This window comes from Bradyrhizobium sp. TM102 (genome assembly GCF_009176685.1).
Classification (GTDB): Bacteria; Pseudomonadota; Alphaproteobacteria; order Rhizobiales; family Xanthobacteraceae; genus Bradyrhizobium; species Bradyrhizobium ottawaense.
Genome location: NZ_AP021855.1, coordinates 4,637,739 through 4,692,020 on the forward strand (window position 1 = coordinate 4,637,739; position 54,282 = coordinate 4,692,020).

61 protein-coding genes and 1 pseudogene (2 of these 62 running past the window's edge) are annotated in these 54,282 nt (G+C 64.5%); 29 read left to right on the forward strand and 33 right to left on the reverse strand.

The features are described from left to right. Together GDN70_RS22210 and GDN70_RS22215 are read right to left on the reverse strand one after the other, a co-directional pair. Positions 1 to 157, reverse strand: partial view of a crotonase/enoyl-CoA hydratase family protein gene (locus tag GDN70_RS22210; RefSeq protein ID WP_038946588.1) — the beginning only. 620 nt of this gene lie to the left of the window's left edge; only the first 157 of its 777 coding nucleotides appear in the window; its start codon is at positions 155 to 157; its stop codon lies off the left edge, out of view. Between the two features lie 39 nt (positions 158 to 196). Continuing rightward, the gene (locus GDN70_RS22215; RefSeq protein ID WP_152103045.1) at positions 197 to 679 is read right to left on the reverse strand and encodes a tautomerase enzyme; all 483 of its coding nucleotides are present in this window, start codon (positions 677 to 679) and stop codon (positions 197 to 199) included. Positions 680 to 780: 101 nt separating this feature from the next. Between GDN70_RS22215 and GDN70_RS22220 the strand changes: the two genes are divergently transcribed. From GDN70_RS22220 to GDN70_RS22230, 3 genes are all read left to right on the forward strand, one after another. Beyond that, on the forward strand, positions 781 to 1,392 hold the full coding sequence (locus GDN70_RS22220; protein ID WP_028144921.1) for a TetR/AcrR family transcriptional regulator: 612 nt from the start codon (positions 781 to 783) through the stop codon (positions 1,390 to 1,392). 14 nt (positions 1,393 to 1,406) lie between these two features. Then, complete coding sequence (locus GDN70_RS22225; RefSeq protein ID WP_038946587.1) at positions 1,407 to 2,192, forward strand: 2-keto-4-pentenoate hydratase; 786 nt, start codon at positions 1,407 to 1,409, stop codon at positions 2,190 to 2,192. Between the two features lie 96 nt (positions 2,193 to 2,288). Next, complete coding sequence (locus GDN70_RS22230; protein WP_152103046.1) at positions 2,289 to 4,370, forward strand: methyl-accepting chemotaxis protein; 2,082 nt, start codon at positions 2,289 to 2,291, stop codon at positions 4,368 to 4,370. A 6-nt stretch (positions 4,371 to 4,376) separates the two neighbouring features. Here the strand turns inward: GDN70_RS22230 and GDN70_RS22235 are convergent, their stop codons facing one another. From GDN70_RS22235 to GDN70_RS22245, 3 genes are all read right to left on the reverse strand, one after another. Further along, positions 4,377 to 4,967 (reverse strand): NADPH-dependent FMN reductase, encoded by a 591-nt coding sequence (locus GDN70_RS22235; protein WP_038970151.1) that lies wholly within the window; start codon positions 4,965 to 4,967, stop codon positions 4,377 to 4,379. 88 nt (positions 4,968 to 5,055) lie between these two features. After that, on the reverse strand, positions 5,056 to 5,259 hold the full coding sequence (locus tag GDN70_RS22240) for a hypothetical protein (protein WP_018322924.1): 204 nt from the start codon (positions 5,257 to 5,259) through the stop codon (positions 5,056 to 5,058). A gap of 246 nt (positions 5,260 to 5,505) precedes the next feature. Continuing rightward, positions 5,506 to 5,769, reverse strand: coding sequence for a nitroreductase family protein (locus GDN70_RS22245; RefSeq protein ID WP_244625809.1), 264 nt, complete (start codon positions 5,767 to 5,769; stop codon positions 5,506 to 5,508). Between the two features lie 115 nt (positions 5,770 to 5,884). On the opposite strand from GDN70_RS22245, the gene GDN70_RS22250 reads away from it, so the two are divergent. Then, positions 5,885 to 6,847 (forward strand): alpha/beta hydrolase, encoded by a 963-nt coding sequence (locus GDN70_RS22250; protein ID WP_038970148.1) that lies wholly within the window; start codon positions 5,885 to 5,887, stop codon positions 6,845 to 6,847. Positions 6,848 to 6,864: 17 nt separating this feature from the next. Here the strand turns inward: GDN70_RS22250 and GDN70_RS22255 are convergent, their stop codons facing one another. Beyond that, positions 6,865 to 7,236 carry a nuclear transport factor 2 family protein gene (locus GDN70_RS22255; protein ID WP_152103047.1) on the reverse strand — a complete coding sequence of 124 codons (372 nt, stop codon included), beginning with the start codon at positions 7,234 to 7,236 and terminating at the stop codon, positions 6,865 to 6,867. An 87-nt stretch (positions 7,237 to 7,323) separates the two neighbouring features. Between GDN70_RS22255 and GDN70_RS22260 the strand changes: the two genes are divergently transcribed. Then, complete coding sequence (locus GDN70_RS22260; protein WP_038970147.1) at positions 7,324 to 7,887, forward strand: TetR/AcrR family transcriptional regulator; 564 nt, start codon at positions 7,324 to 7,326, stop codon at positions 7,885 to 7,887. 18 nt (positions 7,888 to 7,905) lie between these two features. Here the strand turns inward: GDN70_RS22260 and GDN70_RS22265 are convergent, their stop codons facing one another. Next, the gene (locus GDN70_RS22265) at positions 7,906 to 8,370 is read right to left on the reverse strand and encodes a cupin domain-containing protein (RefSeq protein WP_028144933.1); all 465 of its coding nucleotides are present in this window, start codon (positions 8,368 to 8,370) and stop codon (positions 7,906 to 7,908) included. A gap of 203 nt (positions 8,371 to 8,573) precedes the next feature. Between GDN70_RS22265 and GDN70_RS22270 the strand changes: the two genes are divergently transcribed. Continuing rightward, a complete protein-coding gene (locus tag GDN70_RS22270; protein ID WP_038970146.1) occupies positions 8,574 to 8,822 on the forward strand; it encodes a hypothetical protein in 249 nt (82 codons plus the stop codon). A gap of 146 nt (positions 8,823 to 8,968) precedes the next feature. On the opposite strand, the gene GDN70_RS22275 is transcribed toward GDN70_RS22270, so the two are convergent. Beyond that, positions 8,969 to 9,844 (reverse strand): MBL fold metallo-hydrolase, encoded by an 876-nt coding sequence (locus tag GDN70_RS22275; protein WP_152103048.1) that lies wholly within the window; start codon positions 9,842 to 9,844, stop codon positions 8,969 to 8,971. 147 nt (positions 9,845 to 9,991) lie between these two features. Here GDN70_RS22275 and GDN70_RS22280 point away from each other — a divergent pair, with 147 nt between their 5' ends. Continuing rightward, positions 9,992 to 10,987: a glycerophosphodiester phosphodiesterase family protein gene (locus GDN70_RS22280; RefSeq protein ID WP_152103049.1), complete on the forward strand. Its 996-nt coding sequence runs from the start codon at positions 9,992 to 9,994 to the stop codon at positions 10,985 to 10,987. Here the strand turns inward: GDN70_RS22280 and GDN70_RS22285 are convergent. From GDN70_RS22285 to GDN70_RS22295, 3 genes are all read right to left on the reverse strand, one after another. Next, a complete protein-coding gene (locus GDN70_RS22285) occupies positions 10,984 to 12,606 on the reverse strand; it encodes an ABC-F family ATP-binding cassette domain-containing protein (protein ID WP_028144936.1) in 1,623 nt (540 codons plus the stop codon). The genes GDN70_RS22280 and GDN70_RS22285 overlap by 4 nt on opposite strands. Before the next feature lie 234 nt (positions 12,607 to 12,840). Then, complete coding sequence (locus tag GDN70_RS22290; RefSeq protein ID WP_028144937.1) at positions 12,841 to 13,107, reverse strand: hypothetical protein; 267 nt, start codon at positions 13,105 to 13,107, stop codon at positions 12,841 to 12,843. A 40-nt stretch (positions 13,108 to 13,147) separates the two neighbouring features. Continuing rightward, positions 13,148 to 13,345 (reverse strand): hypothetical protein, encoded by a 198-nt coding sequence (locus GDN70_RS22295; protein WP_131233219.1) that lies wholly within the window; start codon positions 13,343 to 13,345, stop codon positions 13,148 to 13,150. Positions 13,346 to 13,459: 114 nt separating this feature from the next. Here GDN70_RS22295 and GDN70_RS22300 point away from each other — a divergent pair, with 114 nt between their 5' ends. Next, a complete protein-coding gene (locus GDN70_RS22300; RefSeq protein WP_038946577.1) occupies positions 13,460 to 13,876 on the forward strand; it encodes an SRPBCC family protein in 417 nt (138 codons plus the stop codon). A gap of 326 nt (positions 13,877 to 14,202) precedes the next feature. Here the strand turns inward: GDN70_RS22300 and GDN70_RS22305 are convergent, their stop codons facing one another. From GDN70_RS22305 to GDN70_RS22335, 7 genes are all read right to left on the reverse strand, one after another. Continuing rightward, the gene (locus tag GDN70_RS22305; protein WP_152103050.1) at positions 14,203 to 15,162 is read right to left on the reverse strand and encodes an ABC transporter substrate-binding protein; all 960 of its coding nucleotides are present in this window, start codon (positions 15,160 to 15,162) and stop codon (positions 14,203 to 14,205) included. Between the two features lie 198 nt (positions 15,163 to 15,360). Further along, positions 15,361 to 16,065, reverse strand: coding sequence for a hypothetical protein (locus GDN70_RS22310; protein WP_028144940.1), 705 nt, complete (start codon positions 16,063 to 16,065; stop codon positions 15,361 to 15,363). A gap of 257 nt (positions 16,066 to 16,322) precedes the next feature. After that, positions 16,323 to 16,472: a hypothetical protein gene (locus GDN70_RS22315; RefSeq protein ID WP_007591825.1), complete on the reverse strand. Its 150-nt coding sequence runs from the start codon at positions 16,470 to 16,472 to the stop codon at positions 16,323 to 16,325. A gap of 70 nt (positions 16,473 to 16,542) precedes the next feature. Continuing rightward, complete coding sequence (locus GDN70_RS22320) at positions 16,543 to 17,364, reverse strand: tetratricopeptide repeat protein (RefSeq protein ID WP_038946574.1); 822 nt, start codon at positions 17,362 to 17,364, stop codon at positions 16,543 to 16,545. Between the two features lie 32 nt (positions 17,365 to 17,396). Then, positions 17,397 to 18,080: a substrate-binding domain-containing protein gene (locus GDN70_RS22325; RefSeq protein ID WP_028144942.1), complete on the reverse strand. Its 684-nt coding sequence runs from the start codon at positions 18,078 to 18,080 to the stop codon at positions 17,397 to 17,399. Positions 18,081 to 18,098: 18 nt separating this feature from the next. Next, on the reverse strand, positions 18,099 to 18,800 hold the full coding sequence (locus GDN70_RS22330; protein ID WP_038946573.1) for a GrlR family regulatory protein: 702 nt from the start codon (positions 18,798 to 18,800) through the stop codon (positions 18,099 to 18,101). A gap of 197 nt (positions 18,801 to 18,997) precedes the next feature. After that, positions 18,998 to 20,032: a glutamine synthetase beta-grasp domain-containing protein gene (locus GDN70_RS22335; RefSeq protein WP_038946572.1), complete on the reverse strand. Its 1,035-nt coding sequence runs from the start codon at positions 20,030 to 20,032 to the stop codon at positions 18,998 to 19,000. A gap of 540 nt (positions 20,033 to 20,572) precedes the next feature. On the opposite strand from GDN70_RS22335, the gene GDN70_RS22345 reads away from it, so the two are divergent. Beyond that, positions 20,573 to 20,776, forward strand: a complete 204-nt coding sequence (locus GDN70_RS22345; RefSeq protein ID WP_028144945.1) for a DUF2735 domain-containing protein — start codon at positions 20,573 to 20,575, stop codon at positions 20,774 to 20,776. Between the two features lie 112 nt (positions 20,777 to 20,888). Here the strand turns inward: GDN70_RS22345 and GDN70_RS22350 are convergent, their stop codons facing one another. Next, positions 20,889 to 21,200 carry an MliC family protein gene (locus tag GDN70_RS22350; RefSeq protein ID WP_038946571.1) on the reverse strand — a complete coding sequence of 104 codons (312 nt, stop codon included), beginning with the start codon at positions 21,198 to 21,200 and terminating at the stop codon, positions 20,889 to 20,891. A 72-nt stretch (positions 21,201 to 21,272) separates the two neighbouring features. On the opposite strand from GDN70_RS22350, the gene GDN70_RS22355 reads away from it, so the two are divergent. The 6 genes from GDN70_RS22355 (at position 21,273) to GDN70_RS22380 (ending at position 24,397) form a co-directional block, all read left to right on the forward strand. Beyond that, positions 21,273 to 22,016 carry a tyrosine-protein phosphatase gene (locus GDN70_RS22355; RefSeq protein WP_038946570.1) on the forward strand — a complete coding sequence of 248 codons (744 nt, stop codon included), beginning with the start codon at positions 21,273 to 21,275 and terminating at the stop codon, positions 22,014 to 22,016. A gap of 23 nt (positions 22,017 to 22,039) precedes the next feature. Next, the gene (locus GDN70_RS22360; protein ID WP_038946569.1) at positions 22,040 to 22,720 is read left to right on the forward strand and encodes an SDR family oxidoreductase; all 681 of its coding nucleotides are present in this window, start codon (positions 22,040 to 22,042) and stop codon (positions 22,718 to 22,720) included. A 55-nt stretch (positions 22,721 to 22,775) separates the two neighbouring features. Then, entirely contained in the window at positions 22,776 to 22,973 is a 198-nt protein-coding gene (locus GDN70_RS22365) for a hypothetical protein (RefSeq protein WP_028144949.1), read from the forward strand. Continuing rightward, positions 22,970 to 23,224 (forward strand): hypothetical protein, encoded by a 255-nt coding sequence (locus GDN70_RS35545; protein ID WP_080670307.1) that lies wholly within the window; start codon positions 22,970 to 22,972, stop codon positions 23,222 to 23,224. Before GDN70_RS22365 ends, GDN70_RS35545 begins: the two co-directional genes overlap by 4 nt. An 85-nt stretch (positions 23,225 to 23,309) precedes the next feature. Further along, positions 23,310 to 23,996 (forward strand): DUF2161 domain-containing phosphodiesterase, encoded by a 687-nt coding sequence (locus tag GDN70_RS22375; RefSeq protein ID WP_028144950.1) that lies wholly within the window; start codon positions 23,310 to 23,312, stop codon positions 23,994 to 23,996. A 95-nt stretch (positions 23,997 to 24,091) separates the two neighbouring features. After that, on the forward strand, positions 24,092 to 24,397 hold the full coding sequence (locus GDN70_RS22380) for a hypothetical protein (RefSeq protein ID WP_028144951.1): 306 nt from the start codon (positions 24,092 to 24,094) through the stop codon (positions 24,395 to 24,397). Positions 24,398 to 24,478: 81 nt separating this feature from the next. Here the strand turns inward: GDN70_RS22380 and GDN70_RS22385 are convergent, their stop codons facing one another. Further along, positions 24,479 to 25,090 carry a GNAT family N-acetyltransferase gene (locus GDN70_RS22385; protein ID WP_038946568.1) on the reverse strand — a complete coding sequence of 204 codons (612 nt, stop codon included), beginning with the start codon at positions 25,088 to 25,090 and terminating at the stop codon, positions 24,479 to 24,481. 167 nt (positions 25,091 to 25,257) lie between these two features. Beyond that, positions 25,258 to 25,656, reverse strand: coding sequence for a PaaI family thioesterase (locus tag GDN70_RS22390; RefSeq protein WP_038946567.1), 399 nt, complete (start codon positions 25,654 to 25,656; stop codon positions 25,258 to 25,260). A gap of 117 nt (positions 25,657 to 25,773) precedes the next feature. On the opposite strand from GDN70_RS22390, the gene GDN70_RS22395 reads away from it, so the two are divergent. After that, positions 25,774 to 26,562 carry a cobalamin-binding protein gene (locus GDN70_RS22395; RefSeq protein ID WP_038946566.1) on the forward strand — a complete coding sequence of 263 codons (789 nt, stop codon included), beginning with the start codon at positions 25,774 to 25,776 and terminating at the stop codon, positions 26,560 to 26,562. 163 nt (positions 26,563 to 26,725) lie between these two features. Here GDN70_RS22395 and kynU read toward each other — a convergent pair whose 3' ends face one another. From kynU to GDN70_RS22420, 5 genes are all read right to left on the reverse strand, one after another. After that, positions 26,726 to 27,928, reverse strand: coding sequence for a kynureninase (gene kynU, locus GDN70_RS22400; RefSeq protein ID WP_038946565.1), 1,203 nt, complete (start codon positions 27,926 to 27,928; stop codon positions 26,726 to 26,728). A 19-nt stretch (positions 27,929 to 27,947) separates the two neighbouring features. Then, positions 27,948 to 28,787, reverse strand: a complete 840-nt coding sequence (gene kynA / locus GDN70_RS22405; protein WP_028144956.1) for a tryptophan 2,3-dioxygenase — start codon at positions 28,785 to 28,787, stop codon at positions 27,948 to 27,950. A 36-nt stretch (positions 28,788 to 28,823) separates the two neighbouring features. Then, on the reverse strand, positions 28,824 to 29,633 hold the full coding sequence (locus GDN70_RS22410) for an alpha/beta hydrolase (protein WP_152103051.1): 810 nt from the start codon (positions 29,631 to 29,633) through the stop codon (positions 28,824 to 28,826). A 250-nt stretch (positions 29,634 to 29,883) separates the two neighbouring features. After that, a complete protein-coding gene (locus GDN70_RS22415) occupies positions 29,884 to 31,161 on the reverse strand; it encodes an ArgE/DapE family deacylase (protein ID WP_038972932.1) in 1,278 nt (425 codons plus the stop codon). Positions 31,162 to 31,215: 54 nt separating this feature from the next. Continuing rightward, positions 31,216 to 31,941, reverse strand: coding sequence for a pyridoxamine 5'-phosphate oxidase family protein (locus tag GDN70_RS22420; protein ID WP_028144959.1), 726 nt, complete (start codon positions 31,939 to 31,941; stop codon positions 31,216 to 31,218). Positions 31,942 to 32,017: 76 nt separating this feature from the next. Here GDN70_RS22420 and GDN70_RS22425 point away from each other — a divergent pair, with 76 nt between their 5' ends. Both GDN70_RS22425 and GDN70_RS22430 read left to right on the forward strand, forming a co-directional pair. Next, positions 32,018 to 33,508, forward strand: coding sequence for a PLP-dependent aminotransferase family protein (locus tag GDN70_RS22425; RefSeq protein ID WP_038972935.1), 1,491 nt, complete (start codon positions 32,018 to 32,020; stop codon positions 33,506 to 33,508). Between the two features lie 67 nt (positions 33,509 to 33,575). Continuing rightward, complete coding sequence (locus GDN70_RS22430) at positions 33,576 to 33,821, forward strand: DUF6719 family protein (protein ID WP_028144961.1); 246 nt, start codon at positions 33,576 to 33,578, stop codon at positions 33,819 to 33,821. Here the strand turns inward: GDN70_RS22430 and GDN70_RS22435 are convergent, their stop codons facing one another. The 3 genes from GDN70_RS22435 to GDN70_RS22450 form a co-directional block, all read right to left on the reverse strand. Further along, positions 33,822 to 34,187, reverse strand: a complete 366-nt coding sequence (locus tag GDN70_RS22435) for a hypothetical protein (RefSeq protein WP_028144962.1) — start codon at positions 34,185 to 34,187, stop codon at positions 33,822 to 33,824. A gap of 34 nt (positions 34,188 to 34,221) precedes the next feature. Then, positions 34,222 to 34,641, reverse strand: coding sequence for a hypothetical protein (locus tag GDN70_RS22440; RefSeq protein WP_152103052.1), 420 nt, complete (start codon positions 34,639 to 34,641; stop codon positions 34,222 to 34,224). A 386-nt stretch (positions 34,642 to 35,027) separates the two neighbouring features. Further along, a complete protein-coding gene (locus GDN70_RS22450) occupies positions 35,028 to 35,576 on the reverse strand; it encodes a CreA family protein (RefSeq protein ID WP_028144963.1) in 549 nt (182 codons plus the stop codon). A 208-nt stretch (positions 35,577 to 35,784) separates the two neighbouring features. On the opposite strand from GDN70_RS22450, the gene GDN70_RS22455 reads away from it, so the two are divergent. From GDN70_RS22455 to GDN70_RS22470, 4 genes are all read left to right on the forward strand, one after another. Next, the gene (locus tag GDN70_RS22455; RefSeq protein WP_161966458.1) at positions 35,785 to 37,368 is read left to right on the forward strand and encodes a L,D-transpeptidase; all 1,584 of its coding nucleotides are present in this window, start codon (positions 35,785 to 35,787) and stop codon (positions 37,366 to 37,368) included. Between the two features lie 93 nt (positions 37,369 to 37,461). Further along, on the forward strand, positions 37,462 to 38,031 hold the full coding sequence (locus GDN70_RS22460; protein ID WP_028144965.1) for a glutathione peroxidase: 570 nt from the start codon (positions 37,462 to 37,464) through the stop codon (positions 38,029 to 38,031). Positions 38,032 to 38,196: 165 nt separating this feature from the next. Further along, positions 38,197 to 39,222, forward strand: coding sequence for a polysaccharide deacetylase family protein (locus GDN70_RS22465; protein ID WP_028144966.1), 1,026 nt, complete (start codon positions 38,197 to 38,199; stop codon positions 39,220 to 39,222). A gap of 7 nt (positions 39,223 to 39,229) precedes the next feature. Continuing rightward, positions 39,230 to 39,781 carry a dihydrofolate reductase gene (locus GDN70_RS22470; RefSeq protein ID WP_028144967.1) on the forward strand — a complete coding sequence of 184 codons (552 nt, stop codon included), beginning with the start codon at positions 39,230 to 39,232 and terminating at the stop codon, positions 39,779 to 39,781. Between the two features lie 4 nt (positions 39,782 to 39,785). On the opposite strand, the gene GDN70_RS22475 is transcribed toward GDN70_RS22470, so the two are convergent. Further along, positions 39,786 to 40,238, reverse strand: coding sequence for a DoxX family protein (locus tag GDN70_RS22475; RefSeq protein WP_028144968.1), 453 nt, complete (start codon positions 40,236 to 40,238; stop codon positions 39,786 to 39,788). A gap of 298 nt (positions 40,239 to 40,536) precedes the next feature. Further along, the gene (locus tag GDN70_RS22480) at positions 40,537 to 42,843 is read right to left on the reverse strand and encodes an NADP-dependent malic enzyme (protein WP_028144969.1); all 2,307 of its coding nucleotides are present in this window, start codon (positions 42,841 to 42,843) and stop codon (positions 40,537 to 40,539) included. A 248-nt stretch (positions 42,844 to 43,091) separates the two neighbouring features. Between GDN70_RS22480 and GDN70_RS22485 the strand changes: the two genes are divergently transcribed. Then, positions 43,092 to 45,062: a hypothetical protein gene (locus GDN70_RS22485; RefSeq protein ID WP_173015853.1), complete on the forward strand. Its 1,971-nt coding sequence runs from the start codon at positions 43,092 to 43,094 to the stop codon at positions 45,060 to 45,062. Between the two features lie 132 nt (positions 45,063 to 45,194). Here the strand turns inward: GDN70_RS22485 and aspS are convergent, their stop codons facing one another. Then, positions 45,195 to 46,967: an aspartate--tRNA ligase gene (aspS, locus tag GDN70_RS22490; RefSeq protein WP_028144971.1), complete on the reverse strand. Its 1,773-nt coding sequence runs from the start codon at positions 46,965 to 46,967 to the stop codon at positions 45,195 to 45,197. A 196-nt stretch (positions 46,968 to 47,163) separates the two neighbouring features. Between aspS and GDN70_RS22495 the strand changes: the two genes are divergently transcribed. Continuing rightward, complete coding sequence (locus tag GDN70_RS22495; protein WP_038946553.1) at positions 47,164 to 48,636, forward strand: YdiU family protein; 1,473 nt, start codon at positions 47,164 to 47,166, stop codon at positions 48,634 to 48,636. A gap of 118 nt (positions 48,637 to 48,754) precedes the next feature. Here GDN70_RS22495 and GDN70_RS22500 read toward each other — a convergent pair. Further along, positions 48,755 to 49,287, reverse strand: a pseudogene (locus GDN70_RS22500) (transposase). Positions 49,288 to 49,478: 191 nt separating this feature from the next. Here GDN70_RS22500 and GDN70_RS22505 point away from each other — a divergent pair. From GDN70_RS22505 to rnd, 5 genes are all read left to right on the forward strand, one after another. Beyond that, positions 49,479 to 50,327 (forward strand): phosphodiesterase, encoded by an 849-nt coding sequence (locus GDN70_RS22505; RefSeq protein WP_038946551.1) that lies wholly within the window; start codon positions 49,479 to 49,481, stop codon positions 50,325 to 50,327. A gap of 1 nt (position 50,328) precedes the next feature. Then, a complete protein-coding gene (locus GDN70_RS22510; protein ID WP_038946549.1) occupies positions 50,329 to 51,279 on the forward strand; it encodes a carbohydrate ABC transporter permease in 951 nt (316 codons plus the stop codon). Continuing rightward, complete coding sequence (locus GDN70_RS22515; protein WP_028144976.1) at positions 51,276 to 52,145, forward strand: carbohydrate ABC transporter permease; 870 nt, start codon at positions 51,276 to 51,278, stop codon at positions 52,143 to 52,145. Before GDN70_RS22510 ends, GDN70_RS22515 begins: the two co-directional genes overlap by 4 nt. A gap of 11 nt (positions 52,146 to 52,156) precedes the next feature. Then, positions 52,157 to 53,491 carry an ABC transporter substrate-binding protein gene (locus tag GDN70_RS22520; protein ID WP_028144977.1) on the forward strand — a complete coding sequence of 445 codons (1,335 nt, stop codon included), beginning with the start codon at positions 52,157 to 52,159 and terminating at the stop codon, positions 53,489 to 53,491. A 410-nt stretch (positions 53,492 to 53,901) separates the two neighbouring features. After that, positions 53,902 to 54,282, forward strand: partial view of a ribonuclease D gene (rnd, locus tag GDN70_RS22525; RefSeq protein ID WP_038972944.1) — the beginning only. The gene runs 768 nt beyond the window's last position; 381 of the gene's 1,149 nt are visible here — the first part of the coding sequence; the start codon lies at positions 53,902 to 53,904; its stop codon lies off the right edge, out of view.

The following is a 54,282-nucleotide window of genomic DNA, read 5'->3' on the forward strand; positions in this document are numbered from 1 at the left end:
CGCCGACGCGGTAGGCATCGTTATTGTGCAACTCGGTCAGCGCATCGGACAATTGCTCCATCATCACCGGCGTGAACGCGTTCTTCTTCGCGGCATTGTCGATGAGGATCTTGAGAACATGGCCGTGCACCTCGGTGCGGATCTGTCCCTCGCTCATGTGTGTCTCTCCATGATTGTCGTTCGGTGTCGGCGGGCGTCAGGCCGACGGCTGAATCGCCCCGCGGATCGCCTTGATCCGCTCCGGCGTGAACACGCCGGATTCGAGCAGTTGAAGGATCGAGAGCACGCCACCCCGCGATCCCCAGCTTCCCTCGTCGATGACCTCGAAATTGACCCACCAGGTGGGCGCCGGCGTCTGCATGCCGCAGGCCTCCGCGAGCCGCGCGAGCACGTTGCGGATCACCTCGGCGCGCACCTCCGCCGGCCAGGCCGCGTTCATCACCGCAATCCTGACGGTGATGATGTCGCGCGGGCTGTGCTGATCGGACAGGAGCTGGCCGCCGATCGCCATGCAGTCAGCCGCCAAGTCGTGGAAATGGACCTGAAAGCCCATTCGCGCGGCCGCCACGTGCTGGCCGATCTCAGGCTCGAGCACGGCATCGGTCAGGCTTTCCGCGAGGCGGCGGCGCTGGGTCAGGCTGAGCCGGCCCGCAGGCGCGGTCACGGTAATGATGGTCAAAAGGCGCCCTCCAAGAGAATTATGACGATCGTCATATTTCAGTCCCGCTTGCTTATGTCAAGCGTCATAGTCTAGATCAGAACGCCGACCAGGGATTTCCCATGACCTCCACTACCCGCGACAAGATGATCGCCGGCGCCGCCGATTTGATGAGCCGCCGCGGCGTCAACGCCACCAGCATGCGCGACGTCGTCCGCCATACGGCGACGCCGCGCGGCTCAATCAGTCACCACTTTCCGGACGGCAAGCGGCAGTTGATCGCCGAGGCCGTGACCTTCGCCGGCAGGGAGGTCGCTACTCCTCTGGAGAAAGCCATGCGCGATCGCGGCGTGATCGACGGCCTGCGGGCCTTCGTCGCGTCCTGGCGCCGCCGGCTCGAGGCGACCGGCTTCAAGGCCGGATGTCCGGTGCTCGCGGTCGCCGTCGATGGCTATGTCGGGGAGGCCTCCGACAAGGACGATGAGGCGGCGCAGCAGCATCTGCTCGACCTCGCCGACGGGGTGTTCGCCGAGTGGCGGCAAATCATGCGCGCAGCCTTGCTGCGCGAAGGGCTGGCCGCGGAGCGCGCCGAGCGGCTAGCGACACTCGTCGTCGCCGCGATCGAAGGCACGGTCGCCATGTGCCGCGCCAATCGCAGTGCCGATGCGCTCGATCAGGTTCAAGAGGAACTGGAGACGGTGCTGGACGCCGCCCTCGCCCGCACCAACGGATAGATTGGAGACGCACCGTGGACCTTTCCCGACAGCGCGAACTCGCCCGTCATCTCGCCAAATTGCGCCGCGAGGGCCGGCAACAAAGCGGCCTCGAAGAACGGCTGGTACCGCCGGATGCAGACACGGCGTACCACGTTGCACGGATGGTGGAAGAGGAATTGGGCTGGGATGTCGTCGGCTGGAAGATCGCCGGCATGAAGCCCGGACTCCAGCGCCAGCTCCGGATCTCTTCGCCGATCTATGGGCGAGTGTTCGCGCCTCTGATCAAGAGCTCGCCCGCCAGCGTCGAGCACGCCAGGCAATGCAGCCCGATACCGGAAGTCGAGTATCAGGCACGTCTCGGCGCCGACCTGCCACCGCGCGCGAAGCCCTATGCGGTGGGTGAGGTCGGCGACGCCGTCGCCTCGTTGCATCCCGGCATCGAGCTAGCGGAGTGCCGCTTCGTTCACGATGCGGCATTTCCCGCAATGCCGGCGATCATGGCGGACGGCTCTGGATCGGGAACGATCGTGCTCGGAGAGCCCATCACCGACTGGCGCAACCGCGACATCGCCAATCAGGACGTCATCCTCAATTGCAATGGCGCCGAGAGGCGCCGCGGCTCCGCTGCAGAGGCGATTGACCATCCGCTGGTGCCGCTGACCTGGCTTGCCAACGAGCTGTCGCGGACAGGCATCGGTCTCAAGGCCGGCCAGACGATCAGCACGGGCACGCTGACTGGCATGCTGCGGCCGAAGGCTGGCGAAACCTACGTTGCCGATTTTGGTCCGCTGGGATCGGTAAGCGCGACCTACAGTTGAGAGGGCGCCATCGGCCTGAGCGTAAACCCGAGATTAACACGGGCATCCTAACTTCCGGAGAATATCTTTCTCCCCCGCGCCAATGCCGGACAGATCATGAAAATCGGTACGCTCCTGACCACCGCCATCGTCTCGCTCTCGACCGTGGGCGGCGGCCTCGCCGTCTATGTTGCCGTGACCAAGTACCAGACGATGGAGCGGATCAGCGAGGCGCAAGGCCGCCTGGCGATCGTCCGCGCTGCCAGCGACATCCCGCGCTATCTCAACCCCGAGCGCGGCTTTTCCACCAACATCCTCTACGGCCCTGCCACCATCGACCCTGCGCTGCTCGCCGAACAGGACAAGCTGCGCAAGCAGACCGACGGCGCCCGCGACAGGATGAACGCGCTACGCAAGGAGCTGCCCGGCTCGTTCGACGACGGCAACACCATCGGCAGCAACATCGATGGCATCAATGCGAAATTCACCGCCTTGCGCGAGGCCATCGACAAGGCGCTCACCGGGCCGGCGGAGGCCCGCAAGGACGCGGCCAAGAAGATCGTCGCCGACAATGCCGTGCTCAACGGCGGCGTGACCGCGCTGCTGAACGAGCAGGTCCGCCGCATGGCGATCCTGAACGGTGATGCCTACCGGCAGGCCAGCTACGCCAATACCGCCATGACGTTGCGCGACGTCGGCGGCTTCAACTCCAGCCTGCACAAGAACCTCGTCGGCGGCAAGAAGCCGGCGACCGACGCCGAGAAGGCCGACATCGGCCGCTCGCAGGGCCGCAACGACCAGCTCGTGATGGCACTACTGGAGTTGCGCGGCAATCCGGCAACGCCGGCGAACGTCGGCGCTGCGCTCGAAAAGTTCAATTCGATCTATGTCGAGGAATTTGGCCGCGAGCTCAAGCTCGTCAAGGACGGCGCGGTCAGCGGCAAGTACGAACACGACATGGACACCTATTACGCCGCCACGCAGCGCGGCCTCAGCACCATCATCGAGGTCCGCGACGCGTTCTACGATAATGCCGAGCAGATCCTCGCCGGCGCCTCCTCGGCCGCGCGCACCAGCTTCACCATCGCGCTTGCAGGCCTTGCCGCCGTGCTCGTCGCGAGCGTCGGCCTCATCGGGATGGTTCGCCGCCGCGTCTGCGCGCCGATCGTCAGCCTGACGAGCCGGATGTCGCGGCTTGCCGAGGGCGAGGTTGCCGAAAGTATCCCCGGCGCCGCGCGCTCCGACGAGATCGGGGCGATGGCTGCCGCCGTCCAGGTCTTCAAGGACAACATGATCCGGGCCGACCGGCTCGCGGCCGAGAAGCAGGCCGAGAATGACGGCAAGATGCGCCGCGCCCAGGCGCTCGACGAGCTCACCCGCGCGTTCGAGGCCAAGGTCACCGAGCTCGTCGGCGGCCTGTCCCGGGCCTCCTCGACCATGGAAAGCACCGCACAGTCGATGACCTCGACGGCGGCCCAGACCAACAGCCAGGCCGCGGTCGTCGCCACAGCGTCGGAGCAGACCTCGACCAACGTGCAGACCGTCGCCAGCGCCACCGAAGAGCTGACCTCCTCGATCTCCGAGATCGGCCGTCAGGTCGCACAATCCACCGAGATCGCGGCTCGCGCCGTCGAGAACGCCCGCCGCACCGGCGACACCGCACGCACCCTCGCCGAGGGCGCGCAGAAGATCGGCGACGTCGTCACGCTGATCCAGAGCATTGCCGAGCAGACCAATCTTCTGGCGCTGAACGCGACCATCGAGGCCGCCCGCGCCGGCGAGGCCGGCCGCGGCTTTGCCGTGGTCGCCTCCGAAGTGAAATCGCTGGCGGGCCAGACTGCCAAGGCGACCACCGAAATCTCCGAGCAGATCACGGCGATCCAGAGCGCGAGCGACGAGACCGTGGCCGCGATCCGCAACGTCGCCGACGTCATCGGCGAGATCGACCAGATCGGCACCGCGATCGCCGCGGCGATCGAGGAACAGGGCTCGGCGACCAAGGAGATCGCCCGCAGCGTCCAGGAGGCCGCCCGCGGCACCCAGGAGGTCAACACCAACATCGCAGGCGTGCAGCGCGCCGCCGACGACACCGGCGCAGCTGCAAGGGAAGTGCTCGGCGCCGCCGAGCAGCTCTCGACCCAGTCGCGCGATCTCGCCGGCCAGTTCGACCGCTTCCTCGGCGAGGTCAGGGCGGCGTAACGAGCCTCAGTAAGGCGGCGCCTTGCGCGCCCGCTGCGCCTTCGCCGCCTCGATCCACCAGGTGAGATCGTCGGCAAAGCGCGGGAACGAGCGCTCCAGGGCCTTGCCGCCATCACCGATCGGCTCGCCCTCGGCCGACAGCGTCTGCGCGATCGGGCCAACGCCGATGGTGCTGGACACCACCACCATGCCCATCTCCGACAGCGTGCCGTGCCAGGCGGTGGCGGCGCGCGCGCCCGAGAAGCGGCCGGCCGAATAGCTCACGATCGCGGCCGGACGCCAGAACCACTCTTCGAGGAAGTGGTCGGTGAGATTCTTGAGGCCGGGCTGGATACCCCAATTGTATTCGCCGGTGACGAAGACAAATCCGTCGGCGCCGCGGATCTGTGCAGCCAGAATCTCCAGCGCTTCAGGTGCCGAACCCTTCGGATACTCCTTGTACATGCGGTCGAGCATCGGCAGGCCGATCGCCTTGGCGTCGATGAAGGTGACATCGTCGCCGCGCGCGCGCAGCCGATTGATGACGAAATTCGCAAGGCGGATGCCCATGCGGTCGGAACGGTAGGAACCGTAGAGGACGAGAATGCGATTGCTCATGATGGCCGCATGTTACCACGAAACCGGGACATAGAACGGTTTCCTTTATCGCGGCTCTTCCGCGTGACGCATCGTGCGCGGCGCGGCTTCAGTGCGTGGCGCGATGGCTGGCGCGGTGCGGGATGGACCGGCAGGCCAGCCCGTCGGCCAGCAGTTTCATGTCCTCATGCCGGCCGCTGCGAATCAGCCGGCCGAACTCTTCGGGTGTGAAAGGAAGACTTGGATCAGCATCGATGGGGCGCCGCAGCCGCGGGCCGAAGAACCATCGAACCAGGCTAGCCAGCCGCCGCATGTCAATTCCCTCGCGCCAGCAACAAACCTATCACGAGGCTTATTGTTCCTCCCGCATTTTCGAGATTGCAAGAGCCTGCGAACGACTCCGCACCAAAAAAATTTTGCGAGAGAATAATCTCCTCTTCATCATCCTAACCGGCAAAACCCACGTAGCGCACGAACTCTTCGTTATGCTCGCGGTCCGAGCGAACGGCGTTTGCGGCAAAGTCGTCGTCGGGATAGCCCATCGCGACGCAGGTCATGATCACCTCGTCCTCCGGAATTTTCGCGACCTCGCGCACGATGTCGGAGCGCAGGTGGCCCCGCCGATCATCTCGTCCATGTTGCGGCGGCGGACCTCCTCGAGCGGGCTGCCGGTAAGCACATGAACATGCCAGGGCTGGGTGTTCATCGACGACGGCGCACGCTTGGCGCTCTCGATGATCGCCTCGATCACCGTGCGCGGCACCGGCTCGTTCCTGAAGCCGCGCACGCTGCGGCGCGACTGGACCAGCGTTTCGAATTCCACCTCGTGGACCTCCCTGCCCTTCATCCATCGGCGTGACGACACGGCCGGTTGCCGATGCGGCGCGCAAAATCTATGCTCACTCGCAAGCAAGACCAAGAACCCTGGAGGAGCTGCCATGGCCACGCCACTCGATCCCGTCATCGCCCAGATCATTCCGCTCATGCCGATGCGCGATCCCACGGTCATGACGCCACAGAGCGCCCGCGATTCCTTGCGCGCACTGGCTGCCTCGCGCGCCGCCATCCCGCCGCCGCCCGTCGACAGCGTCGAGGATATCAAGGTGAAAGGCGGCGCCGGCCCGCTTCCTGCACGCGTCTATCGGATCGGCAGCACGCCCGCGCCAACCGTGGTGTTCTTCCACGGTGGCGGCTGGGTCGCGGGCGACCTCGAGACCCATGACCGGCAGGCGCGCAACCTTGCGATCGAGACCGGCGCCGTCGTCATCTCCGTCGACTATCGCCGCCCGCCGGAGACTCGCTTTCCGGGCGCGTTCGAGGACGCCTGCGCCGCCGTGAGTGATATCTTCGACCGCGTCGCGGAATTTGGCGGCGACGCAAAACGCCTCGGCGTTGCCGGCGACAGCGCCGGCGGCAATCTCGCCGCGACCACTGCGATCGCCTGCCGCGATGCTGGCATCAAGCTCGCCGCACAATTGCTGGTCTACCCCGTGACCGACGTCCTCGGCGCTTACGCCGACGCGCGCGAGAACGCGCGCTATCCTTCGCGCGCCGAGAATGCCGAGGGCTACTTTCTGACGCGTGCCACGATGGAATGGTTTTGCGGCCATTATCTCGCCGATCCCGGCCATGCCCTGGACTGGCGCGTCTCGCCGCTGCGGGCCGCCTCACTTGCGGGCCTTGCACCCGCGGTCGTGACCACCGCCTGGTTCGATCCCCTGCGCGACGAGGGCGCTGCCTATGCGCGGGCGCTGGAGGCCGCCGGCGTGCGGGTCAAGCATCACGAGGGCCCGGGCCTGATCCACGGCTATTTTGGCATGGGCGACGCCTCGGACGTCGCGCGTGCCGAGGCGCAGCGCGCGCGAGCCGACTTCAAGGCCCTGCTCGCGCGCGGCGTTTGAGCCACGTCGGCCAACCATCAGGACGTGGCAGCCGGGAGCTCGAAGAAGCCGGTCGCCTGAACCAGGCGGCCATCTGCACCAAAGCGCCCAAAACTCTCGCCCTTGACGAAGACGCGGCCGGTGCCGTCGTACATGGTCCAGCGGAAAAGCGCCTGCTCGTGGTGTTCGAGGAAGCTGTCGTTCCTGAAGCAGGCGCCCGGAAATTTTAGCTGCGTCTGCCCGATGCGGGCCATCAAGGCTTCCCGCCCCGCAACCTGCGAACCCGGATCTGTGTAGACGCAATCCGCGGCCACGCTCTGTTCGAGCAGCCGACGTCGCTCGCTCTTCCCAACGGGCCCCCATGCGGCCTGATAGGCGTTCCACGTCTTTAGTCGCGCTTCGTCGTTCATCTCGCAACACCCTCCTGCCCTGCCGGATCATGACAAGTTGACAATTACAGGCATTTTGTCAAGATGCGAACGATTGATGGGGAGACCATGGCTCAATCCCGCGCCTCGAAAGAACAGCTTGCCGTCGCGGCCGCGACCGAGGTCTTTTCGCGCTACGGCTATGCCCGCACGACGATGGGCGACATCGCCTCTGAGGCGGTGATATCGCGACCCGCGCTCTACCTGCTCTTCCCCGACAAGGACGCGGTGTTCGCGGCAGTCATCCGGGGAATGGACGAGCAGAAGCATCGCGAGATCAGGGCCGCGATCGCCCGCCTCGACGGGCTTCACGCCAAGCTGCTCCACGCCTGCAAATCCTGGGGATGCCATGGCTTCGACCTGGTCGAGGCGCATCCGGATTCGGCCGATCTCTTCGACCTCCGCTTCCCCGCGGTCAGACAGGTCTATGACAATTTCCAGTCCCTGGTCGTCGAGCTCATCGGCGATCAGGTGCGGTCTGCAAGGGGAGCGGACGAGCCCGAAGTTTTGGCGCGCTGCCTCGTGTTCGGCATGCGCGGACTGCGGGAAACGGCCAGGAGCGGCAAGGAGATGCGGCGCCTGATCGCCGTTCAGGTCGCCATGCTCGTCAGAAGCATCGGCGGCAAGACGTGAGCCGCGCCGAACCGCCTATCACCCGCTCCGCGCCCGCTGCGCCGCCGTGTGTCCCCAGGTTTCGTCCCAGTCCTGACCGGCGGCGTCGACCACGTGGCCGTCGGCTTCGAAGAACTTGTTCGGCACCTGGAAGATCGCCAGGATCAGGGCCCCGTCCGGGCACCAGGCGGCATGCCGGCTGCCTGCCTCGCGCCAGATGAATTCGCCGGCCTTGCAGGCGATGCCCCTGGCCGGCCCCTCCTTGTCGACGAGCGTGCCTTCGATGACCCAGCTCTGCTCGATGCCGACATGCTCGTGATCGGGCAGCACCGATCCCGGCGCAAACCGCATCAAGGCGGTCATCAGGCCGGTACGGCGATCGAACAGCAGCGTCTTGGCCTCGCAGCCGGGAAAGCGCGTGGTCTGCCAATCCATGTCTTGAGGCCGAACCAGATGCGAATGCTGATCGGCGGCTTCCTGGCGTTTCGGGATCACGGCGTCCATCACGATGCTCCGTCCGGCTAAGCTGGCCAAGCCTAGCAGCATTGCCCGCCGTGGTCAGCGAGCAGTGCAACAGGAAGCGAGCCTGGCCGACTCCGCTTCGAAAAAATCGCCAGCCGGACCGGATGGCAGGCCCTCATCCAGCTTGATTGCGCCACGATTCCCGGCTCCAATCTCTCCGCCATTTCTGGTTTACGGAGACACCCATGATGAAGCGGATTTTCCTGGCTGCGATTGTCGCCACCTTTGCAGCGGGCTCGGCCTTCGCGCAAGAAACCTGCGAGAGCAAGGCGGTCGGCAAGGACGGCAAGCCGCTGGCCGGCGCCGCCAAGACCTCGTTCCTGAAGAAGTGCAAGGCCGACGCCTGCACGCCCAAGGCCGTCAGCGCCGACGGCAAGCCGCTCGCCGGCGCCGCCAAGAACAGCTTTATGAAGAAGTGCGAAGTCGGCGCGTAAGGCGCTTTGCATTCGCTCTGGTTAGCGAACAATCGCTCCACGAACTCCGTCATGCCCGGGCTTGTCCCGGGCATCCACGTTCTTCGTGGCGCTTGAAAGTTCGTGGATGGCCGGGACAAGCCCGGCCATGACGATGCGGAGACACTTCACTCCCGCTTGAACTTGTAATCAAACGCATCGCCCAGCGGCCTGATCAGCCCCACCGTCGGCGCCGGGAAATGAACCGGCAAAATCAGCGTGTCGGTGTCCGCCACAGACGCAAAGAATTTTCGCCGCGAGAGCGCCGACTGCTTCGGGTTCCAATCCGGCTTCGCCGACCAGTCCGGCTCGCGGCACTGGATCTGGTGATGCATGAGGTCGCCCGCGACCACCGCGCGCTGGCCCTTCGAAAAAATGTTCACGCAGCAATGACAGGGCGAATGCCCCGGCGTCGGCGTCAGCGTGATGGTGTCGTCGAGCGCGTAGTCGTCGTCGACCAGCAGCGCCTGCCCGGCCTCGACGATCGGCAGGCAATTGTCGCGAAACACCGTACCGGGCGGATTACAGCCCTTGGCGTTCTCCGCCTCCCAGGCCGCATACTCCCCCCTGTGAAAGACGTATTTCGCGTTCGGAAACGTCGGCACCCAGCGTCCGTCGCGCAACGTCGTGTTCCAGCCGGTGTGATCGATATGCAGATGCGTGCAGAACACGTAGTCGATCTGCTCGAAAGAGATGCCGAGCGCGAACAGCTCGTTGCGCCAACGCTCCTTGCCGGGAAAATCGAACGGCGGCGGATGACCCTTGTCCTCCCCGGTGCAGGTGTCCACGAGGATCGTATAACGCGGCGTGCGCACCACAAAAGTCTGGTAGGTGATCACCATCATGCCGCGTGCGGCGTCAAAGACCTCCGGCTCCATCGTCGGCAGATGACGGGCGTACACGCCCTCGTCATAGGCCGGGAAGAAATCCTGCGGCCGCCGCCACGGCCCCTCCCGCTCGATCACGGCGTCGATGGTGATGTCTCCGATCCGGAGTTGCTGCATCGCCGTTTCACTCCCCTTTTTTGCAGGAGCGTAGCGACTGGCATGGGGCCGTTCAAGCGGTGCGATGCGGACAGCGCCCCTGCGAAACGATCGCCGCAAATCAACCTCAAATACCACTGAGGGTGATCGCGGAATTGGGAATCATCTGTGGGCTGGAAACTCAAATTCGCGACGACAGCCATCATCGCCGTCGCGGCAGGCGTCTACATCAACAACACCAGCCTTCTGGCGCCGCATCAGGGCGGCAAGCCGGTGCTGCTTGCCCATCGCGGCATGGCGCAACGCTTCGATGAGCGCGATGTGAAGAGCGACACCTGCACCGCCGCGCGGATGCTGCCGCCGACCCACGATTATCTCGAGAACACCATTCCATCGATGCGCGCCGGTTTTGACGCCGGCGCCGACGTGGTCGAGCTCGACGTGCATCCGACGACCGACGGTGAATTCGCCGTATTCCACGACTGGACGCTCGACTGCCGTACCGACGGCCACGGCGTCACGCGCGAGCAGAGTATGGCGAAGCTGAAAATGCTCGATATCGGCTACGGCTACACCGCCGACGGCGGCAAGACCTTCCCCTTCCGCGGCAAGGGGATTGGAATGATGCCGACATTGTCCGAGGCGTTGGCCACCTTCCCTGACAAGAAACTCCTCATCAACGTGAAGAGCCGAGACCCGAACGAAGGCGAGACACTTGCCGGCGTGCTGAATGCGCTGCCGGCCGAGCGGCGCCGCGCGGTCATGGTTTATGGCGGCGACGAGCCCATCGACGCGATCCGTCACCTCACCCCAGATGTCCGCACGATCTCGCGTGCGGCGATCCGGAACTGCCTGATCCGTTATATCGGCTATGGCTGGACCGGCCTGGTCCCGGCGGCCTGCCGCAACGCGATGGTGCTGGTGCCGATCAACGCCGCACCCTGGCTATGGGGCTGGCCCGATCGCTTCCTCGCACGCATGAACGGCGTCAACAGCGCGGTGTTCGTGCTCGGTCCCTACAGCGGCGGAGAGTTCTCCACCGGCATCGATACGCCGGAAGCGTTCGCGCAGTTGCCGCAAGACTATTCCGGCGGCGTCTGGACCAACGAGATCGAGGCCATCGCCAAGATTGCGGGCAAGGTTGCGGGAACGAGCAGAGATTAGCTCCGCAACCCCGGCGCCTCCTGCCCAGTCCGCGCGACATATTCCGTGTAGCCGCCGCCGAACTGATGGATGCCTTCCGGCGTCAGCTCCAGCACGCGGTTCGACAGCGTCGCCAGGAAGTGCCGGTCATGCGAGACGAACAGCATGGTGCCCTCGAAATCCGAAAGCGCCGTGATCAGCATCTCCTTGGTGGCGAGGTCGAGATGGTTGGTCGGCTCGTCCAGCACCAAAAAATTCGGCGGGTCGAACAGCATCTTGGCCATCACCAGCCGCGCCTTCTCGCCGCCCGAGAGCACGCGGCAGCGCTTCTCGACATCGTCGCCGGAGAAGCCGAAGCAGCCGGCGAGCGCGCGCAAGGAGCCCTGCCCCGCGGTCGGAAACGCGTATTCGAGCGACTGAAACACCGTCTGCTCGCCGTCGAGCAGGTCCATCGCGTGCTGGGCGAAATAGCCCATCTTGACGCTGCCGCCGACAGCCACCGTGCCCTGGTCCGGCTCGCTCGCGCCCGCGACGAGCTTGAGCAGCGTCGACTTGCCGGCGCCGTTGACGCCCATCACGCACCAGCGCTCCCTACGCCGGATCATGAAATCGAGCCCGTCATAGATGCGCTTGGCTCCGTAGCCCTTGTGCACGTTCTTGAGCGCCACGACGTCCTCGCCCGAGCGCGGTGCCGGCGGAAAGTCGAACGCCACGCTCTGGCGGCGGCGCGGCGGCTCGACCCGCTCGATCTTGTCGAGCTTCTTCACCCGGCTCTGCACCTGAGCGGCATGAGAGGCGCGCGCCTTGAAGCGCTCGATGAACTTGATCTCCTTGGCGAGCATGGCCTGCTGGCGCTCGAACTGCGCCTGCTGCTGCTTCTCGTTCTGCGCCCGCTGCTGCTCGTAGAATTCGTAATCGCCGGTATAGGTGGTGAGCGAGCCGCTATCGATCTCGATCACCTTGGAGATCACGCGGTTGATGAACTCGCGGTCATGCGAGGTCATCAGCAGCGTGCCTTCGTAGTCGTGCAGGAATTTTTCCAGCCAGATCAGGCTTTCGAGATCGAGATGGTTGCTCGGCTCGTCGAGCAGCATGACGTCGGGGCGCATCAAAAGAATACGCGCCAACGCGACGCGCATCTTCCAGCCGCCGGAGAGTTTTCCGACGTCGCCGTCCATCATCTCCTGACTGAAGCCGAGGCCGGACAGCGCTTCGCGCGCGCGGCCGTCGAGCGCATAGCCGTCGAGCTCCTCGAAACGGTGCTGCACCTCGCCGTAGCGGGTGATGATCTCGTCCATCTGGTCGGCTTTGTCAGGGTCGGCCATGGCGGCCTCGAGCTCGCGCAGCTCGGCCGCGACCTCGCTGACGGGACCGGCCCCGTCCATCACCTCGGCCACGGCACTGCGGCCAGACATCTCGCCGACGTCCTGGTTGAAATAGCCGATGGTGATGCCGCGATCGGTCGAAACCTGCCCCTCGTCGGGCAGTTCCTCACCGGCGATCATCCGGAACAGCGTGGTCTTGCCGGCACCGTTCGGCCCGACCAAGCCGATCTTCTCGCCCTTGTTGAGGGCGGCGGAGGCTTCAATGAATAGGATTTGGTGGCCGGCTTGCTTGCTGACGTTGTCGAGGCGGATCATGAGTATCTTTTGGGGGATTTTTGCGTTGCAGCGTCATAGGCCATGCGGGCCCCCAGGGGAAGCCCGGCGGGGTACGGATCCGCCCTGCCGGGTGCCAATTCCGTCCTTTCACCCCGCAGCCTGGGGCCCATAAACCTCGACCGTCCGCATCATTGCCATCTCCTCTGAGTTTGGAGGCGACATGATCGGCTCGCCGCGCCGAAATTGGTTGCGGGCTGGATGCGACCTCGAACGTCACTCGGCCGATTTGTCTTGCTTGTGGCGGAAGGGATCGGCGCTGTCATCGTGACCGCTGCGGCTGCTGAAGAACATCAGCGCCATCAGTCCGCATCCGATCAGCAAGGAGAAAAATGTGCCAAGGCCTAGCGCGATCCAGCCGTGCTTGCCGATCTCGACCCCGCTGCTGGCATTCCATACCGAAACGGCCCAGACCCCGGTCAAGATCAGGATCATTGCCAAAACGGCGAGCAGGAGGATCTGGCCCTTGCTGATGCGTTCCATGGTCACGCCTCCTGACTGCTTCCCGGACCAACAAGCTGCGCTAGAGGCCGTTCCTCGACGCGTCGAGAGCAACTTCCGCCTCGGGCATCGGCGTCATGATCTTTGCCTCGGCGCCGATACCGAACTCGCCACAGATAGTGCCCGTGAATTTGATCGCGGTCGATAGCGGATGGCCCAGAGGCGTTTTGATGACACCCTTTCGTTTTTTTACACATGAACGGCGTGACCATGTCGGCATGGGCCAGTCTCGATCGTCCTCGGGTGGACACTTCCCGGAAGTGCCCTGTATGGACCCGCGACGTGAAGTGATGTCGTCGCCTCGAACCGTCAAAGTGAACCTGGAGCAATGCCCATGAGAATTACCGTCGAGACCAACGTAGCAGCCCCCGTCGATCAGGTCTGGCGTGCCTATACGACGCCTGCCGATATCGTGAAGTGGAACGCAGCGTCCGACGACTGGCATACGACCAGGGCTACGGTCGACCTGCGTGATGGCGGCGCGTTCTCGTCGCGCATGGAGGCCAAGGACGGCAGCATGGGTTTCGACTTCGCCGGCACTTACACGAAGATCGTTAACCACAAGCGGATCGAATACGCGTTCGGCGATCGAAAGGCCGAAGTTGAATTCGTGCCCGGCCCAAAAGGAGTTGTCGTCCGCGTCGTCTTCGATAGCGAACCGACGCACTCCGTCGAGCAACAGCAAGGCGGTTGGCAGGCGATCCTCGATAGCTTCGCGCGATATGTGGAGGCAAGACAGAATAAGTCGTGACGTGGTGGGCAGGAGATGGAGATCCTGACAGGCGTGGTCGGATTTCCGCGGAGTACCTGACGGAAATGAAATAGTCCCCTTGGGGTCGCTTGCTGACATCCGACAGGCGGCGACCGAGGTCAGCCACGGGGTCACAAGCGGACATTCGGCACGCTTCCCAATCGCTCGAAAACGGGGTCATATGGCGCCCGGGGACACTTGGCTTATTGGCGCCAGGTGTCCGCTTCCACGGGAAGGCTGCGCGTGAAGGAACTCGCTGGAAAGACTGCGTTCGTGACCGGTGCAGCGTCGGGCATTGGATTCATGCATCGCAGCAAATCCCATCTCTATTCGATCACCTCATCGGCACGAACGAGTAACGAGGGCGGCACAGTGAGGTCGAGCGCTTTCGCCGTTTTCATGTTGATGACTAGCTCGAACTTGGTCGGCTGCTCTACCGGCAGATCGGCAGGCTTGGTGCCCTTGAGGATCTTATCGACGTAGCCGCCTGCACGGCGGAATAGATCGGCTATATCGGGGCCGTAGACGACCAATCCGCCATCGGCGAATTGTCGGAAGAAGTAAATCGCGGGCAAATGGTACTCCGCCGCGAGCCCGACAACTCGCGGGGCTTGGCGAATGGTCAGAATGTCGCCAAAAACAATCATTGCATCGGCGCGCTGGGCAGCTGCTGAAGCAAAGGCGGTGTCGAGTTCCTCGGTCTTAGTCGCCTCGACTATAGACAGAGCGACCCCGCGCTTTCGGGCTGTGCTTGGTACCTCCTCAGCTAACAGCAGCCTGTGCATTGGGTTGTCGCGATTGACTAAGAGCGCAATTTTTGCGGCATGGGGTATCAGTTCGCGGAGGATTTCGATTTGTTTTCCAAACCAATCTCCCGGAACCCACGAGGTAAGACCGGTCATGTTGCCGCCTGGGCGCGAGAGGCTTTGAACCAGGCCAAGTCCAACAGGATCGGCAACAACCACGAAGACAATCGGAATGGTGGCCGATTTCAGGGCGGAGGCTGCTTGCGGCCCGGCGGCAACTATCAGATCGGGAGCTAGGGCTACCAACTCCGCAGCATAGGTTTGCAAGCGATCCGAGGGGTCTGCATAATTGCGATATTCGATGAGCAGGTTCTTGCCCTCGATCCAACCCCTTTCACGTAAGCCGGTGCGCCACGCTTCGCGAGCTATCGGATCTAAGAAACCGAAGAAACCGATACGGCGAGGCATTCCTTGCGCCCCCAACCGTCGTGGCGAAACGACCAGCGCCGCAGCAGTCGCCATGAACTCCCGCCGCTTCATTCGATCCTCATCGCAGCTGGGGGGACAGGTGCAGAGTATCAGGTGTCAATGGTCGTCGCACTTGCTGCGAATGCAACTGCCGCGTCGCAAATGCGGCGAGATGGCGCATGCCCGCTTCGGGTCACTAGCTGACATCGCCGCGCCGACGCGTCGAGGGCCGCTTCACCTCAGCAACCGGACATCCGCACGGCAAACGTCCTAAGCCCTTCTCATCAACCTCAGCGAAGCCGCCAGCCGCAAGCTGCGCTTGCCGGCAAGCGCGATGCCTTCGAGCTCGCCGCTATCCTCGTTGCAGGTCCCGGAGAAGCCGATCCCGACCTCATAGCCGCCAAACACGGGGTTCTCGCCCTTCGCCGGCGTGTGCTCCTGGTTGAGCATCTCGCCCTTCCAGCGGCCGTCCGCCGAGGAATAGGAGCCGAGATAGTAGAAGAACGCATCGCCGCCGAGGATGCGGCCGTCGATCAGCAGCATGACACCGGAGAGCCCTGCATCGACACCGTCTAGCGCGCGCAGACCCATCCCGTAGAGCCCGTTGGCGATGCCGCCCTGCCCGATCGTGCCGCGGGGCGGCAGCGCTCCATCGTCGAGCCTAGTCAGATTGGCCCAGAAACCGGCGCCCGGCATGGTATCCGCGCCGCCGGCAAGACGGATCTGGTTGCCGTGCAGCCGCCCGCGCGCGCCGATCCTGGCGACGTCGGCGCCCATCAGCGGCTTGTAATGGGGATCCTCGTTATGCCGCTCGGTGATCACCTCGGCAATGATCTCGCCATCGCGCTCGACATAGGTGCCGAGATGCGCGAAGGCCGAATTACCGCCCAGCATCTTGCCGTCGTGCAGGCACATGATGCTGCGCCCGAACGCATCGTTGACGCCGTATTCAACCTTGTAGAGCCCGTCCAGCAACGCAATGAACCCGCAAAATCGGAAAAGAATCGTGGGCTACCTAGCACTGCTGCCCCAGCCAGGCCATCCGGCTTTTTCGCGCAGGGCCCTTGCGGGGCGCCTCCCCGCCACAATGCCATCATGCTCCTGTTTTGCCCGACGGGTCAAAGCGGGTTTCGCAAAATCCATCGCGCGTAATTCCGCTGCGATTTCAAGGCCCCGCCTACTGTGCATGGGGTTGTTTTCGACATTTTTGTTCCGGCGGACGGCGTCCCGCTTCAGTGACGCTTGAAATACTGCACCTCGCGCTCGTGCTTCTCGGCGGCCGCGCGACTCCGGAAGGTCCCGAGGTTACGACGCTTGCCGGTCTTCGGATTCACCTTGCGTGAATAGAGGCGGTATTCGCCCGACGCCAGTTTACGGATCATGATCGCGCTCCGTTGTGTCTTGAGATCAACGGCGTCCACGCGATTGAGGTTCCGTCGCGTGCGGCTCTGCTCAGAAACACAGCGTGGTGACGAGCTTGCCCTGCTTGTCCTTGATCGCATAGGGGCAGCGCAGCCGCTCCAGCGCCTTCTTGGCGTCCTCGTCGCCGAGCGCGGCGGCGCGCTCGTAATAGGTCTTCGCGGCGTCCTTGTCCTTTGCGCCGCCGCGGCCTTCCTGTGCGAAGGCCCCCATCCGCTCCAGCGCGCCGGGATGATTTTGCGCCGCCGCTTTCTCGAACAGCGCACGCGCCGCGACGTCGTCCTTCGCACCGCCCGTGCCTTCGGAAAGCATCAGGCCGAGCTGGTACTGCGCCTCCGCATTGGTCTCGGCAGCCTTGCCGAGCAGCGCGCGCGCCTGCGCGGGATCGGCCGGCGCGGCGCCCCCTGCGCCGCCGAGCGCAGCGAGGTTGCTGACGCCGCGGGGGTTGCCTGATTGCGCCGCCTTCTCGAACAGTTTTCGCGCCTGCGCCTCGTCCTTGGCGATGCCGGAGCCGGTGCCATAGGCAACACCGAGCTCGACCATCGCCGCGCTCGATCCCTTGTCGGCGGCCTTGCGCCAGGCAGCGATCGCCTCCGCCGTCTGCCGGTTGGCCGCGTAAGCGCGGCCGAGTGCGAACATCGCGCGGCGCGAGGACGGCGCGGCCTGCTTGCAGAACCTGATCGCCGTCGCGACGTCGGAAGACGCGATCTCCGCGACGCCCTTCACGTCAGCCGGCTTGTCGGGATCGCTGGGATCGGCCGCGACCCGGTCGCACAACACCAGATCGGCCGATTGCGCGCGCGCCGCCAACGGCGCGGCAAGCACGAGGACGATGGCAAGGAGACAAGTCCGCATGGTCGTCACGTTGCGTCCCCGCCCCGGCAAATTCAAGGCTCGAGTCCCGATTGGCGCAGGACGGGTACGACCTCGGGCGATGCCAGATAGCGCAGCAGACGGTCCGCGGCGTCGGCGTGCTTCGCCCCTGCCATGCGGCCGGCGGAGAACACCGCCGGTGTCTGCAGCTCGTGCGGGATCGGTCCCACCACCTCGATGCCGCCGACCTGCTTCAGCTCGCTGATCTGCTGCACGGCGAGGTCGGCCTCGCCGCTGACGAGACGCTCGGCTGTAAAGCCCTGCTCGACGATGGTCGCCTTTGCGTTGATCTCGGCTGCGATCCCCATCCGCACGATCAGCTGGGCGAAGTAGACGCCGCTCGCGCCCAGCCGCGAATAGGCGATGGACCGCGCTGCGAGCAGCGTCCTGCGCAGCGCCGCTTCGCTTCCGATATCGGGATGCGCCTGCCCTGCCCGCACGGCAATGCCGACATAGGAGCGCGCCAGATCGGCGGCGCTCTCTGAGAGCACGCGGCCCTCCGCGATCATCTCGTCCAGCCCCTCGCGCGTGAGGATCACGAGATCGGCGGCCTCGCCGTCGCGCAGGCGCTTCAGCAGAGCGAGGGTCGGCGCGAAGTCGGCGTCGATGCGGACGCCGGTTGCGGCTTCGTACGCGGACGACAGGCTGCGCATCGCACCCATCAGGCCGAGCGTCGAAAGCATGCGAAGGATTTCCATGAGCGATTTCCGTCGCGATCAGGCGCGATGCATCAGCTTGAGCGCGGCGGTCAGGCGCAGGCTGCGCTTGCCGGCAAGCGCAGTCGCCTCCAGCACCGCCTGCTCCGCATCGTAGCTGCCGGAGAAGCCGATACCGACCTCGTGGCCGCCGAAGATCGGGTCGTCCTTGGCCGGCGTGTGCTCCTGGTTGAGTATCTGGCCCTTCCAGCGCCCGTTCGCGGCGGTGTAGCTGCCGAGATAGTAGAATGCCGCATCGCCGCCGAGGATGCGGCCCCGGTTGAGCAGCATCACGCCGGTGAGGCCGCCGTCCAGACCGTCGAGCATGCGCAGATGGATTGAGTAGAGGCCGTCCGCGATGCCGGCTTCGCCGACGCCACCGGCGATCGGCACCTCGTCTTCCGTGATCGGCGTCATCACCGACTGGAAGGGAATGCCGGGCAGCTCCTTCAGCTCACCCTTGAAGCGATAGAGGTCGCCATCCGCCCAGCCCTTGGCCAGCAAGGTCGCATCGTCGGTGCCTGCCATGGCGCGGTAGTTCGGATCGGGGTTATGGCGGACGGTGCTGATCACGACGTCGACGCCGCTGTCGGTCTTCTCGTAGGTGCCGATATGGGCGAAGGCCGAGTTGCCGCCCAGCATCTTGCCGTTGCCGGCATGCATCACGCTCCGGCCGACGGCGTCGCCGAGCTGAAATTTCACCTTGTAGAAGCCTTCAAACACCAGCCGTCCCCGGCCCTGCGCGCATCCTGCGGGCACTCTATCCCGCTTTGGGCCGATATGGACAGGCTTCACGCGACGCAGCCCTGCTGCGTCACGGGAATGGCTGTCATCAAGATGCTAAAAATCCGCCGGAGCCTTTCAGCTCCGGCGGATTGAGAGCCAACCCGGGCCAGCCCCCAGCCCGGGCCGGGAGGATCTTAGGCCGCAGCCTTCTTGTCGGCCGGCACGGAGGCGATCGTCTTCAGGATCTGCGAAGCGATCTGGTATGGGTCGCCTTGCGAGTTCGGACGACGGTCTTCCAGATAGCCTTTGTAGCCATTGTTGACGAAGGAGTGCGGCACGCGGATCGAAGCGCCGCGGTCGGCAACGCCGTAGCTGAACTTGTTCCACGGCGCGGTCTCGTGCTTGCCGGTCAGACGCTTGTCATTGTCCGGGCCGTAGACGGCGATGTGGTCCATCAGGTTCTTGTCGAAGGCGGCCATCAGGGCCTCGAAATACTCCTTGCCGCCGACGTTGCGCATATACTCGGTCGAGAAGTTGGCGTGCATGCCGGAGCCGTTCCAGTCGGTGTCGCCGAGCGGCTTGCAGTGGAATTCGATGTCGATGCCGTACTTCTCGGTGAGGCGCAGCATCAGATAGCGGGCCATCCACATTTCGTCAGCGGCCTTCTTGGAGCCCTTGCCGAAGATCTGGAATTCCCACTGGCCCTTGGCGACTTCCGCGTTGATGCCTTCATGGTTGATGCCGGCAGCGAGGCAAAGGTCGAGGTGCTCTTCGACGATCTTGCGGGCGACGTCGCCGACGTTCGAGAAGCCGACGCCGGTGTAGTACGGGCCCTGCGGCGCCGGATAACCCGAGGTCGGGAAGCCGAGCGGACGGCCGTCCTTGTAGAAGAAGTATTCCTGCTCGAAGCCGAACCAGGCGCCGGCGTCGTCGAGAATGGTGGCGCGCTTGTTGGAGGCGTGCGGGGTCTTGCCATCGGGCATCATGACTTCGCACATCACGAGCACGCCGTTGGTGCGCGCGGCGTCCGGGAAGACGGCGACCGGCTTCAGCACGCAATCGGAGCTGTGGCCTTCGGCCTGCTGGGTGGAGGAGCCATCGAAGCCCCAGAGCGGAAGCTGCTCAAGCGTCGGGAACGACGCGAATTCCTTGATCTGAGTTTTGCCGCGCAGGTTCGGAGTCGGCGTATATCCGTCGAGCCAGATGTACTCGAGCTTATACTTGGTCATTGAGCCTCTCTGTAGATGATGCGAAAGGTTGGGGGCCTGGCGGCCCCCGAACGTTTTGTACCCGGCCATCATCGGCCGGCCCTTTACAAGCATTTAACGTGCCAAAAGGCCGCAGCGCGGGAGGTTCTCCACCGGGACTGTCCCCGGCCCGGCGTCGAGGCGATGTCGACCTCGTCGTGCGTCATAGCCGCGCACCTTTGCGTGTAGCTGCACCGCAAAAATCCCGTGAAAAGCGCCCGATTCTGAAGCAGGACGGCCCGCGCCGGAGGTTGCCGATGAAACGCGCATCAACGTCCAGCAATTTTCGCAAAGCTCCACACCCCCGCCTAGCAACCTTTGGAATGGCCCAGTCGTTGGCCACCGAAACGGTGCCTTAGGGGATGCAGCAGGCCACATGCCTACAAATTAGGCGGAAACTGATTTCGTTTTCAGCACTTTGCATTTCGGGATGCGCGGCCGATATGGGGATTCCAGTAACCACAATCGAACGAGTCGGGCGCACCATGGAGGCCAAGGCGCTTCGACCAAGGAGAAATCGCAATGATGAACAATGGTCTGAGTCACGGATCGGCAACGATCTACCAATTCCCGGTCGGGGGCCGCGCGGCTCTCGCGGGACGCCGCTATGGCGAGACCCGCCTTCCTGCCGATCACGCTTCGCTTCCGGCGAATGTCTCGATCTGCAGCGACAGCTGGTACCACCAGGACGCGGTCGACGACGCCAAGCCGAAATGGGATCGCTAATGCCTATGGTCGGTTTGAAACCGCCGCGTCTCGCAGGCGCCCGGCGGCAGCTCGAAAAGGGTCGAAACAGCGATGTTTCGGCCCTTTTTGATGCTCGCGTGAACCACGCCGTTCAGATCACCGCGCAGGCCGTCACCGGCCGCTTCAGATGCTTGACCGTGGTGCCCGCGGTCCTTCCGATGGTCAGCGTGATACCCGCCCCCGAATAGCGTTTTCCGGCGACCGACAGCCGCTTGGCGAGCGTGACCGGCTCGCCGTCGATCTGGAGAAAGGCGCGCTTGTCGTCGTCATAAAACCCGACGACGAACTGCGTACCATCGGCACAGCGATAGGTCTGGAACATCTGCGCTTCAGTCTGTCGCGCACTGGTCATTCCAGCTGCCAGCATGGCGGTCGTCAAAAGAATGGCCTTGTGCCGGCCCATGATCGCCCCCTGTAATAGCTTTCAAGGACGCCCTCTCGTGCGCCCAATGGAACCATAACCGAAGCCGATCCCATGTCAGATTCCCCTGCCCGTCACCTCGCCCTGCAAGGCGCCAGCAATTTTCGCGATCTCGGCGGCTACCCGACCAACGACGGCCGCACCACGCGCTGGCGGCACATCTTCCGCTCCAACCATCTCGGCCAGCTCACCGCCGCCGATATCGAGATCGTCAGGGCGCTCGGGGTGCGGAGCGCTTTCGATTTCCGTGGGGTTGAGGAGCGCGCGGCCGGCGTCTGCGTCGTCAGCGAGATCACGGTGCATTCGCTGCCGATCGAACCGAGCGTCGTGGCTGCGCTGCGTACCGAACTCGCAAGCGGCACGCTGACTGCACCGGTCGCGCTGGAGCTCATGCGCGAATCCTATCGCAACTACGTTCGCCACCACACGAACAGCTTTCGCAACCTGTTCGGCCATCTCCTCGAAGATCGCGCGCCGCTGGTGATCCATTGCACTGCGGGCAAGGACCGCACCGGCTTCGCCAGCGCGCTGATCCTGCATGCGCTCGGCGTACCCGATGAAATCATTGCCGAGGACTACCTGCTCACCAACCGGCATTACAAACGCGATGCGACGGCCGCCTTCGACCTGCCGGAGGACGTACGCAATGCCATCGGCAGCGTCGAAGCCTCGTACCTTGCCGCTGCATTCGAAGCCATCGGCAGTGAATATGGCGATCTCGAAACCTATTTGCGCGACGCCCTCAAGCTCGGCACGGCGGAGCGGACCGCGCTGCAGGCGCGCTACCTGCAATCATAGACAGCCGTGCCCGGAGAACGATGATGCAAGACAAGGTCCTGATCGTGACAGGCGCACACGGCGCGCTCGGCAAGGTGGTTGCGGAGATCGCACGATCGCGCGGCGCGCGCGTGGCCGGCATCGATCACGCGCCATCGCAGATTCCCGCAACGCCCGAGAGCATCGAGATCGGCGGCGTCGACCTGTCCGAGGCGCCCCAGGCGAAGACGGCAATTGATGCGGCGGCCAAGCATTTCGGCAGGCTCGATGCGCTGATCAACATCGCCGGCGGCTTCGCCTTCGAGACCGTGGGCGATGGCGACGTCAAGACCTGGCAGCGCATGTACGCACTGAACGTCCTGACCGCGCTCAACGCCTCGCGCGCGGCGCTGCCGCATCTCGCAACGTCCAGGGCCGGCCGCATCGTCAATATCGGCGCCATGGGCGCGATCCAGGCAGGCTCCGGCATGGGGCCCTATGCGGCGTCCAAGGCGGGCGTGCATCGCCTCACCGAGTCGCTGGCCAACGAGTGGAAAGGCAAGGTCACCGTGAACGCGGTGCTGCCGTCGATCATCGACACCGCCGCCAACCGCGCCGACATGCCGAAGGCGGACTTCTCCAAATGGGTAACGCCGCGGGAACTTGCTGAAGTCATCCTGTTCCTCACCGGCGACGCGGCCAGCGGCGTCACCGGCGCGCTGATCCCGGTCGGCGGGCGGGTTTAATCGAAGAGGTTCGGCCCGTCTTTTCGTAGCAAGCAGAAATTGCTATATTTAAGTCATGACGACCGAAGATATTGAGAAAGCGGTAGAGCTGCTGACGCCAAGCGAACTGGCACGCTTTCGCGCGTGGTTCGAGCAGTTTGATGCACAGCGCTTTGATCAAGCCCTGGAGCGCGACGCTCAAGCAGGAAGGCTCGATGCGTTCGCCGAGGAAGCGCTGAACGCCTACCGCACAGGGCAGACGCGCGACTTGTGAAACACGCGGCTTCGCCAAGATTTTGGAAAGCTTACGCGGCCTTGCCTGCTAATGTTAGGAAATTGGCAGACGCGAATTTCGCGCTCTTGAAAAGCGATCCCACCCACCCATCGCTGCAATTCAAGAAAGTCGGACGATTTTGGTCGGCTAGAGTCAGCCTTCGCTATAGAGCGTTGGCGGTCGAGACGAACGACGCCTACGTCTGGTTCTGGATCGGCTCCCATGCCGACTATGATCGGCTCGTAGGCTGAAACGTGGCCCTCTGGCCGTGTCCGATCCGGGCTAGACTGCCCGCAACTGATTCTCCGATCGAAACGCAAGCTTCGGACACGTTCTTTGGAAACCGCGCTTTACCTGCCCGTCAAACGCTTCCTCGAAGAGCTCGGCTTCACCGTAAAGGGCGAGATCGGCGGCTGCGATCTCGTGGGCCTCAGCGCCGGCGATCCGCCCGTGGTGGTGATCGGCGAGCTCAAGCTCGCCTTCAATCTCGAGCTGATCCTCCAGGCGGTCGACCGCGCGCCGGCCGGCGACGAGGTCTGGATTGCGGCAAAGATGTCGATCCGGGGCAAGGGGCGTGAAAGCGATGCGCGCTATCGCAATCTCTGCCGCCGCCTCGGCTTCGGCATGCTCGGCGTGACCGATCGCGGCCAGGTCGAGGTGCTGGTGAAGCCGCCGACCGCGGCGCCCCGCCGCGAGCCGAAGGTACGGTCGCGTCTCGTCGCGGAGCACCAGCGCCGCCAGGGCGATCCCGTGCTCGGCGGCAGCACCCGCGCACCGATCATGACGGCCTATCGGCAGCAGGCTCTGGCCTGCGCCTCGGCGCTCGCCGACGGGCCGCGGCCCGTGCGCGAATTGCGCGAGCGCTGCCCTGACGCCGGCAAGATCTTGCTTAACAATGTGTATGGCTGGTTCGAACGGGCCGACCGGGGAATCTACGGGCTCACCGAGGCCGGGCATGCCGCCCTGAAGCGCTGGCCGCAACAACGGATTGAGGTCGATGCCGGTGTCGCATCACCGCCCTGACACCCGACCGGTGCATAGCTGAGATGCCACACTAATTTCATATTGCAATGCAACATTTGCGGCACTAGGTATCCCGGCATCAAAACGAGGCCGTTATGAGCGCAGACTGGAATACCAAATATGGCACGCGGCGCGTCCGCCATGATCCGCCCACCCTGGATGAGGCGATCTTCGCCGCCGTCGGCATCACCGACGACCATGAGCAGCAGGCCGAGATCGCCGCAGCTCTGATGGGGATGCCGCTTGATGTCGTGCAGGCCGAGGTCAAGAAGCAGGCGCGCACCAACAGCCGCATCACCGCCACGCGCGTGATCGCCGGCGAACAGGGCGCGCAGCGGTCGGTCGTGGTCGAACGCCGCGTCGTCCGCCGCTTCAGCGCCGCCACACGCACTGGCACCTAAAGGGCTTCATACCCCTGCTCCCAATACGAAAGCGGACCGGTTTTGCCGGTCCGCTTTTTGATTCCCGACAGTTTCCTGAACTCAGGCGGCGCGATGGCCGTACATGCTGGAGATGATCTTCCAGCAGGTCGAGTTGAAGCTGAGCAAAGCGCGGCCGGCCCTGAACGGCGAGGCCGCGAGATCGGCGAGTTCGGCCTCAGGCGTCTTGGCGAGGTCGATAGTGCCAGTCGATTCGCCGTGGCGGAAAGCCAGATGCGCGCCGAACTTCCTGGCGAGCGCCCGCATGGCGTGATTCTCGGCGCCCGTGGTGATGCGCAGGCTCTTGTAGCCTTTCCAGCGCGCTTCAGCGATCAGGCGGCTGAACAAGACCGTGCCGACGCCCTGGCGGCGCGCGGTGGCTTCCACGCTGAAGGCGACTTCAGGCAGCGAACCATCTTCCGGCGGATGCAGCTCGGCAGCACCACGGACCACGCCGTCGACGATATAGGCGACGATCACGGTGCCGTCCTCGGCGCAGCGGGCGGCGTAACGCTCGATGAATGAGTCGTCGAGAAAGCCGTTAAAGCGGTCGTGCCGGCTTCCGGCATCGAGCCGCAGCAGATGATCGCGCAGGAGCGGCAATTCTTCCTGCTGGCTCAAGGTCCGCACATAGCCTGGAACGTGGGTTGTGCGGGTGGTGGCCTCAAGGGCCAAATCTTCGAGTGACAAGTCAAAACTCCTCTTGGTGTCCCTCGAGGAGGCGTTCGAATCCCTAGGTCCCCTATATTGTGCATCGCAGCATCTTTTACAAGACGAGGACCTGCCCAACTTAGAGGCACGGGAGACGACCAATTCGTTAATAAAATCAACGCCCCGTAGTCTTACAGGACCAGCTGGGTCTGGGTGACAATGGCGACTAGCTTGCCGTCCTCGGTCTCCAGCCGGGTGGTCCAAACCTGGGTCCGCCGGCCCCGATGGACCGGGGTCGCGGTGGCGATGACCGTGGTTCCCTCCTTGGCCCCGCCGATGAAATTGGTCTTGCTCTCCAGCGTGGTCGTGCCCTTGGCGTCCTCAGGCAGGTTGATCACGGTCGCGGCCGCACCGACGGAATCGGCCAGCGCCATCACAGCGCCGCCATGGATGGTGTGATGAAGCGTGCAGAGATCGGGCCGGACCATCATCCGCGCCACCACGCGGTCCATCCCGGCCTCGACGAACTCGACGCCCTTGAGCTCGGCAAACGGCATCTTCATCGCTTTAAGTTTCTCGAGCGGCGTCATCAAAAGTCCTCCCAATTGATTGTTGTCCCAACGTGAATTGCTTCGGGCGGCAAAGCAATGACGTCAGAGGTCATGGGCCGCCGTGACATCGCCCGGCATTTGCGCATATGGAACGCCATGCGCCACTTCCCGCCCCGCCGCATCGTCTGCCTGACCGAAGAGACCGTCGAAACGCTGTACCTGCTCGGCGAGCAGGATCGCATCGTCGGCGTGTCCGGCTACGCGGTTCGTCCGTCGCAGGTGCGGCGCGAGAAGCCGCGGGTGTCGGCGTTCGTGTCCGCGGACATTCCAAAGATCCTGGCGCTGGAACCGGACCTTGTGCTGGCCTTCTCCGATCTCCAGGCCGGCATCGTCGCCGATCTCGTCCGCGCAGGCATCGACGTCCACGTCTTCAACCAGCGCGACGTCGCCGGGATTTTGGCGATGATCCGCACGCTCGGTGCGCTGGTCGGCGCGGCGGAACGCGCGGAGGAACTCGCGCAAGGCCTTGAGCGGCGCCTTGCCACGATCGCCGCGACACCCCGCCCCTCGCCGCGACCGAGAGTTTATTTCGAGGAATGGGACGATCCGTTGATCTCGGGCATCGGTTGGGTGTCGGAGTTGATCGAGATCGCGGGCGGAACGGACATCTTTCCGGAGCTGAGACATCAGCAGGCCGCGAAGGATCGCATCGTTGCGGCGGAGGCGGTTCGCGAGGCAGCGCCCGAAATCATCCTCGCCTCCTGGTGCGGCAAGAAGGTCGTCTCTGCCCGCATCCGCGCGCGCGAGGGCTGGAGTGATATCCCCGCCGTGCGCGACGATCGTATCGTCGAGATCAGGTCGCCGATCATTCTGCAACCAGGACCGGCGGCGCTGACGGACGGGCTGGATGCGATCGTGACGGCGTTGTGGGATAAGCGCCGATAGCGCGGCCGCCGACGCTCTCGTGTCCCGGACGCGCTGCAACGCCCCAGCGTTGCTCCGCAGAGCCGGGACCCATCTCGCGACGGAGCACGGTGCGGCGTGGGCCCAGGCTCTGCAGCGCATCACGCCGCAAGTGCGGCGCGCCGCGTCCGGGGCACGGCTTCCCTCACGTCACCGCATTCACCAACTGATATTCCGGCCGCCGCCAGACCTCGCCCGCGATCACCTCCTCGATGATCTCGGCCGCCTTCAGCACCTCGGTCTCACCAATATACAGCGGCGTAATCCCGAACCTCATGATGTCAGGCGCGCGGAAATCGCCGATGACGCCGCGGGCGATCAGCGCCTGCATGGCGGCGTAACCGCCGTCGAAGGCGAAGGAGACTTGGGAGCCGCGGTGCTCATGCGCGCGCGGGGTCACCAGCTTCAGAGACCGGCAGCGGCGCGCGACTTCGGCGATCAGCAAGTCACCGAGCGCCAGCGAGCGCGCACGGACCTCTGCCATATCGACACGGTCCCAGATGTCGAGCGAGGCCTCCAGCGCCGCCATTGCCAGCACCGGGGGTGTGCCGACGCGCATGCGTTCGACGCCACCTGCGGCCGCATAGCCAAGCTCGAATGCGAACGGCTTTGCATGCCCCATCCATCCCGACAGAGCGGCGCGCGCGCTGTCGGCGTGGCGTGGCGCGACATAGAGGAAGGCCGGCGCGCCGGGGCCGGCGTTGAGATATTTGTAGGTGCACCCCGCCGCGAAATCGGCGCCGCTCCCGGCGAGATCGACCGGCAGCGCGCCGGCGGAATGCGCGAGATCCCAGACCGTGACGATGCCGAGCGCATGCGCCTTTGCCGTGAGCTTCGCCATGTCGTGGCGGCGACCGGTGCGATAGTCGATCTCGGTGACGTAGAGCACCGCGACCTCCTCCGACAACGCAGCCTCGATCTCCTCCGGCGCCACCAGACGCAATTGATGGCCACGCCCGAGCGTCGCGATCAGGCCTTCGGCCATGTAGAGGTCGGTCGGGAAATTGCCGGTGTCCGACAGCACGATCTTGCGCGACGCGTTCATGTCGAGCGCAGCGGCCAGCGCCTGGTAGACCTTGAGCGACAGCGTGTCTCCGACCATCACCGAGCCGGCTTCCGCGCCGATCAGCCGCGCGATGCGATCGCCGACATGGCGCGGCTGCGCATACCAGCCTGCACTGTTCCAGGCGCGGATCAGCTCATTGCCCCACTCGGTCGTGATGACGCGGTTGACGCGCTCGGCCACCCCCAGCGGCAGCGCGCCGAGCGAGTTGCCGTCGAGATAGATCACGCCTTCAGGCAGATGGAACAGCGCTTTGGTGTCGTCATAGACGCGATATCTGGTCATGGATATTTCTTGGGCATTTCTACAGAATGGTGCGGACGCGCCAGAGTTCGGGGAATAGCTCGACCTCCAGCATGCGCTTGAGATAGCTGACGCCACCAGTGCCGCCGGTGCCGCGCTTGAAGCCGATGACGCGCTCGACCGTCGTCACGTGGTTGAAGCGCCAGCGACGGAAGTAATCCTCGAAATCCACCAGCTTTTCGGCGAGCTCGTAGAGCATCCAATGCGTCTCCGGCGCCTCGTAGACGACGCGCCAGGCCTGCAGCACGCCTTCGTTGAAGCTGTGGGTCTCGCGGACGTCGCGCGCGAGCACCGCCGCCGGCATCTTCAGCCCGTTGCGGTCGGCGAGCCTGAGCACCTCGTCGTAGAGGCTGGGCGTCGAAAGTTCAGCTTCGAGCAGCCTCGTCGTCTCCACATCGTGCGTGTGCGGCTTGAGCATGGCGTGGTTGCGGTTGCCGAGCAGGAATTCGATCAGCCGGTATTGCCGCGACTGGAAACCGGAGGACTGTCCGAGCTGCGAGCGGAAGCGCGTGTATTCGCTCGGCGTCATCGTGCGCAGAACGTCCCAGGCGTTGTTGAGCTGCTCGAAGATCCGCGACATCCGCGCCAGCATCTTCATGGCGGGCTGCACCTCGTCCCCGGCGATGGCACGGCGTGCGGCACTGAGTTCGTGGATGGCGAGGCGCATCCACAGCTCCGTGGTCTGATGCTGGATGATGAACAGCATCTCGTCATGCGCTTCCGACAACGGATGCTGCGCGCCCAGGATCGCATCCAGCGCGAGGTAGTCGCCGTAGGACATCCGCCGGGCGAAATCGGTCTCGGCGCCTTCTCTCGTGGGATCGTAATCGTTGGACGTCATGGGCAGGCCCTTTCGATCGATCTTCCCCGGCTTGGCTCAGTCGAGGCCGATCAGGCGCGCGGTGATCGGCGATGACGGATCCTTCAGTCCGTCGATCACGGTAAAATGGTTCAGCCCGGGATCGACGACGAGGCGTGTCGGCACGTCGAAGCCGGTCCAGAGATTGGCCATCAGGTCGGACTGACGAATGAATTCCGGCCGCTCGCTGCCGCCGACCCAGGCGGTGACGGGCGAATGCCCGCGCGGCAGATGCAGCGCCGCGCTTTCGAGCGTCGCCTCCTCCATGGTCATGCCGAGCGTCTCGTTCATCTTCGTCTTGAGCAGCGGACGCAGATCATGCAGGCCGCTGATCGAAAGCGCACCGGCGATACGGTTGTAGACGGCGGGCTCCAGCCGGCTGTCGTCGCACAGCATGCGGGTGACGAGATGGCCGCCAGCGGAGTGGCCGGCGAGCCGGATCGGCCCGGAGACGAGCGAAGCCGCCTTGGCGATCGCCGCGGCGATCTCGGCGGTGATGTTGGAGATGCGTGCGGCCGGCGTCAGCGTGTAGCTCGGCAACGCCACCGTCCAGCCATGCTGGCGCGCGCCTTCGGCCAGATCAGTCCAGGTCGATTTGTCGAAGCGCATCCAGTAGCCGCCGTGGACGAAGACGACGAGGCCCTTGCTGTCGCCGTCGGGCAGGATCAGGTCGAGGCGCTGACGCTCGCCGGCGCCATAGGCGATGTCGGCGCGAAAATCCTTCAGCCCGGCGCGGTAGGCGCCCGCCCGCTCGGCCCATTGTCCAGGCATCTTGTCCGAGCCGGGGATATGGGCCGAATTGGCGTAGGCATCATCCCAATCGCGCATCGTAACTCCCAGAGGACTCGTCCAGCGAACCGGGCGCCAGTCTGCCACCGGTCAGGCCAGCATCCTAGTCTTTCTTTTAAGCTTAAAGCATCTAGCAGATCGAGCGACGATCGGTTGGGCACGTTCCCCGGGCGCAGCGCAGCGTGCAACGATGCGCTGCTGAACCGGGGTCCAGCGCCTCTGCCGCAACATGGGTCCCGGCTCGGCGGCGCACCGCTTCGCGCTGCCCCGCGTCCGGGACACCAGACCTTTACGCCTTCTCCACCCCGCACCATTCCGCGATGAACAGCGCCATCGCCTTGGTCGTCTTCTTCAGCGACTCCAGCTCGACATATTCGTTGAAGCCGTGCATCTCGCCGCCGCTGGCGCCGAAGCAGAGACTCGGGATGCCGTGGTTGAGGCCGTAGAAGCGGGTGTCGGTGAGCGCGGTGAAGACGAGATCCTCCGGCATGCCGCCATAGACCTTGTCGAACGCATTGCTGAACGCGGCTTCCGGTGCCGCCGCGTCGGTCAGCTCATAGCCCTCCGACAGGAAGCCGGACCATTCAATCTCCGGCGGATTGTTGGCGAGGAAGCGGTGGTTGCGCGCGGCAGCGGCGACGCAGGCCGTGATCTCCTTCTGGTGATCGGCAATCGACCAGCCCGGCAACACCGCGATCCGGCAATCGACATCGCACCAGGCCGGCACGCTGGAGGCCCAATCACCGCCCTTGATGATGCCGGGGTTGAAGTTGATGGGATGGTTCAGTGTCTTGAAGTGCCTGTCAGCCTTGGCGCGCTCGTTCCATTCGATCTCGAGCTTTTGCAGCGCCTGGATCAAATGATAGGCGGCCATGATCGCGTTCGCGCCGGAGCCGGCAAACGCGACATGGGTCGGGTGCCCCTTCACCCGCAGGCGAAACCAGATCACGCCGACCTGCGAACGCACCATCTTGCCGCCGGTCGGCTCCGGAATGAAGCAGGCGTCCGCGCGATAGCCGCGCTGCAGCGTCGACAGCGCGCCGACGCCGGTGCTCTCCTCCTCGATCACGGATTGAAAGTGAATCCGTGCCGTCGGTTTGAAGCCCGCGGCCTTGATCGCATCCAGCGCATAGAGCGCGCCGATGGTGCCAGACTTCATGTCGCAGGCACCGCGGCCGAACATCTTGCCGTCCTTGATGACGGGCGAGAACGGCGGCGTGTCCCACAGTTCCAGGGGGCCTGCGGGCACGACGTCGCAGTGGCCCTGCAGGATCAGCGATTTGCCGCCATTCGTTTGCGGACGGTAGGTGCCCACCACCGAACGCGCCTTGGAAAAGTCATGCTCGATGGGGCCGAAGCCGCGCAGATCCTTGAGATCGTCGACGTCGATGTGCCAGTCGTCGACCTCGTAGCCGCGCGCGCGCAGGAGGTCGCCGATCATGTCCTGGCACGGCCCCTCCGCCCCGCGGGTCGAAGGGATTGCGACAAAATCGCGTGTGGTGGCGAGCTGGGCCTCGAAGCCGGCATCGACGGCGTCAAGAATCCTCTGCTGCGTTTCGGCATTCATCAGGCAACTCCCGGCATTCCAATGGTTCCCAAGGAGCGCGCAAGCTAGCCGATTTCAGCCGTTCGGGTACTCCACAAAATAAGCATCCCGCAATGCATCTTCGAGCAGGCGGCCTTCCGAATAGCCATTCAGCGTCGCAGGCCGGCTGACGCCGTCGAGCAGGCGCGGGCACGGCTCCGGCGCGCCGAGCACGGTGCGCACCGGGATGCGCTCGGCATAGATCGGCAGCGCATAGTCCTCGTCGTCGTCGGCGACACCCTTGGCACGGACCTTGGCCGAGGCCTCCTCGATCTCCATCGCAATGAAGGAGGTCGCCTTGATCTCCTGCGTGTTGCTGGCCCGCAGGCTCGCCGTGCGGTCCGGAAAGAAGCGGTCGACCATCGCGATCACCGCGCGCTCCTTCTCCTCGGGGTCGGTGACGAGATAGGCGGTGCCGAACGCCATCACCGCACGGTAGTCGGCGGAGTGATTGAAGCCGCAGCGCGCGAGCACGAGGCTGTCGAGATGGGCGACTGTGAGACACACGCGCTCGCCCTTGGTCTGGCTGCGCAGCATCCGGCTTGCGCTCGAGCCATGCCAGTACAGCTTGGTGCCCTCGCGCCAGAAGAAGGTCGGCGTGCAATAGGGCTGGCCGTCGATCACGTAGGAGACGTGGCAGAGCATCGAGGAATCCAGGATGCGATGAACCGTGGCGTGGTCGTAGAAGCCGCGGTCGTGCCGGCGCTTCACCTGGTTGCGCACTGAGGTCGGATAGGAATTCGAGGTCTCGGTCTGGCTCACGGCCGCTCCTGCTCGGATTGGAAGAAATCTGGAAGCAGTTGTAGCGGCGCATTTGGTCTGCGATAGTTCCAATTCCATGCGAAATATTCCGACCAATTCTCTCCCCTCACCGGCGAGGCCTTCCTTGCCGACAAAGACCGAGCTGCCGCTCGACCTCACAGGCCCGCACGTCACGCCAGGCGCCTCCGCCGCACACCGGCTCTATCAGGCGCTGTGCGAGATGATCGTCTCCGGGCTCGTCAAGCCCGGCGAGCCGCTGCCGCCGTCGCGAACGCTGGCCAGGCAGACCGGGTTTCGGCGCAACGCCGTCGTCATCGCCTATGAACGCCTGATCGCCGACGGCTTCGCCGAGGCGACCGTCGGCTCCGGAACGTTCGTCGCCGCGCGCATTCCTGCGCGCACGGCCGAGCCGGACAAGCCGAAGGCCATCGTCGAAACGCCCGGGCAAGGCGCCTTCGCGCTCGGCTGCACCCATATCGACGAACGCGCGGTGCAGCGTTTTCGCGCCTTCGTCGGCCGACGCATGCGCGCCTTCGGGCCTGAGCACCTTCACTATGGCGATCCCCGCGGCAGCCGCGAGCTGCGCGCGGCGATCGCCGATCATCTGTTGTCGGCGCGCGGCCTGCGCTGCGACCCCGATCAGATCATGCTGACGTCGGGCACGCTGCATGCGCTGCGCATCGTGCTGAGCGCGATCCTCAAGCCCAACGACCAGGTCTGGTGCGAGGACCCAGGTTACCCCGCCGCGCGAAAAACCATCGCGCATTGCGGCTATCGCGCCGTGCCGGTTCCGGTCGACGAGCACGGGATGCAGGTCGCCAAGGGACGCACTGCCGGCCCCAACGCGCGCGCGGCCTATGTCACGCCGTCGCATCAGTTTCCGCTGGGCGTGCAGATGTCGATGCCGCGGCGGCTCGAGCTTCTGGACTGGGCCAGGCAGGCCGGCGCATTCGTACTGGAGGACGATTACGACAGCGAGTTTCGCTATGACGGCGCACCGCTGATGTCGCTCGCCGGCATCGATCGCCTCCAGCGCGTGATCTACCTCGGCACGTTTGCCAAGACGCTGTTTCCCGGCCTGCGCATCGGCTATTGCGCCCTGCCCGAACGCCTGATCGCGGACGTGACGGCTGCGCGCGCGGCGCTCGACCGCTTTCCCGGCACGCTGATGGAAGGTGCGGTCGCCGACATGCTCAACTCCGGCGCCTTCGCCGCCAACCTCAAGCGCGTGCGAAAACTCTATCGCGACGCCCGCGATGTGCTGGCCAAAACGCTGGAAGCCGCATCCGATGGCGCGCTCTCGGTACCAGTGCCATCGCAGGGCCTGCATCTGGTCGCCCGGTTTGATCGCTCGGTCGACCTTTCGGTGGCAGCGCGGGCCAAGCAGGCGGCCGGCGCGGAAGGCTGGCTCTTGGCCGACACCTATTCGCGCGCGCCCCCTCTGCCTGGCTTCGTGCTGGGATTTTCCGGCCACGCGGTTCCACAGCTCATCGCCTCCGCCGAACGGCTCGCGCGGGAATCGCGCACCGCCCTGCGCACGAGGAACAGATCCGCCCGGGGGCCCTGACAAAGGTTCACTATCAGAATCGCGAGCCCGTCCTTACATTGCGGTATCAATGCCGGGATCTTTCGCCATGCCTTTCCGCCGTGCAGCTTGCCTCTCAGTCCTGATCTCCGCCGCGCTCGTGACGACGGCGCACGCCGTCACGGTCGGACGCGAGCAGGACATCGTCGATCTCAAGCTAGGTCAGCGCGTGCAGGTGGACGACGGAACCTGCCCCGCCGGACAGGTCAAGGAAGTGCGCGGAACGAAGATGACCGATAAGGGCGTCGCGCGCACCAGCGCTTGCGTGCCGCGCTACGGTCCGAAGACGAAATAATTACTGCTTCGCCGGATCGAACATGCACTGCAAGGTCGGCTTGGCGATCTTGGTGAAGGTCGGACCGATCTCGCCCTGCTTGGACGTCGGCACCCAGTCGGTCTCGATGGTGGGCACGCCGGTCTCGCTGATGCCGCGCAACAGCGCTTCGCGCAGATCGCGGTCCTCGACGGCCGCCGCGGCGTGATCGTGCAGGCAGCCGCAGACTTCCTCGGGATGTTCCCACCGCCCAAGCATCCGCGGCGCGCACTGGCGCACGAACTCAGTGCGGGGATCCGGTAACCTGGTGGGAGCGCGCACCTGCGCCTGGGCGGCATTGATCGTCAGAACGGACACGAACGCAGCGGCGCAAAATCGAACGATCATGATGGCCTTTATCGGCTGATTTTCTTGTTATCGATCAGAAACGCGCAGCAACCACGATCGACTGCGACGCCGTGGGGGTGATCGGCGAGCCGCTGTACTGGAAGGTGCCGACACCGGGAAGATTGCCGTCCGGCGCGCCCGCGAACGAAGAGCCTGCAATCACCAAACCGAAGGCAAGGATGAAGCTGAGCGCGCGCATGGTCTTGTCTCCGAATTCGGTGGCCGGCGATGCGCCGTCGTTCGTTGTGAAGCTGATAACCATGGGCGGTTTCGCGCGTGATGCGCCAAAAGCGCAAAATGGTTTCATCTCCGTGAGAATTGTTTCGTCGAGCCCGGGACGACGACATAATTCTTCGAAAAGACCAATCATTTCAGATGGGTCTCGCCGCAGATCAAAGTAGCCTGCCAAGTTCCGGCTGCGGTGCGCGACCACACCAGACGCAGCCGCCGTCATGCTCGCGCCTTACCCGCTTCACACGCATTTTACGTTTTTCTGCTGAATGGAACGGCAAACGAAGGCTGGGTCGAACCGAGGGCACGTCGGCCGCGACCCAAGCCATCGAAGCCAGGACGCCCGGATCACCGGGCGCGTTTACTTGAGGGATGGCCATTATGGTGGCGCAAGATCGCGCAATGCCGCGCGAGGCGGACCAACGGACGGACCGCGGAGATCAACAATCGAATCGCGTCGCCTCAGCCGGCGCGATGTCGTTGCAGTCTGGCCGCGGCTTTGAAGCCGCGCCACAAGCGTTCGTGCGCCTGACCGGCTCGCACCTTGTCAAACCGCGGGCCAGCCGCGCTGAGTGAACCCAAGCGCGGCACTGAGTGAACGCAAGCGCGTCACTGAGTGAAGAACTCGCCGCACTTCTGGACGTTTGCGTCCGTCGGTCCCCACGGCATGATCGGCACGGTCGAGGTCGAGTTCTTCGGCGAGCCCTCGATCAGCCTGTCCGAATAGACCATGTAGACCAGCACGTTGCGCTTGGCGTCGCAGCCGCGCACGATCTGCATCTTCTTGAAGAACAGCGAGCGGCGCTGACGGAACATGTCGTCGCCCTGCTCCATTTTGTTCTTGAACTTGATCGGGCCGACCTGGCGGCAGGCCAGCGAGATGTCCGAGACCTCCTCGGCAAGGCCCAGCCAACCCTTGAAGCCGCCCTTCTCCGGCACGGTGAAATGACAGGCGACGCCCTCGACTTCAGGATCGTCGAGACCATAGGTCGCGAGCTTGTCGTTCGGGCTCATCCATTTGAACACGGTGGAGCGGCGGAAGATCAGATCGGGCTCGTCGGCAGCCGAAGCGGACGCCGACTGCACGACCAGAGCCAGGAGGAAGAAAGCTAAGCCTTTCAATCGGATGCCAGAAAGACCGAGGAAACGAGATGACATGAAGTTCTCCGCTAACAAGTCGCCACAATGTAGGCATGAGGCAGCCGCCCAGGAAGACGACGGACAGACGGGCGCGGCCGCCGTTTACCGCTCCGTGAGGCTTTTTTGCTACGACTTGGACAAATGTAGCTGATGGCAGAACCGCCCTGCTGGTGAACGCGTATCCCCTCTGCGAGACTAACTTCTGATTTGGATTATGGATTCGAGGATGAACAGCGTGAACGGGTCGGGTTTTTCTGCCAAGCCGGCGCGGCTGTGGCAGGTCGCCATTTTGACGGCGGCGGGTGTGATCGGCGCGACCAGCCAGGCAGACGCTGCATTTTATTATTGGACGGATTATTCCGACGGGTCCTATTACGCCCGGCAGGACCGGCATCCCGAAATACCGCGCCAGAAGCCGCAGAAGCGCGGCGCTGCCGTCAAGAAGGAAGCTGTCGCCGGGAAGGAAGCCGGGACCAAGCCCCAAGGGCCGCTGGTCATCGTCGTCTCGATCGACCGGCAGAAGGTCACGGTCTACGACACCAACGGCGTGTTCGCGGAATCTCCGGTGTCGACAGGCATGAAGGGCCATTCGACGCCGATGGGTGTGTTCAGCGTCATCCAGAAGCACAAATTCCACCACTCCAACATCTATAGCGGCGCGCCGATGCCGTACATGCAGCGGATCACCTGGTCCGGTGTCGCCATGCATGCCGGCGTGCTGCCGGGTTATCCGGCCTCGCATGGCTGCATCCGCATGCCGATGGCGTTCGCGGTGAAGATGTGGAACTGGACCAGGATGGGCGCGCGCGTCATCGTCGCGCCCGGCGAGATGACGCCGCACAGCTTCTCCCATCCCCTGCTCGCCTCCGTGCGCGTGCCGCCGCCTGCCGCCAGCCTCGAGCCGCAGACCAATGTCGGCGACAAGGCCGACAAGGGCGCCGCGCTGACCAAAGGCGCCGAGACCAAAACTGCCAGCGCCGACAGCGTGCTCGAGCTGCGCACGTCCGTCGGACACGTCGTGATGTCGGGTGTGACCACGGGCAATGCGTCAGCCCGCGACGAAGCCGCCGTGCCGGCCGACAAGACCAAGACGGCCGAGGCATCCGACGCCGCCAAGCCTCAATCGGAGGAAGCCGCCAAGCCGGCTAGCGACGACAAGCCGGCCACCGACAAGGTCGAAGCTGTCAAGACCGAGCCGGTCAAGACGGAAGCCGCGGACTCCGCGAAGACGCCCGATGCGCCGGCCACTGCACCTGCGCTCGCCGCCTCGCCCGACGCGAAGAAGGATGACGGCCGCGTTGCCGAACCGGCGGCGGCCGCAAAGCCGGAAGCGCCCAAGCGGGCCGGCCAGATCGCCGTCTTCATCAGCCGCAAGGATTCCAAGCTCTACGTACGGCAGAATTTCGCGCCGTTGTTCGAGGTCCCGATCACGATCGCCACGAGCGACCGTCCGCTCGGCACGCATATCTTCACCGCCGAGCTCGACAAGACCGACTCCAATGCGCTGCGTTGGTCGGTGGTGTCGCTTCCGGTCTCCGCCCGTTCCGCGGCCCGCGAGGACGACAGCCGCCTCACGCGCCGCAAGGGTGACGCTGCGGTGATCCCCGTCGCCGCCAAGCCTGTGGCTGCCAAGCCCGTGGTCACGCCGGACAGCCCGGCCGCGGCCCTCGACCGCGTCTCTATCCCCGCCGACACCATGGCGAAGATCAACGAGATGCTGACATCCGGCGGCTCGATCATCATCTCGGACCAGGGCATCAACCAGGGCGAGACCGGCGAAGGCACCGACTTCATCGTCCGCCTGTACTGACCTGTTTCACGGCGCGTCGATAACGCGGTGTTGACGAGGCAGGTCGCAGCGGCGGAGTAACATCCGGCCCGGATCATTTCGGGGGACGCCGTCATGATGAATCGCAGAACCGTGCTCACCGCGGCGCTTGCAGGCATGCTCGCGCCGGCAACGCGCGCACTGGCCGATGGCGGCATGAGCCGGATCTCGGCCTACGCCTTTTCCTTCCCCGCTTTGTCCGGCGACGACATCCGCCTTGCCGCCTTCACTGGCAAGCCGCTGCTGGTGGTCAACACCGCATCGCTCTGTGGCTACACGCCGCAATATGCCGGCCTGCAGGAGATCTGGAACGAGTTTCGTGCGCGCGGGCTCACCGTGATCGGCGTGCCCTCCAACGATTTCGGCGGCCAGGAGCCGGGCGGCAGCAGCGAGATCACCGAGACCGCGCACCACCAATATGGTGTTACCTTTCCGATCGCAGCCAAGGTGAACGTCGTCGGAGCAAAGGCGCATCCGTTCTACAAATGGGCCGCCGATGCGCGCCCGCGCGAAGTTCCGCGCTGGAACTTCCACAAATATCTGATCGGCCGCGACGGCTACATCGTCGAGGTCTTTCCGTCCGCGGTCGAACCGGCCGACACGCGGATCAAGACGGCCATTGCCAGGACGCTGGCCGACAGTTGACGCGCGGCGCCCCAATCCGGCTGGGCACAATTGTGGCGGGATGCCAAACAGCCGTTGCAATGGCGATGGCCCACCATCTAGGCTAGGATCGTTTGGGGCAGGACGGTTTTTGCCGGGGGCGAAAAGCAGCGGCGGAACAACGGGATCAATCTCGAGGACAACACCATGCGTGTGGCGGCAGGACTGATTTTGGCAAGCGCGATGTCGGTTGCGATGACCGGCGCAGCATGGTCGCAGACCCCGGCCGCAAAGCCCGCAGCTGCGACGCAAGCCGCACCCGCGGCGACGCCGGCAGCGGCTGCGCCTGCTGCCGCTCCGCCAGCAGCTCCCGCGGCCGCCGCCGCGCCGGCAGGCTTCGTCAATCCGCCTCCGCCCAAGCAGGCGCCGCAGCCGGCCCGCGCGGCCTGCAACACGCCGGGCGCGCTCGGTGTCGCCCGCACCGTCGAGATCGACACCACGGGCGGTCCGGGCTTCGGCTTCGAGCATTTCAAGGAGCTCGACTTCCTGCGCGACAAGGAGGTGGTACTGACCTTCGACGACGGCCCCTGGCCCAAGAACACGCCCGCTGTGCTGAAGGCGCTCGCCGACGAATGCACCACCGGCATCTTCTTCTCGATCGGCAAGCACGCGACCTATGAGCCCGAGATCCTGAAGCAGGTCTACAACGCCGGCCACACCGTTGGCACCCACACCTGGTCGCACGCCAATCTCAACAACAAGAAGCTTAACGAAGCGCAGCGCAAGGAAGAGATCGAGAAGGGCCTGTCCGCGGTGAAGTGGGCGCTTGGCGGCATCTCGCCCTCGCCGTTCTTCCGCTTCCCGGCGCTTCAGCATCCGCCGGAGATGGTCACCTATCTCGGCAACCGCAACACCGCGATCTTCTCCTGCGATATCGACTCTTTCGACTTCAAGGCTTCCAAGCCCGAGAAGGTGGTCGAGACCGTGATGAAGAAGCTCGACACCAAGGGCAAGGGCATCATCCTGATGCACGACTTCCAGAAGCACACGGCGGAGGCCCTGCCCGAGCTGCTCAAGCGCCTGAAGGCGGGTGGCTACAAGGTGGTGGCGATGCGCGCCAAATTCCCGGCCTCGTCGCTGCCCGAATACGACCAGGAGCTGCTCAAGGACGCCAAGCTGCCGACGGTGAGCCAGCGCCCGGTCAATTCCGTGGTGACGACCGTTTCCGAATAGACGGCCATTGTCTTTCCGTATCGAAGGCTACGTCATCGTCTCGGCGGACGGCATGCTCGCCGACGCCGGCCACGTCATGCCCGACAGCCTGAAGTTCGACGGCGACAAGCTGTTCTTCGAGCAGGCGCTCGATCGCGCCGCGCTGATCGTGCACGGCCGCAACTCGCATGAGCAGCAGCCGAATTCGCCGAAGCGCAAGCGGCTGATCCTGACCCGCAAGATCAAGGCGCTCTCCGTCGATCCGGAGATGCCGAACGCAACGCTGTGGAATCCGAAACAGGCGAGCTTCGAGGAGGCCTGCGCCTTTGCCGATGTCGCCTCCGGCATGGTCGCCATCATCGGCGGCCCCGCCGTGTTCGAGATGTTCATGGGCCGCTACGATACCTTCTGGCTGTCGGAAGCCCCGCATGTGCGCCTGCCCGGCGGCGAAGGCTGCTTCGTCGGCGTGCCCCAGCGGAGCCCGCATGAGGTGCTGGCGTCGCACGGCCTGAAGCCGGGCACGCCGTATCTGCTCGACGCGGCGCATGAGGTGACTGTGACACCCTGGCGCCGAACGTAGGCCGTCAGACGTCCCCGTACGCCGCCTCGGCCGGACGCGTGGTGCGGCCGTATCCCATGATCATGAACAAGGCGCCGATGATCGAAAGGTTCTTCAGCGCGTCGACCACCATCTTCGCGTTGTCGGGCGGCGCCTGGTTCCAAAAATCGTCGAACAGCACGGTCGCGACCGCGACATAGACGATCAGCAGCATCGCGAAGAACCGCGCGCCGAAATTCAGCGCGATCATCAGCCCCGCGATGATCTCGAGCGCGCCGACCGCGATCGCCAGCAGTTGCGGCGTGGTCATGGCGGTGGCCGTCTCCACCTGCTTGGCGTAAGGGGCGACGATGTCGGGCACCACGACCTTGGTGGCGATGAAGTCGGCCGTCGCCTGGATGGCAAAGAGCTTGGTCGCGCCCGTGTAGATGAACAGCACGGCGAACAGGATTCGCCCGAAAGTCACGAACGCTGGCATGATCGGCCTCTTGGCAAAGCGCTAAGCACGGAACGCGCAAGGATTATGAAGAGTTGCGCGCCGCTTTACAAACGGGGAAATGGAGAACTGAAAGTAATTCAACGTTGGCGAGGCGGACGGTGTAGTGGCGCTCGCTACCGGAGTCGAACTACCGGGACGAATTCGACCACCACTCTCTCTCTGCGTCATGGCCGGACTTGTCCCGGCCATCCACGGCCTGTCCCGCGGCACGAAGATCGTGGATGCCCGGGACAAGCCCGGGCATGACGAGTTCGGAGAATCTTACTTGAACGGTCCCTTACGTAAACAGCGTCGGCTGCCGGGCCGCGCGCTCCTGCGCTTCGACCACGGCGACGGCCGTCATGTTGAGGATGCCGCGTGCCGTCACCGACGGCGTCAGGATATGCGCCGGGCGCGCCGGGCCGATCAGGATCGGGCCGACGGGGAGCGCGTCCGCCAGCGACTTGATCATCTGATAGGCGACGTTGGCGGTGTCCAGCGTCGGCATGATCAGGATGTTGGCCTCGCCCTCGAGATTGGAATGCGGCAGCACCATTTTTCGCGCGGCAGCGGAGAGCGCAGTATCGCCCTGCATCTCGCCGTCGGCCTCGATCTCCGGATGCTTTTCCTTGAGCAGCTGGGTCGCGCGGCGCATCTTGCGCGAGGAATCGGTGTCGTAGCTGCCGAAATCCGAGTGCGAGACGAAGGCGATCTTCGGCTTGATGTTGAAGCGCTGAACGTGGACCGCGGCGAGCGAAGCGATCTCGGCGAGTTCCTCCGCGCTCGGATTGGGGCGAACTTGCGTATCGGCGATGAAGAAGGCGCCCTTGCTGGTGATCAGCAGTGCCAGCGCCGCGTAGTCGCTGATGCCCGGGCAAAAACCAACGATCTCGCGGACATGGCGAAGATGGCTCATGTATCGGCCCTCGACGCCGCAGAGCATCGCATCCGCCTCCCCGCGCGTCACCGCGAGCGCAGCGATGACCGTGTTGTTGGTACGCACCACCGTGCGCGCCGCATCCGGCGTCACGCCCCTGCGGCCGGCGACCTCGACATAGGACTGCACGTAGGAACGGTAGCGCGGATCGTCCTCGGGATTGACGAGGTCGAAATCCTTGCCGGCGCGGATGGAGAGGCCGAAGCGCTGGATGCGCGCTTCCACGACCGAAGGACGGCCGACCAGGATCGGCCGCGCCAGGTTCTCCTCAAGCACCACTTGCGTGGCGCGCAGCACGCGCTCGTCCTCGCCTTCGGCGTAGATCACGCGCACCGGCTGGGTCTTGGCCTTGGCGAACATCGGCTTCATGACGAGGCCGGAGCGGAAGGCGAAGCGCTCGAGCAGCGCGGTGTACTCGTCGAAATTGGTGATGGGCCGCGTCGCCACCCCCGACTCCATCGCCGCCTTCGCCACCGCCGGCGCGATGCGCAAAATCAACCTGGGATCAAACGGGCTCGGGATCAGCGAGCCCGGGCCAAAACCCTGCGTCTCGCCAGTGTCGAAACCCTGGGCGACCGCATCCGACGGCGCCTCGCGCGCGAGCTGCGCGATGGCCTCGACGGCGGCGTGCTTCATCTCCTCGTTGATGGCGCTGGCGCCGACATCGAGCGCGCCGCGGAAGATGAAGGGAAAGCAGAGGACGTTGTTGACCTGGTTCGGATAGTCGGAGCGGCCGGTGCAGATCATGGCGTCAGGGCGCACCTTGCGCGCCTCCTCCGGCATGATCTCCGGGGTCGGGTTGGCGAGCGCCATGATCAGCGGCTTGTCGGCCATCGCCTTGGCCATCTCCGGCTTGAGCACGCCGGGCGCCGAGAGACCGATGAAGATGTCGGCACCGCCGATGACGTCGCCGAGCGTCCGCTTGTCAGTCTTCTGCGCATAGACCGCCTTCCAGCGGTCCATCGTGGTGTTGCGGCCCTCATGCACGAGGCCGTCGATGTCGCAGACCCAGATGTTCTTGCGCTGCGCGCCCATCGACACCAGAAGATTGAGCGTCGCGATCGCCGCGGCCCCTGCCCCGGACGCCACGATCTTGACGTCGGAGAGTTTCTTGCCGTTCAGCCTGAGGCCGTTGGTGATGGCGGCGGCGACGATGATGGCGGTGCCGTGCTGATCGTCATGGAAGACCGGGATCTTCATGCGCTCCTTGAGCTGCGCCTCGATCTCGAAGCATTCCGGTCCGCGGATGTCTTCCAGATTGATGCCGCCGAAGGTCGGTTCGAGCGCCGCCACAGTCTCGACCACGCGATCGATGGTGTCGGCGGCGATCTCGATGTCGAACACGTCGATGCCGGCGAATTTCTTGAACAGGACGGCCTTGCCCTCCATCACCGGCTTGGATGCCAGCGGGCCGATATTGCCGAGGCCGAGCACGGCGGTACCGTTGGAGACCACGGCGACCAGATTGGCGCGGGTAGTCAGCGTGGCGGCTTCCGCCGGGTTCTTGGCGATCTCGGTGCAGGCCGCGGCGACGCCCGGCGAATAGGCCAGCGCGAGGTCGCGCTGGTTGGCAAGCGGCTTGCTTGCCTGGATCTCGAGCTTTCCAGGGCGCGGCAGACGATGGTAGGCGAGCGCCGCCTGGTGGAGATCATCAGAATAGGACGACATGCGGTGTCTCGCCTCGCGTTACCGGCCTCAAAAATGCACGATCCGAAAGCGGCTGTCCAAGCGGACCGTATTTCCGGGTCATGGAAACGGGATGAAGCACGCCGGGCGCCCCGGTGGCAACATCCGATTGCGCGCCCATCAACAGGGCGCGCGGTCAAATATTTGAAAACCATAGCTTTCCCTGGACCACGCGGCGTTTCGCGAATATGGCAGGTTGCGCGGTGCAAAACGAGCAACTGGAGCTGGGAATGAAGCGAATCCTGATCGGCCTGATCGTGGCAGCCGTACTCGGCGCGGGCGGATGGTTCGGCTTCAACCTCTATGTCCAGCATCGGGCGACGAGCGAGGTCGAGGCAGCCTTCGAGCAGTTACGCGCAGGCGGCGGCAAGGCGAGCCATGGCAAGATCGGGTTCGAACTTGGGACGCGCACGCTGACGATCGAGGATATCACGATCGCTCCCGGCGAGCAGCCGCAGGCGCAGATCAAGATTGCCGGCATCAAGGGCGCCGGCGTTCGCCTGATCGACGATAACAGCTTCTCGGCCGACAGCATCGACGTCACGGGTTTCGAAGTCGCGCTGGACCAGGTCGGCGCCGCGAAGCTGAAGGCGTCCTACAAGATTCCGCAACTCACCTTGCGTGACTATGCCGGCCCCGTTCACGCCGGCAATGCGCCGACGGGCGGATCCCTGATCGAGCTTTACCGTTATGTACTCGATCAGTACGCCAGCATCACGGCATCGTCAGTCACGGCTCCGACGCTGACGATGACCTTCGATGCGAGCGGCAGCGCCGCCGGCAGCGGCGAGGTCGCCTATTCCGGGCTGGCAATCCAGAATCTCAAGCGCGGCAAGATCGATGCAATGAAAGCGGACCGCGCCGTCTTCACCATCGACGTGCCGCAACCGGGCAAGCAGGACAAGCTGACCGGCGACCTCTCCAACGTCGTCGTCAACGATTTCGACGCGACCGCGATCGCCGCGGCGCTCGATCCGCAGAAGACCGGCGACGACAGCTATCATCGCGTCTACCGCCAGATCTCGGCCGGCCCCTATGTGCTCAAATCGACCCAGGGCATTCGGATGGACATCGACGGTATCACCTTCGAGGACATCGCGGTGCAACCGTCAAAATTCCGGCCGGCCGAAATCATTGCGCTATTGCCGACGGACCGGTCGGTGGTCCCGACCGTCGCACAATCGCGCGAGATGATGGAGAAGCTCGCCGGGTTCTATGATGGATTTCGCATCGGCAAGATCGAGGTCGGCAAGTCATCCATGGGCACGCCGCAAGGGATGGCCAGGATCAATGCCGTCAGATACCGGGAGGGTGAGTTCGCGGTCGAGGGCGTCGATACGCCCTCGCCGCAAGGGCAGTTCAAGATGGAGCGGTTCGCGCTGAAATCGTTCAGCGCGGCAAACCTGATGCGCTGGGCGGCGGGGCTCAGCAGCCACGGGCAGCCGCCCTCGCCCGATCAGATGCTCGGCCTGTTCCGCGTGCTCGAAGGCGCGGAGATCAAGGGCGTGGTGGCGCCCTACAAGAATACGCGGCAGTTCGTCACCATCGACACGATCAGCCTGAACTGGGGCCAGCTGGTCGGATCGATTCCGAGCAAGGCCAATCTGGTCGTGAGGATGGTCGCGCCGGCAGACCCCGCCAATCCGGCGCAACGGCCGCTGATCATGGCAGGCGTGGACAAGCTCGCGATCGACCTCGATCTCAGTGCGGCCTGGACGGAATCGTCCGGCGCATTCGCGCTCGCGCCGGCCACGCTCGATCTCGGCAACCTTGCCAAGGCGCAGGCCCGCTTTGGGCTTGCCAACGTCCCGCGCAGCCTGTTCACGACCGACCCGGTGCAGGCGATGGGCCAGGCGGCGCAGGTCGAGACCGGCACGTTCGAGCTCTCACTGCGCGACAGCGGCGTGGTCGATCTCGTCGTGGCGCAGTTCGCGCGCATGCAGGACGTCAGCCGCGACGCCGCACGCGGCGCCATCGTCGCGATGATCAGGGCGCAGGGTGAGAAGATCACAGGGGCCAATGGCGACGTGAAAATGGCGGTCGATGCGCTCGCCGGTTTCGTGGAGACGTCAGGGCAGACGCTGACCGTCAAGCTAACGCCCCGCGCCAAGGTGCCGCTGATGCAATTGATGCAGCTGTCGCAAAGCGACCCCGAGGGCGCACTGGCGCAGTTCAGGATCGAGGCGTCGACGGGATTGTAGCTCTCGTGTCCCGGACGCGCCTCGGCACGCAGTGACGCTGCGCGTCCGGGAGAAAGCCTGCTGTGCCGAAATGTGGGCCCCGGCTCAGCAGCGCATCACTGCGTGCTGCGCTGCGTCCGGGGCACGCACCACTCACTTCTGCGGCAGGTTCACCCGCACATGCAGCTCGCGAAGCTGTTTTGTGGTCGCATCCGACGGCGCGCCCATCAGCAAATCCATCGCCTGCTGGTTCATCGGGAACAGCGAGATCTCGCGCAAATTCGTGGTGCCGCACAGCAGCATCACGATGCGGTCGACGCCCGCGGCCATACCGCCATGCGGCGGGGCGCCGTACTGGAAGGCGCGGTACATGCCGCCGAAGCGGTCGACCACTTCCTGCTCGCCGTAACCTGCGATCTCGAACGCCTTCACCATCGCCTCCGGCACATGGTTACGGATGCCGCCCGAGGCGATCTCGTAGCCGTTGCAGGTGATGTCGTACTGGAACGCCTTGATGGTGAGCGGGTCCTGGCCCTGCAGCGCGTCGAGGCCGCCCTGCGGCATCGAGAACGGGTTGTGCGAGAAGTCGACCTTCTTGTCATCCTCGTTGTACTCGTACATCGGGAAGTCGACGATCCAGGCGAGCTCGAACCGCTCCTTGTCGGTGAGGTTCAATTCCTCGCCGACCTTGTTGCGGGCGAGCCCTGAAAACTTCCAGAACTTGTCGGGATCGCCGGCGACGAAGAAGGCGGCATCGCCTTCCTTCACGCCGATCTGTGCGCGGATCGCAGCGGTGCGCTCAGGCCCGATGTTGTTCGCAAGGGGACCTGCACCCTCGCCGCCCTCGCGCCACATGATGTAGCCGAGGCCAGGCTGGCCCTCGCCCTGCGCCCACGAGTTCATGCGGTCGCAGAAGGCGCGGCTGCCGCCGCCCGGTGCGGGGATCGCCCAGACCTGGTTCTTGGGGTCTTCGAGCATGCGCGCGAAGACCTTGAAGCCGGAGCCGCGGAAGTGCTCGGAGACGTCCTGCATCTCGATGGGGTTGCGCAAATCCGGCTTGTCGCTGCCGTATTTGCGCAAGGCCTCGGCGAACGGAATCCGGCGCCAGTTCTTGCTCACCGGCTTGCCCTTGGCGAACTCCTCGAACACGCCGGTGATCACGGGCTCCATCGCCGCGAACACGTCTTCCTGAGTCACAAAGCTCATCTCGACGTCGAGCTGGTAGAACTCGCCCGGCAGACGGTCGGCACGCGGGTCCTCGTCGCGGAAGCAGGGCGCGATCTGGAAATAGCGGTCGAAGCCCGACATCATCAGCAACTGCTTGTACTGCTGCGGCGCCTGCGGCAACGCATAGAACTTGCCGGGATGGATGCGCGAGGGCACCAGGAAGTCGCGTGCGCCTTCCGGCGAGGACGCGGTCAGGATCGGCGTGTTGAACTCGAAGAAGCCCTGCCCCTCCATGCGCCGGCGCATCGACTTGATGATCTCGACGCGCGTCATGATGTTCTGGTGCAGCTTCTCCCGGCGCAAATCGAGGAAGCGGTACTTCAGGCGGATGTCTTCAGGATATTCCTGGTCGCCGAACACCGGCAGCGGCAGATCGCCGGCCGGACCCAGCACCTCGATCTCGGTGACGTAGATCTCGATCTTGCCGGTCGGCAGATCGTCATTGTCGGTGCCCTCGGGGCGGCGGCGGGCCTTGCCGTCCATCCGCACCACGAATTCCGAGCGCAGCTTCTCGGCCAGCGAGAACGCCGGCGAGTCCGGATCGACCACGCACTGGGTCAGGCCGTAATGGTCGCGCAGGTCGATGAACAGCACGCCGCCATGGTCGCGAACGCGATGGACCCAGCCTGACAGGCGGACCGTCTCGCCGATGTTGCTCTCGCGGAGCGCGCCGCATGTATGTGACCGGTAGCGATGCATGGTCGTCCCAAAAATGATGTCGGAGGAAGCGAATCGGACGGCCTGTCATGGCCGGTCCGAGATTGCGGCAGGGTTTACCCGACGAGACCCGAGGCGGCAACCAAGGGAACGGGCTGTTTTGGGCCGGAACCGCCCAATTTTGCCCAATCTGGGCTCATCCCTTTGCCATCAGGTGTTCCAGCCCTATCTTGAGGCCATGACGGTTCATTTCCCCTTCCAGAACTCCTATTCGGCGCTGCCGGACAGCTTCTTTGCCCGCGTCGCGCCGACCCCGGTCGCCGCCCCCCGGCTGATCAAGCTGAACCGCCCGCTGGCGGTCCAGCTCGGGCTCGATCCTGACCTGCTGGAGACCCCGGAGGGCGCGGCGATCCTGGCCGGCAAAACGGTTCCCGCCGGCGCCGATCCCATCGCCATGGCCTATGCCGGACATCAGTTCGGGCAGTTCGTGCCGCAGCTCGGCGACGGCCGCGCCATCCTGCTCGGCGAGGTCATCGACAGCGACGGCATCCGCCGCGACATCCAGCTCAAGGGCTCGGGCCCCACCCCGTTCTCCCGCCGCGGCGACGGCCGCGCCGCGCTCGGACCTGTGCTGCGCGAATACATCGTCAGTGAAGCCATGTATGCGCTGGGCATCCCGACCACCCGCTCGCTCGCCGCCGTCGTCACCGGCGAGCACGTCATCCGCGAGACCGCGCTGCCCGGCGCGGTGCTGACGCGTGTTGCTTCCAGCCATATCCGCGTCGGCACCTTCCAGTTCTTCGCCGTGCGCCGTGACACCGATGCGATCCGCCGGCTCGCCGACCACGTCGTCGCCAGGCACTACCCGGAACTAGTCGGCGCCGAGCGGCCCTATCATGCGCTGCTCGCCGGCGTCGTCGCGCGCCAGGCCGATCTCGTCGCGCGCTGGCTGCTGGTCGGCTTCATCCACGGCGTCATGAATACCGACAACAGCTCCATCTCCGGCGAGACCATCGATTACGGACCCTGCGCCTTCATGGACGCCTACAACCCTTCGCAGGTGTTCTCCTCGATCGACGAGATGGGCCGCTACGCCTATGCCAACCAGCCGCGTATCGCGCTGTGGAATCTGACGCGCCTCGCCGAATGCCTGCTGCCGCTGTTCTCCGACGAGCAGGAGAAGGCGGTCGCGGAGGCCCAGGACATCCTCGGCGCGTTCTCAGACCAGTTCAGCGCGGCTTATCAAGCCGGCCTGCGCAAAAAGGTCGGCCTGTTCACGGAGCGCGACGGCGACGAGGCGCTGATCCAGGACCTGCTCGACGCCATGGCCAAGAACCAGGCCGACTTCACCCTCACCTTCCGCAAGCTCGGCGACGCCGCCGTCGATGACACTGCGGATGCGCGCGCGCAGTTCATGCAGCCCGCGGCCTTCGACGAGTGGGCCGGCCGCTGGCGCGCACGCATCGCGCTGGAGCCGCAGAGCGCGGCCGAGCGGCAGGCGGCCATGCACGCCGTCAATCCCATGTTCATCCCGCGCAACCACCGCGTCGAGGCCGTGATCCAGGCCGCCGTCAACGACGACAATTACGCGCCATTCGAGGAATTGGTGAAGGTGCTGGCGAAACCGTTCGACGACCAGCCGGATTACGCCGCCTATGCCGATCCACCGCTGCCGGACCAGCGGGTGTTGCAGACGTTCTGCGGGACCTAACCAAACATTCAATGCGTAGGGTGGATTAGCCGAAGGCGTAATCCACCACTTCCTTCAACGGCGGAGGCAAAGAGGTGGATTACGCTTCGCTCATCCACCCTACAGATTGGCGCGGCTATCACGTCCGCTCTCCGAACTCGCCGATGAACTGAGTGTCTCCGCCCCAATCCTCCGGAAGCAGTCCTGCACGAACATCGCGGTGAATGACGAATACGGCCAGTCGCAGACTCGCGACACATGCCCGTGCTTGACGGGATTGTAATAACAATACTCGACGTGGCGGGCGTAGTCGGCCTCGTCCCGGATCAGGTGCTCCCAGAACCGTCGCTGCCATATGCCGCGTTCATTCCGTGAGAAACGGACAGCGCTCAGCCGCTCGGTCACCGGGAGTGCTTTGGCGAAACGAGGCTTGATCAAGCGCCAGCGCACCGAAAAATCGGCGTCGCCCGACGGCAGCTTCCAGATTGCGTGGAGATGGTCCGGCAGAACCACGAAAGCATCGATTGCGAAGGGGTGGCTCTGTCGCGTTGCGGCGACCGCGTCTCGCAGGCTCTCAATCTGGTCGGTCAAAAGAGCTTTCCGCCGATCGAGCAGGTTCACGGTAAAGAACCAGCATCCTCCCGGGACGAATGCGCGGCGGTAGTCGGACATGCATGGCAAATAGCACAACTTGCAGTTGGCTTACAGTGGTGGATTACGCCTTCGGCTAATCCACCCTACGAAGCGTAGCACTGTGGACGCAGGAACCGCTGTCATCAAACTGAAACACACGCCCTCTAACCGCCTGTCAGGGTCGTCTTGCCGGAAGCGCCCATCCTCCAACCGTCCCGACAAAGCGCGCCATGCCCTTCAAATTCATCCACATCACCGACACGCATCTGGCGAACCCCGGCTTGAAGCTCTACGGCCTCGACCCGCGCGCCCGGCTGGACGCTGCGATTGCCGACATCAACAAGCATCAGTCCGACGCGGCGTTCGCGGTCGTGACCGGCGACCTCACGCATTGGGGCGAGCCGGAGTCCTACGCCAATTTCGCCGACGCGATGGCCGCGCTCAAAATCCCTTACATTGCCATGGTCGGCAATCACGACAAGCGCGTGACTTGCCTCGATAGCCTGAAGGCTGCGCCGCGCGATGCCAACGGCTTCGTGCAGGGCACGCGCACCACCGAGCACGGCCTGTTCGTCTTCCTCGACACGCTGGACGAGACCAGCCACGCCGGCGAGATGTGCGCCAAGCGCTTCGACTGGCTCGCGAAGACGCTCGCGGCTGCGCCTGCCGACCAGCCGTTCGTCGTGTTCATGCATCACCCGCCCTTCCCGATCGGCGTCCATGCGATGGACGAGATCGGGCTGAAGCAGAGTGCCGAATTTGCCGAGGTGATCGCACCCTATCGCGCCCGCATCCGCCATCTGTTCTTCGGCCATGTACACCGTCCCATCTTCGGCAGCTACGGCAAGATCCCGTTCTCGACCTTGCGCGGCACCAACCACCAGGTCTGGTTCGAGCTCGACGCCGGCGCGCCGCATCTGGCCAGCCACGAGCCGCCCGCCTATGGCGTCGTGCTGATCGACGACGAGAACCTCGTCGTGCACAGCCACGACTTCCTCGACGAAAGTCTGCGCTTCCCGTTCGAACCACCCGTGGGAACGGACGGCCGCGACTATGCGCTCAATTTCCCGGCGCGGTGAGATGAGCCTCGCCGAACCCGCGGCTCTTCCGGTCGCGACCTCGGCGGCGGCGCGCCTGGACGTCCTGAAGCGCCTCGGCACGCGCTTCAGAGCTTCGCTGCCCGCCTATCTCCTGTTGCTGCCCTCGCTGGTCTTCCTCGCGCTGTTCACCTATGGCGCGATGGGCCGCGTGCTCGTCGATGCGCTCTACCAGCGCGCCACGCCGAAGGCGCCGGTCCGCTTCGTCGGTCTCGACAACGTCGCAGCGGTGCTGGCCGACCCCGCTTTCTCCGGCGCGGTCGTCAACAATCTCGTCTATGCTGTGGGCACCGCGGTCCCCAGCATCGGCCTCGCGCTCTTGTTCGCGCTGGCGCTGTCGCGCACCAACGCCGTGAGCAGCGCGCTGCGCACGGCACTGTTCCTGCCGGTGCTGATCCCGATGGTCGCGGCCTCCGCGCTGTTCATGTTCATCTTCCTGCCCAATGTCGGCCTGCTCGACTACTACATTGGCCGCTTGCTTCCGGTGCTGCCGAACTGGCTCGGCGACCCCGATATCGCGCTTTACGCGATCATGGTCATCACGATCTGGAAGAACGCGGGCTATTACATGCTGTTCTTCCTCGCCGGCCTCCAGGCCGTGCCCGAAGACGTGATGGAGGCCGCACATCTCGACGGCGCCGGGCCTTACATGCGCCTGCGCCACATCATCCTGCCGGAGCTCAAGCCCACTTTCCTGTTCGTTACCGTGATCGCCACGCTCAACGCGGTGACGCAGGTCGACCACGTCTTCGTCATGACCCAGGGCGGACCGTCGAACTCGACCAACCTCGTGCTGTTCTACATCTACCAGCAGGCGGTCGAGCATTACGACGTCGGCAAGGCCTCGGCCGCGACGCTGCTGACTCTCGCCGCACTGATGGGCCTCACCGCGCTCTCCTTCCGCACCATGGCCAACCGCGAGGGCGGGCCATGAAGCTGTTCGACCGCCTGTTCAGGGACGCCCCGCTCGCCACAAGGGGCGAGATCACGCCCAAGCTCGGCTTCCTGCTGACCGTGCTGCTCGCGATCGTCTGGCTCATCCCGTTCCTGTGGATGGTCGTGGCGACGCTGCGCCCGGCCTCCGACGGCATCAACGCCATGGCCGAGTTGATGCCGAGCCTGAAGCCGACGCTCGACAATGTCAGGGATGCCTGGGAGATCGGCGATTTCCCGCGCTACACGCTCAACACCACGATCATCTGCGCCGGCATTCTGCTGGTGCAGTTCGCCACGATCACGCTGGCGGGCTTTGCCTTCGCCCGCCTCGCCTTCGTCGGCAAGACGCTGATCTTCTATCTGTTCCTGATGCAGCTGATGCTGGTGCCGGTGCTGCTGATCGTACCGAACCTGTCGCTGGTGGCGCAGCTCGGCCTCTACGACACGCTCACCGGCGTGATGATGCCGTTCTTCGCCTCCGCCTTCGGCACCTTCCTGATGCGGCAGGCGTTCGAAGCCATTCCGACCGAACTGGAAGACGCCGCGCTGATCGATGGCGCCAGCCTGTTCCAGCGCATCCGCCACATCTACGTGCCGCTGTCGGTGCCGAGCTTCTCGGCCTTCGCCATCATCTCCGTCACCAGCCACTGGAACGACTTCCTGTGGCCGCTGATGGTGATCAACTCGCCGGACAAGCGGCCGCTCACGGTCGGGCTCTCGGTCTTCACCAAGACCGCGGAGGGCACGCAAGCGTGGGGCACCATCGCCGCCGGCACGCTGATGGTGATCGCGCCGCTGCTCATCACCTTCCTGATCTTCCAGAAGCGCTTCATCAGCTCTTTCGTCACCTCAGGCATCAAATAGGAGATTCTTCGATGCTGTTTTCCCGCAGGCTCATGCTGGGCCTCGCCATGGCAGGCTCTATGGCAGGCGCCCTCGCCTTTCCGGCTCTCGCCGGCGAAGGTCCGACCGAGATCGATTTGTTCTTCCCCGTCCCCGTCGACGGCAAGCTCGCCCGCGACATGGGCACCTTGATCAAGGAGTTCAACGAGACCCATCCGGACGTCAAGGCAACCGCGGTCTACACCGGCTCCTATGACGACACGCTGATCAAGACGCGCGCCGCGATCAAGGCCGGCAAGCCGCCGTCCGCCGTGATCATGTCGGCCAACTTCCTGCTCGACATGCAGATCGAGAACGAGCTCACCAATCTCGATGCCCTGATCAAGGCCGACGGCACCACCAAGGAGCAGTTCCTCGGCCAGTTCTTCCCCGCGCTGCAGGGCAACGCGGTGATCAACCGCTCGGTCTACGGCGTCCCGTTCCACAATTCGACGCCGCTGCTCTACATCAACGCCGACAAGGCCAAGGAAGCCGGTCTCGATCCGAGCAAGCCGCCGCAGACCTGGGCCGAGCTCACCGACTGGGCCAAGAAGCTCACCAAGCGCGAGGGCGACAAGGTGACCCAATGGGGCGTCGCGATCCCCTGCGCCTACGACTATTGCGGCTGGATGATGGAAACGCTCACCATGAGCAATGGCGGGCGCTACTACAACGAGGAGTTCGGCGGCGAGGTCTATTACGACACGCCCTCGATGCTGGGCGCACTGACCTGGTGGAACGACCTTGTCACCAAGCACAAGGTCCATGCGCCCGGCGCCACGCCCGGCCCTGCCGTCAGCACCTCTTTCATCTCAGGCAATGCTGCGATGATGATGCTGTCGACGGGCTCGCTCACTTACGTGCGCGACAACGCCAAGTTCAACTACAAGGTCGCCTTCATCCCGCGCAACGTCCGCAACGCCGTGCCGATCGGCGGCGCCTCGCTGATCGTTCCGGCCGGGCTCGAGGCCGACAAGCAGAAGGCCGCCTGGACGCTGATCAAGTGGATGACCTCGCCCGAGAAGAGCGGCTGGTGGAGCCGCGCCACCGGTTATTTCGCGCCCAACATGGCCGCCTACAAGACGCCTGAGATGGTCGACTTCCTGAGCAAGAACCCGGACGCCAAGACCGCCGTCGAGCAGCTCGATGTCGCAAAGCCCTGGTTTGCGACCTACAAGACCGTCCCGGTGCGCAAGACGCTGGAGGACGAGGTGATGCTGGTCCTCAACGGCAAGAAGCAGCCGAAGGAGGCCCTCGCCGCCGCCCAGAAGGCCGCGGATGAGACGCTGAAGCCGTACAATGCGGAGACGTCGCTGAAGCTGCCGTAAGGATCGCTGCATCGCCAACGACCATCGGCGCTCCGTCATGCGGGGCGCCGATTTCGTTTTAGGCGGTCGCCCGTATTAACCCCCCGTCCACCATCCGGCGGCCCGCACCGCCGGTAACCATCGCAATTAACAGACCCTCAACGCACCCCCGACAAATCTATCAATGTTTCTGGAGATTTCGCCGTGGATCTGTTGGTTTTCGAGTTCCTGGGATTGGCGTTGGTCGCCATGTGCGTGGTCGTGGTGGCGTTGCCCTGTGCCCGCAAATCCTCGCACCGGGTCCGCTACGAATAGGAATTTCGTCGGAAAAAGCGATTCCGATCCAAATGCAAGGCTCGAATTCGCATCGAGCCCCTTGACATCACAGCGCTTTCGGCAGAACGGCTGATGTCAAGTGTCATGGGCCGTTCATGGATTTGATTACCACCACCGCTGACCTCGCGGCTGCCTGCAGCCGGCTGGCCAAGCACCCCGTCATTACCGTCGATACCGAGTTCCTGCGCGAGACCACCTACTACCCGCTGCTATGCGTGGTGCAGATGGCCAGCGCCGAGGAAGCCGTCGTCGTCGATACCCTGGCCGAGGGGATCGACCTCAAGCCGTTCTTCGAGCTGATGGCCAACGAGGCCGTGCTGAAGGTCTTCCACGCCGCCCGTCAGGACATCGAGATCATCTGGCACCAGGCCAACATCATCCCGCATCCGGTGTTCGACACCCAGGTTGCCGCGATGGTGCTGGGGTACGGCGACAGCATCGCCTACGACGCGCTGGTCGAGAAAGTCACCGGCCAC

Excerpts from the sequence above, each read along its gene's own strand:
- GDN70_RS22220 (WP_028144921.1), top strand. The coding sequence starts at position 781 with ATGACCTCCACTACCCGCGACAAGATGATCGCCGGCGCCGCCGATTTG.
- GDN70_RS22230 (WP_152103046.1), top strand. The coding sequence starts at position 2,289 with ATGAAAATCGGTACGCTCCTGACCACCGCCATCGTCTCGCTCTCGACC.
- GDN70_RS22235 (WP_038970151.1), bottom strand. The coding sequence starts at position 4,967 with ATGAGCAATCGCATTCTCGTCCTCTACGGTTCCTACCGTTCCGACCGC.
- GDN70_RS22240 (WP_018322924.1), bottom strand. The coding sequence starts at position 5,259 with ATGCGGCGGCTGGCTAGCCTGGTTCGATGGTTCTTCGGCCCGCGGCTG.
- GDN70_RS22250 (WP_038970148.1), top strand. The coding sequence starts at position 5,885 with ATGGCCACGCCACTCGATCCCGTCATCGCCCAGATCATTCCGCTCATG.
- GDN70_RS22255 (WP_152103047.1), bottom strand. The coding sequence starts at position 7,236 with ATGAACGACGAAGCGCGACTAAAGACGTGGAACGCCTATCAGGCCGCA.
- GDN70_RS22260 (WP_038970147.1), top strand. The coding sequence starts at position 7,324 with ATGGCTCAATCCCGCGCCTCGAAAGAACAGCTTGCCGTCGCGGCCGCG.
- GDN70_RS22265 (WP_028144933.1), bottom strand. The coding sequence starts at position 8,370 with ATGGACGCCGTGATCCCGAAACGCCAGGAAGCCGCCGATCAGCATTCG.
- GDN70_RS22270 (WP_038970146.1), top strand. The coding sequence starts at position 8,574 with ATGATGAAGCGGATTTTCCTGGCTGCGATTGTCGCCACCTTTGCAGCG.
- GDN70_RS22275 (WP_152103048.1), bottom strand. The coding sequence starts at position 9,844 with ATGCAGCAACTCCGGATCGGAGACATCACCATCGACGCCGTGATCGAG.
- GDN70_RS22285 (WP_028144936.1), bottom strand. The coding sequence starts at position 12,606 with ATGATCCGCCTCGACAACGTCAGCAAGCAAGCCGGCCACCAAATCCTA.
- GDN70_RS22290 (WP_028144937.1), bottom strand. The coding sequence starts at position 13,107 with ATGGAACGCATCAGCAAGGGCCAGATCCTCCTGCTCGCCGTTTTGGCA.
- GDN70_RS22295 (WP_131233219.1), bottom strand. The coding sequence starts at position 13,345 with ATGCCGACATGGTCACGCCGTTCATGTGTAAAAAAACGAAAGGGTGTC.
- GDN70_RS22300 (WP_038946577.1), top strand. The coding sequence starts at position 13,460 with ATGAGAATTACCGTCGAGACCAACGTAGCAGCCCCCGTCGATCAGGTC.
- GDN70_RS22305 (WP_152103050.1), bottom strand. The coding sequence starts at position 15,162 with ATGAAGCGGCGGGAGTTCATGGCGACTGCTGCGGCGCTGGTCGTTTCG.
- GDN70_RS22315 (WP_007591825.1), bottom strand. The coding sequence starts at position 16,472 with ATGATCCGTAAACTGGCGTCGGGCGAATACCGCCTCTATTCACGCAAG.
- GDN70_RS22320 (WP_038946574.1), bottom strand. The coding sequence starts at position 17,364 with ATGCGGACTTGTCTCCTTGCCATCGTCCTCGTGCTTGCCGCGCCGTTG.
- GDN70_RS22325 (WP_028144942.1), bottom strand. The coding sequence starts at position 18,080 with ATGGAAATCCTTCGCATGCTTTCGACGCTCGGCCTGATGGGTGCGATG.
- GDN70_RS22335 (WP_038946572.1), bottom strand. The coding sequence starts at position 20,032 with ATGACCAAGTATAAGCTCGAGTACATCTGGCTCGACGGATATACGCCG.
- GDN70_RS22345 (WP_028144945.1), top strand. The coding sequence starts at position 20,573 with ATGATGAACAATGGTCTGAGTCACGGATCGGCAACGATCTACCAATTC.
- GDN70_RS22350 (WP_038946571.1), bottom strand. The coding sequence starts at position 21,200 with ATGGGCCGGCACAAGGCCATTCTTTTGACGACCGCCATGCTGGCAGCT.
- GDN70_RS22355 (WP_038946570.1), top strand. The coding sequence starts at position 21,273 with ATGTCAGATTCCCCTGCCCGTCACCTCGCCCTGCAAGGCGCCAGCAAT.
- GDN70_RS22360 (WP_038946569.1), top strand. The coding sequence starts at position 22,040 with ATGCAAGACAAGGTCCTGATCGTGACAGGCGCACACGGCGCGCTCGGC.
- GDN70_RS22365 (WP_028144949.1), top strand. The coding sequence starts at position 22,776 with ATGACGACCGAAGATATTGAGAAAGCGGTAGAGCTGCTGACGCCAAGC.
- GDN70_RS22380 (WP_028144951.1), top strand. The coding sequence starts at position 24,092 with ATGAGCGCAGACTGGAATACCAAATATGGCACGCGGCGCGTCCGCCAT.
- GDN70_RS22390 (WP_038946567.1), bottom strand. The coding sequence starts at position 25,656 with ATGACGCCGCTCGAGAAACTTAAAGCGATGAAGATGCCGTTTGCCGAG.
- GDN70_RS22395 (WP_038946566.1), top strand. The coding sequence starts at position 25,774 with ATGCGCCACTTCCCGCCCCGCCGCATCGTCTGCCTGACCGAAGAGACC.
- kynU (WP_038946565.1), bottom strand. The coding sequence starts at position 27,928 with ATGACCAGATATCGCGTCTATGACGACACCAAAGCGCTGTTCCATCTG.
- kynA (WP_028144956.1), bottom strand. The coding sequence starts at position 28,787 with ATGACGTCCAACGATTACGATCCCACGAGAGAAGGCGCCGAGACCGAT.
- GDN70_RS22410 (WP_152103051.1), bottom strand. The coding sequence starts at position 29,633 with ATGCGCGATTGGGATGATGCCTACGCCAATTCGGCCCATATCCCCGGC.
- GDN70_RS22415 (WP_038972932.1), bottom strand. The coding sequence starts at position 31,161 with ATGAATGCCGAAACGCAGCAGAGGATTCTTGACGCCGTCGATGCCGGC.
- GDN70_RS22425 (WP_038972935.1), top strand. The coding sequence starts at position 32,018 with ATGCGAAATATTCCGACCAATTCTCTCCCCTCACCGGCGAGGCCTTCC.
- GDN70_RS22430 (WP_028144961.1), top strand. The coding sequence starts at position 33,576 with ATGCCTTTCCGCCGTGCAGCTTGCCTCTCAGTCCTGATCTCCGCCGCG.
- GDN70_RS22435 (WP_028144962.1), bottom strand. The coding sequence starts at position 34,187 with ATGATCGTTCGATTTTGCGCCGCTGCGTTCGTGTCCGTTCTGACGATC.
- GDN70_RS22440 (WP_152103052.1), bottom strand. The coding sequence starts at position 34,641 with ATGACGGCGGCTGCGTCTGGTGTGGTCGCGCACCGCAGCCGGAACTTG.
- GDN70_RS22450 (WP_028144963.1), bottom strand. The coding sequence starts at position 35,576 with ATGTCATCTCGTTTCCTCGGTCTTTCTGGCATCCGATTGAAAGGCTTA.
- GDN70_RS22455 (WP_161966458.1), top strand. The coding sequence starts at position 35,785 with ATGAACAGCGTGAACGGGTCGGGTTTTTCTGCCAAGCCGGCGCGGCTG.
- GDN70_RS22460 (WP_028144965.1), top strand. The coding sequence starts at position 37,462 with ATGATGAATCGCAGAACCGTGCTCACCGCGGCGCTTGCAGGCATGCTC.
- GDN70_RS22465 (WP_028144966.1), top strand. The coding sequence starts at position 38,197 with ATGCGTGTGGCGGCAGGACTGATTTTGGCAAGCGCGATGTCGGTTGCG.
- GDN70_RS22475 (WP_028144968.1), bottom strand. The coding sequence starts at position 40,238 with ATGCCAGCGTTCGTGACTTTCGGGCGAATCCTGTTCGCCGTGCTGTTC.
- GDN70_RS22480 (WP_028144969.1), bottom strand. The coding sequence starts at position 42,843 with ATGTCGTCCTATTCTGATGATCTCCACCAGGCGGCGCTCGCCTACCAT.
- GDN70_RS22485 (WP_173015853.1), top strand. The coding sequence starts at position 43,092 with ATGAAGCGAATCCTGATCGGCCTGATCGTGGCAGCCGTACTCGGCGCG.
- aspS (WP_028144971.1), bottom strand. The coding sequence starts at position 46,967 with ATGCATCGCTACCGGTCACATACATGCGGCGCGCTCCGCGAGAGCAAC.
- GDN70_RS22495 (WP_038946553.1), top strand. The coding sequence starts at position 47,164 with ATGACGGTTCATTTCCCCTTCCAGAACTCCTATTCGGCGCTGCCGGAC.
- GDN70_RS22505 (WP_038946551.1), top strand. The coding sequence starts at position 49,479 with ATGCCCTTCAAATTCATCCACATCACCGACACGCATCTGGCGAACCCC.
- GDN70_RS22510 (WP_038946549.1), top strand. The coding sequence starts at position 50,329 with ATGAGCCTCGCCGAACCCGCGGCTCTTCCGGTCGCGACCTCGGCGGCG.
- GDN70_RS22515 (WP_028144976.1), top strand. The coding sequence starts at position 51,276 with ATGAAGCTGTTCGACCGCCTGTTCAGGGACGCCCCGCTCGCCACAAGG.
- GDN70_RS22520 (WP_028144977.1), top strand. The coding sequence starts at position 52,157 with ATGCTGTTTTCCCGCAGGCTCATGCTGGGCCTCGCCATGGCAGGCTCT.